60 protein-coding genes, 1 tRNA gene and 1 riboswitch (1 of these 62 running past the window's edge) are annotated in these 57,671 nt (G+C 36.7%); of the genes, 18 read left to right on the top strand and 43 right to left on the bottom strand.

Annotated elements, in window-relative coordinates; genetic code table 11:
• The 13 genes from OS138_RS09905 to OS138_RS09845 form a co-directional block, all read right to left on the bottom strand.
• Positions 1–565 carry the 5' portion of a sce7725 family protein gene (locus OS138_RS09905; RefSeq protein ID WP_002295913.1) on the bottom strand. It extends 392 nt beyond the left edge of the window, so the window shows 565 of its 957 coding nt (coding positions 1–565); the start codon lies at positions 563–565; its stop codon lies off the left edge, out of view.
• Between the two features lie 5 nt (positions 566–570).
• A complete protein-coding gene (locus tag OS138_RS09900; protein WP_002303824.1) occupies positions 571–1,260 on the bottom strand; it encodes a hypothetical protein in 690 nt (229 codons plus the stop codon).
• A gap of 125 nt (positions 1,261–1,385) precedes the next feature.
• A complete protein-coding gene (locus tag OS138_RS09895; protein ID WP_002321153.1) occupies positions 1,386–2,045 on the bottom strand; it encodes an amino acid ABC transporter permease in 660 nt (219 codons plus the stop codon).
• Positions 2,045–2,881, bottom strand: coding sequence for a transporter substrate-binding domain-containing protein (locus OS138_RS09890; RefSeq protein WP_002295916.1), 837 nt, complete (start codon positions 2,879–2,881; stop codon positions 2,045–2,047). The genes OS138_RS09895 and OS138_RS09890 overlap by 1 nt, the downstream gene beginning before the upstream one ends.
• Before the next feature lie 20 nt (positions 2,882–2,901).
• On the bottom strand, positions 2,902–4,353 hold the full coding sequence (locus OS138_RS09885) for an amidase (protein ID WP_002295917.1): 1,452 nt from the start codon (positions 4,351–4,353) through the stop codon (positions 2,902–2,904).
• Positions 4,354–4,487: 134 nt separating this feature from the next.
• Complete coding sequence (locus tag OS138_RS09880; protein ID WP_002295918.1) at positions 4,488–5,432, bottom strand: dihydroorotate oxidase; 945 nt, start codon at positions 5,430–5,432, stop codon at positions 4,488–4,490.
• Positions 5,433–5,515: 83 nt separating this feature from the next.
• On the bottom strand, positions 5,516–6,163 hold the full coding sequence (locus OS138_RS09875; protein WP_002295919.1) for a PepSY domain-containing protein: 648 nt from the start codon (positions 6,161–6,163) through the stop codon (positions 5,516–5,518).
• Positions 6,164–6,392: 229 nt separating this feature from the next.
• Positions 6,393–7,559, bottom strand: a complete 1,167-nt coding sequence (locus tag OS138_RS09870; RefSeq protein WP_002295921.1) for an SAM-dependent methyltransferase — start codon at positions 7,557–7,559, stop codon at positions 6,393–6,395.
• 150 nt (positions 7,560–7,709) lie between these two features.
• Positions 7,710–8,525 (bottom strand): maltodextrose utilization protein MalA, encoded by an 816-nt coding sequence (locus OS138_RS09865; protein WP_002295923.1) that lies wholly within the window; start codon positions 8,523–8,525, stop codon positions 7,710–7,712.
• Between the two features lie 12 nt (positions 8,526–8,537).
• Positions 8,538–9,389 (bottom strand): sugar ABC transporter permease, encoded by an 852-nt coding sequence (locus OS138_RS09860; protein WP_002288156.1) that lies wholly within the window; start codon positions 9,387–9,389, stop codon positions 8,538–8,540.
• Positions 9,390–9,391: 2 nt separating this feature from the next.
• On the bottom strand, positions 9,392–10,693 hold the full coding sequence (locus OS138_RS09855; RefSeq protein WP_002288157.1) for a carbohydrate ABC transporter permease: 1,302 nt from the start codon (positions 10,691–10,693) through the stop codon (positions 9,392–9,394).
• Between the two features lie 146 nt (positions 10,694–10,839).
• Positions 10,840–12,099 (bottom strand): extracellular solute-binding protein, encoded by a 1,260-nt coding sequence (locus OS138_RS09850; RefSeq protein WP_002288159.1) that lies wholly within the window; start codon positions 12,097–12,099, stop codon positions 10,840–10,842.
• Positions 12,100–12,200: 101 nt separating this feature from the next.
• On the bottom strand, positions 12,201–13,967 hold the full coding sequence (locus OS138_RS09845) for a glycoside hydrolase family 13 protein (RefSeq protein WP_325070073.1): 1,767 nt from the start codon (positions 13,965–13,967) through the stop codon (positions 12,201–12,203).
• 388 nt (positions 13,968–14,355) lie between these two features.
• Here OS138_RS09845 and OS138_RS09840 point away from each other — a divergent pair, with 388 nt between their 5' ends.
• The 5 genes from OS138_RS09840 to OS138_RS09820 all read left to right on the top strand — a co-directional run bounded on the left by OS138_RS09840 (position 14,356) and on the right by OS138_RS09820 (position 18,014).
• Positions 14,356–15,204: a YitT family protein gene (locus OS138_RS09840; protein ID WP_002295924.1), complete on the top strand. Its 849-nt coding sequence runs from the start codon at positions 14,356–14,358 to the stop codon at positions 15,202–15,204.
• A gap of 99 nt (positions 15,205–15,303) precedes the next feature.
• The gene (locus OS138_RS09835) at positions 15,304–15,738 is read left to right on the top strand and encodes a VOC family protein (RefSeq protein WP_002288162.1); all 435 of its coding nucleotides are present in this window, start codon (positions 15,304–15,306) and stop codon (positions 15,736–15,738) included.
• A gap of 180 nt (positions 15,739–15,918) precedes the next feature.
• Positions 15,919–16,329 carry an organic hydroperoxide resistance protein gene (locus OS138_RS09830; protein ID WP_002288163.1) on the top strand — a complete coding sequence of 137 codons (411 nt, stop codon included), beginning with the start codon at positions 15,919–15,921 and terminating at the stop codon, positions 16,327–16,329.
• Positions 16,330–16,385: 56 nt separating this feature from the next.
• Positions 16,386–16,826 (top strand): MarR family winged helix-turn-helix transcriptional regulator, encoded by a 441-nt coding sequence (locus OS138_RS09825; protein ID WP_002288165.1) that lies wholly within the window; start codon positions 16,386–16,388, stop codon positions 16,824–16,826.
• 108 nt (positions 16,827–16,934) lie between these two features.
• On the top strand, positions 16,935–18,014 hold the full coding sequence (locus OS138_RS09820; RefSeq protein ID WP_002288167.1) for an AI-2E family transporter: 1,080 nt from the start codon (positions 16,935–16,937) through the stop codon (positions 18,012–18,014).
• A 125-nt stretch (positions 18,015–18,139) separates the two neighbouring features.
• Here OS138_RS09820 and OS138_RS09815 read toward each other — a convergent pair whose 3' ends face one another.
• On the bottom strand, positions 18,140–19,453 hold the full coding sequence (locus OS138_RS09815; protein WP_015371026.1) for an LPXTG cell wall anchor domain-containing protein: 1,314 nt from the start codon (positions 19,451–19,453) through the stop codon (positions 18,140–18,142).
• Positions 19,454–19,600: 147 nt separating this feature from the next.
• Between OS138_RS09815 and OS138_RS09810 the strand changes: the two genes are divergently transcribed.
• On the top strand, positions 19,601–21,154 hold the full coding sequence (locus OS138_RS09810; RefSeq protein WP_002288171.1) for a helix-turn-helix domain-containing protein: 1,554 nt from the start codon (positions 19,601–19,603) through the stop codon (positions 21,152–21,154).
• 107 nt (positions 21,155–21,261) lie between these two features.
• Here the strand turns inward: OS138_RS09810 and uxuA are convergent, their stop codons facing one another.
• Complete coding sequence (gene uxuA / locus OS138_RS09805) at positions 21,262–22,344, bottom strand: mannonate dehydratase (protein WP_002296275.1); 1,083 nt, start codon at positions 22,342–22,344, stop codon at positions 21,262–21,264.
• Positions 22,335–23,981, bottom strand: coding sequence for a mannitol dehydrogenase family protein (locus OS138_RS09800; protein ID WP_002288175.1), 1,647 nt, complete (start codon positions 23,979–23,981; stop codon positions 22,335–22,337). The genes uxuA and OS138_RS09800 overlap by 10 nt, the downstream gene beginning before the upstream one ends.
• 183 nt (positions 23,982–24,164) lie before the next feature.
• On the opposite strand from OS138_RS09800, the gene OS138_RS09795 reads away from it, so the two are divergent.
• The 6 genes from OS138_RS09795 (at position 24,165) to OS138_RS09770 (ending at position 29,514) form a co-directional block, all read left to right on the top strand.
• Positions 24,165–24,827, top strand: a complete 663-nt coding sequence (locus tag OS138_RS09795) for a GntR family transcriptional regulator (protein WP_002288176.1) — start codon at positions 24,165–24,167, stop codon at positions 24,825–24,827.
• Positions 24,828–24,970: 143 nt separating this feature from the next.
• Complete coding sequence (gene ahpC, locus OS138_RS09790; protein ID WP_002288178.1) at positions 24,971–25,534, top strand: alkyl hydroperoxide reductase subunit C; 564 nt, start codon at positions 24,971–24,973, stop codon at positions 25,532–25,534.
• A gap of 9 nt (positions 25,535–25,543) precedes the next feature.
• Positions 25,544–27,073, top strand: coding sequence for an alkyl hydroperoxide reductase subunit F (ahpF, locus tag OS138_RS09785; RefSeq protein ID WP_002288179.1), 1,530 nt, complete (start codon positions 25,544–25,546; stop codon positions 27,071–27,073).
• Positions 27,074–27,229: 156 nt separating this feature from the next.
• Positions 27,230–27,580: a DUF2200 domain-containing protein gene (locus OS138_RS09780; protein WP_002288180.1), complete on the top strand. Its 351-nt coding sequence runs from the start codon at positions 27,230–27,232 to the stop codon at positions 27,578–27,580.
• 98 nt (positions 27,581–27,678) lie between these two features.
• Entirely contained in the window at positions 27,679–28,209 is a 531-nt protein-coding gene (locus tag OS138_RS09775; RefSeq protein WP_002288181.1) for an HdeD family acid-resistance protein, read from the top strand.
• A 153-nt stretch (positions 28,210–28,362) separates the two neighbouring features.
• Positions 28,363–29,514, top strand: a complete 1,152-nt coding sequence (locus OS138_RS09770) for a cation:proton antiporter (protein ID WP_002295931.1) — start codon at positions 28,363–28,365, stop codon at positions 29,512–29,514.
• A 109-nt stretch (positions 29,515–29,623) separates the two neighbouring features.
• On the opposite strand, the gene pbp4 is transcribed toward OS138_RS09770, so the two are convergent.
• The 17 genes from pbp4 to amaP (OS138_RS09685) all read right to left on the bottom strand — a co-directional run bounded on the left by pbp4 (position 29,624) and on the right by amaP (OS138_RS09685) (position 45,982).
• Positions 29,624–31,660, bottom strand: a complete 2,037-nt coding sequence (pbp4, locus tag OS138_RS09765; protein ID WP_002288183.1) for a penicillin-binding protein PBP4(5) — start codon at positions 31,658–31,660, stop codon at positions 29,624–29,626.
• A 124-nt stretch (positions 31,661–31,784) separates the two neighbouring features.
• Positions 31,785–32,669: an LCP family protein gene (locus tag OS138_RS09760; RefSeq protein ID WP_002325723.1), complete on the bottom strand. Its 885-nt coding sequence runs from the start codon at positions 32,667–32,669 to the stop codon at positions 31,785–31,787.
• Positions 32,670–32,760: 91 nt separating this feature from the next.
• Complete coding sequence (locus OS138_RS09755) at positions 32,761–33,924, bottom strand: FtsW/RodA/SpoVE family cell cycle protein (protein WP_002295934.1); 1,164 nt, start codon at positions 33,922–33,924, stop codon at positions 32,761–32,763.
• Positions 33,925–34,048: 124 nt separating this feature from the next.
• A riboswitch (M-box (ykoK) riboswitch) is annotated at positions 34,049–34,215 on the bottom strand.
• 224 nt (positions 34,216–34,439) lie between these two features.
• On the bottom strand, positions 34,440–34,646 hold the full coding sequence (locus OS138_RS09750) for a hypothetical protein (protein WP_002287763.1): 207 nt from the start codon (positions 34,644–34,646) through the stop codon (positions 34,440–34,442).
• 15 nt (positions 34,647–34,661) lie between these two features.
• Positions 34,662–35,276: a flavin reductase family protein gene (locus OS138_RS09745; protein WP_002287766.1), complete on the bottom strand. Its 615-nt coding sequence runs from the start codon at positions 35,274–35,276 to the stop codon at positions 34,662–34,664.
• A 146-nt stretch (positions 35,277–35,422) separates the two neighbouring features.
• Entirely contained in the window at positions 35,423–36,106 is a 684-nt protein-coding gene (locus OS138_RS09740) for an N-acetylmannosamine-6-phosphate 2-epimerase (protein WP_002287767.1), read from the bottom strand.
• Positions 36,107–36,214: 108 nt separating this feature from the next.
• A complete protein-coding gene (locus OS138_RS09735; protein WP_002295936.1) occupies positions 36,215–36,673 on the bottom strand; it encodes an ASCH domain-containing protein in 459 nt (152 codons plus the stop codon).
• A gap of 83 nt (positions 36,674–36,756) precedes the next feature.
• Positions 36,757–38,520, bottom strand: a complete 1,764-nt coding sequence (locus OS138_RS09730; RefSeq protein WP_002287770.1) for a 1-deoxy-D-xylulose-5-phosphate synthase — start codon at positions 38,518–38,520, stop codon at positions 36,757–36,759.
• 220 nt (positions 38,521–38,740) lie between these two features.
• Positions 38,741–40,201, bottom strand: a complete 1,461-nt coding sequence (locus OS138_RS09725) for a hypothetical protein (RefSeq protein WP_002295937.1) — start codon at positions 40,199–40,201, stop codon at positions 38,741–38,743.
• A 207-nt stretch (positions 40,202–40,408) separates the two neighbouring features.
• On the bottom strand, positions 40,409–41,335 hold the full coding sequence (gene glsA, locus OS138_RS09720) for a glutaminase A (RefSeq protein WP_002295938.1): 927 nt from the start codon (positions 41,333–41,335) through the stop codon (positions 40,409–40,411).
• Between the two features lie 22 nt (positions 41,336–41,357).
• Positions 41,358–42,785 carry an amino acid permease gene (locus OS138_RS09715; RefSeq protein WP_002295940.1) on the bottom strand — a complete coding sequence of 476 codons (1,428 nt, stop codon included), beginning with the start codon at positions 42,783–42,785 and terminating at the stop codon, positions 41,358–41,360.
• A gap of 30 nt (positions 42,786–42,815) precedes the next feature.
• A complete protein-coding gene (locus OS138_RS09710; RefSeq protein WP_002296683.1) occupies positions 42,816–44,030 on the bottom strand; it encodes an ammonium transporter in 1,215 nt (404 codons plus the stop codon).
• An 85-nt stretch (positions 44,031–44,115) separates the two neighbouring features.
• Entirely contained in the window at positions 44,116–44,343 is a 228-nt protein-coding gene (locus OS138_RS09705; RefSeq protein ID WP_002295943.1) for a hypothetical protein, read from the bottom strand.
• A gap of 27 nt (positions 44,344–44,370) precedes the next feature.
• The gene (locus OS138_RS09700) at positions 44,371–44,613 is read right to left on the bottom strand and encodes a GlsB/YeaQ/YmgE family stress response membrane protein (RefSeq protein ID WP_002290686.1); all 243 of its coding nucleotides are present in this window, start codon (positions 44,611–44,613) and stop codon (positions 44,371–44,373) included.
• A gap of 31 nt (positions 44,614–44,644) precedes the next feature.
• A complete protein-coding gene (locus OS138_RS09695) occupies positions 44,645–45,202 on the bottom strand; it encodes an Asp23/Gls24 family envelope stress response protein (RefSeq protein ID WP_002295944.1) in 558 nt (185 codons plus the stop codon).
• A gap of 12 nt (positions 45,203–45,214) precedes the next feature.
• The gene (locus OS138_RS09690; RefSeq protein WP_002295945.1) at positions 45,215–45,403 is read right to left on the bottom strand and encodes a DUF2273 domain-containing protein; all 189 of its coding nucleotides are present in this window, start codon (positions 45,401–45,403) and stop codon (positions 45,215–45,217) included.
• Positions 45,404–45,415: 12 nt separating this feature from the next.
• Positions 45,416–45,982: an alkaline shock response membrane anchor protein AmaP gene (amaP, locus tag OS138_RS09685; protein WP_002295947.1), complete on the bottom strand. Its 567-nt coding sequence runs from the start codon at positions 45,980–45,982 to the stop codon at positions 45,416–45,418.
• Between the two features lie 416 nt (positions 45,983–46,398).
• On the opposite strand from amaP (OS138_RS09685), the gene OS138_RS09680 reads away from it, so the two are divergent.
• From OS138_RS09680 to OS138_RS09665, 4 genes are all read left to right on the top strand, one after another.
• Positions 46,399–46,572 (top strand): hypothetical protein, encoded by a 174-nt coding sequence (locus tag OS138_RS09680; protein WP_002291299.1) that lies wholly within the window; start codon positions 46,399–46,401, stop codon positions 46,570–46,572.
• Between the two features lie 639 nt (positions 46,573–47,211).
• Entirely contained in the window at positions 47,212–47,685 is a 474-nt protein-coding gene (locus OS138_RS09675) for a DUF2975 domain-containing protein (protein ID WP_002295138.1), read from the top strand.
• Between the two features lie 8 nt (positions 47,686–47,693).
• Positions 47,694–47,921 carry a helix-turn-helix domain-containing protein gene (locus tag OS138_RS09670; protein WP_002295139.1) on the top strand — a complete coding sequence of 76 codons (228 nt, stop codon included), beginning with the start codon at positions 47,694–47,696 and terminating at the stop codon, positions 47,919–47,921.
• A 635-nt stretch (positions 47,922–48,556) separates the two neighbouring features.
• On the top strand, positions 48,557–48,928 hold the full coding sequence (locus OS138_RS09665; RefSeq protein WP_325070072.1) for a hypothetical protein: 372 nt from the start codon (positions 48,557–48,559) through the stop codon (positions 48,926–48,928).
• 255 nt (positions 48,929–49,183) lie between these two features.
• Here OS138_RS09665 and OS138_RS09660 read toward each other — a convergent pair whose 3' ends face one another.
• The 9 genes from OS138_RS09660 to OS138_RS09620 form a co-directional block, all read right to left on the bottom strand.
• Positions 49,184–49,426: a GlsB/YeaQ/YmgE family stress response membrane protein gene (locus tag OS138_RS09660; RefSeq protein WP_002291278.1), complete on the bottom strand. Its 243-nt coding sequence runs from the start codon at positions 49,424–49,426 to the stop codon at positions 49,184–49,186.
• Between the two features lie 31 nt (positions 49,427–49,457).
• Positions 49,458–50,360 (bottom strand): Asp23/Gls24 family envelope stress response protein, encoded by a 903-nt coding sequence (locus OS138_RS09655; RefSeq protein ID WP_002296679.1) that lies wholly within the window; start codon positions 50,358–50,360, stop codon positions 49,458–49,460.
• Between the two features lie 12 nt (positions 50,361–50,372).
• Positions 50,373–50,561, bottom strand: a complete 189-nt coding sequence (locus OS138_RS09650) for a DUF2273 domain-containing protein (protein WP_002291274.1) — start codon at positions 50,559–50,561, stop codon at positions 50,373–50,375.
• 13 nt (positions 50,562–50,574) lie between these two features.
• Positions 50,575–51,138: an alkaline shock response membrane anchor protein AmaP gene (gene amaP, locus OS138_RS09645; protein ID WP_002296677.1), complete on the bottom strand. Its 564-nt coding sequence runs from the start codon at positions 51,136–51,138 to the stop codon at positions 50,575–50,577.
• A gap of 37 nt (positions 51,139–51,175) precedes the next feature.
• On the bottom strand, positions 51,176–52,069 hold the full coding sequence (locus tag OS138_RS09640) for an SDR family oxidoreductase (RefSeq protein ID WP_002300977.1): 894 nt from the start codon (positions 52,067–52,069) through the stop codon (positions 51,176–51,178).
• A 77-nt stretch (positions 52,070–52,146) separates the two neighbouring features.
• Positions 52,147–53,070, bottom strand: coding sequence for a magnesium transporter CorA family protein (locus tag OS138_RS09635; protein WP_002303839.1), 924 nt, complete (start codon positions 53,068–53,070; stop codon positions 52,147–52,149).
• 48 nt (positions 53,071–53,118) lie between these two features.
• Positions 53,119–53,469, bottom strand: coding sequence for an iron-sulfur cluster biosynthesis family protein (locus tag OS138_RS09630; RefSeq protein WP_002296672.1), 351 nt, complete (start codon positions 53,467–53,469; stop codon positions 53,119–53,121).
• Positions 53,470–53,501: 32 nt separating this feature from the next.
• Complete coding sequence (locus tag OS138_RS09625; protein WP_002296671.1) at positions 53,502–54,404, bottom strand: glycosyltransferase family 8 protein; 903 nt, start codon at positions 54,402–54,404, stop codon at positions 53,502–53,504.
• Positions 54,397–55,254, bottom strand: a complete 858-nt coding sequence (locus OS138_RS09620) for a glycosyltransferase family 8 protein (RefSeq protein WP_002296670.1) — start codon at positions 55,252–55,254, stop codon at positions 54,397–54,399. Before OS138_RS09620 ends, OS138_RS09625 begins: the two co-directional genes overlap by 8 nt.
• Positions 55,255–55,587: 333 nt before the next feature.
• Between OS138_RS09620 and OS138_RS09615 the strand changes: the two genes are divergently transcribed.
• Entirely contained in the window at positions 55,588–56,397 is an 810-nt protein-coding gene (locus OS138_RS09615) for a Cof-type HAD-IIB family hydrolase (protein WP_002296669.1), read from the top strand.
• Positions 56,398–56,436: 39 nt separating this feature from the next.
• Positions 56,437–56,934 carry an isochorismatase family cysteine hydrolase gene (locus OS138_RS09610; RefSeq protein ID WP_002296667.1) on the top strand — a complete coding sequence of 166 codons (498 nt, stop codon included), beginning with the start codon at positions 56,437–56,439 and terminating at the stop codon, positions 56,932–56,934.
• Positions 56,935–57,318: 384 nt separating this feature from the next.
• On the opposite strand, the gene OS138_RS09605 is transcribed toward OS138_RS09610, so the two are convergent.
• Positions 57,319–57,392: transfer RNA gene (locus OS138_RS09605), tRNA-Ile, on the bottom strand.
• Between the last annotated feature and the right edge of the window lie 279 nt (positions 57,393–57,671).

The raw sequence follows: 57,671 nt of genomic DNA, 5'->3' as shown, positions 1-57,671 counted from the left end.
AATCAGAAAATCCAATATATCCGTCTGCGTGGAAAAAAAGATAGTCATCACTAAAAAAGTCATCTGTTTTATCTGCATAACTTTCAACATGCTTTCTCGTTTGAAAAGAGTCACGGATCACAATTTTGTTTTCGGGCAGCCAGATGCGAAAGCGACTAGTATCTGGTATCAAAAATTTCGAATCAACTCCTGCCAACTGTTTCCACACCTCTGTATCTTTTGGGTAGTGCTGTCCATCGAAAACAAGAAACGCTGGAGGTGAATCCAGTACTTCACTGAGATTTTCTGGCGTTAAGATCTGTGCAGGGACGACAGAGCTATTTTCTTTGACTGTCCAACTGTGCACATGCTGATCGAATAATTTGAATTGTCCTACTTGGGGATTTTGGATCACAGCGATTGGATGGTGCTTTTTTTGAAATAATTCGATCACATTTTTAAGCGTAGCGGAATCACGTACTGGTTCGATCACTGGTTGGATTTTATTGGAGAGCAATCCTCGCGACAGTGCTTCTTTTAATGCTAATAGGTCAAATTGTTTTCCTCTTAAATAAGGATAGTACATATTTTTCACTCCAATGGCTCTGTAGGCAACCGACGGATCTGCTGTTGTTGCCTCAAATATTCATAATCATGCTGAAGCGCGATAACTTCTTCTTGCAACTCATTGATTGCCTGACTAGCTATTTCCTCTAAAAACCGTTCATAATATCGTTCGTTAGAAAATGGATCTTGATTTTCTGAACGTCTTTTCAATTCTTTGTACAATTGATCTTTTGGAAAATATTTTACGCCTCGCTCCATTTGCTTTGCTTTTCTTACTTCCCTGAATAAAGAAGCCATGAAGCGGTTTGTCAAAGCTTCTTCCGGTACAGCAAGCTCTTTCTTTGCTGCTTTTTTCGCAATCAGAAATGTACCAGAGGCAGGCATCTCCTCTTCAACCGTGTACGGACGATACACTAAAACACCTATTCCTGTAGGGATTTCAGTTTTTACTTCTTCATATAGTTTACTTGGTAAAACAAAATAATTATAATGTCCAACAAATGACAGTTTGGCTGTAGAGCGAAAATCTGCTTTTGTCACTTTCAGCTCATAGCATCGCCATTCTCGGCTTCCATCAAATTTTGTCAAGCAGCTAAGCGTATCTACAATTCCTTGGTCATCAGGCATCGTGACTTCTTCTACAACCAAGCCGCCTTGCTCGATGCAATATTGGTATAACGAGGATTCTATTTCGATGGTTAGCGGGGTCTTCATGTTTTCTACCTCCGAACATATTTTCGATTTACATTTTACATGAAATGGTTTTAAAATACTAGGCAGAATATACAAGAAACAAAAAATAGAAATGGTGCCAGCCACGCTAGCACCATTTCTATTTTTCAGATTGACTGATGGATAGAACGTTTTTCTAAATACTGTTGCACTTTTTCGATCCCGATACAAATGACCCAATAAATCAGTGCAACTAAAATATAGAGAGAAAAATAATCGAATGTCCGACCGCCTATGATCTTTGCTTTTTGAAATATTTCTGGTACTGTGATTGTTGCTGCTAACGAAGTACCTTTCACTAGATCCATAGCTACGTTACTGAGTGCCGGTACTGAGATTCGAAAAGCTTGCGGCAAAACGATATATTTCAATACCCCAAAGAAAGAAAAACCAGAAGCTAAACCAGCGTCCCACTGACCTGAAGAAACGCCTGCTAGTGATCCTCGATAGATTTCACCAATAAATGCACTGCTGGTAATCGTAAAGCAGATGACTGAAGCCGTTAAGGCACTTAATTGATAAGGTAACCCGAAATATAACAGAAACAGCAGGACTAGTGCGGGAATGCCTCTAAAGAACGATAAATAAAAACGAATAAATACATTCAGAGGCAGCCAATCCAAAAGACCTAAAACTGTCAAAAGCAACCCTACCAAATTTCCTAAAAGAAACGACACGAAGCCAATCCCTAATGTGTATACCAAGCCTTGCAGTACGAAAGGAAGTGAAGTCCACATGAGGGAAAAATCAATTAGAGGAAAGTACATCACTCACTCACCGACTCAGCCATCGTTTCTTTCGGTTTGACTGAAACATCAGTTTGAAAATATTTTTCAGATATTTTCTTTGTCGTCCCATCTTCTTTCATCTCTTTTAATACGCCATCGATTTTCTTTTTCAGAGCATCATTTCCTTCTTTCAATAAAAAACCACTTTCGTTTTCATTGAAATAAACGTTCTCCAGTATTTTTACAGGGATATCTGGTAAAGCAGATACGGCCATTTTCTGCAGATAATAATCATTTAGAATAACATCTGTTCGACCATTTGCTACATCGCTTAAATACTGATCATTCGTGGCATTGTCATATGTGACTAATTTAGCTCCGTGTTTTTCCGCTAAACGCATATAGCTAGTATTGGGTTCGCCAGCTGCTTTTTTCCCTTTAAGATCTTCAAGTGAGTGGATTCCTGAATCATCTTTTTTTCGTACGATCATACTGTCAAATGAATATTTGAAAGTCTCTGAAAGGGAGAATTTTTTTTCTCTTTCTTTTGTGATACCAAAATCGTTCGCAGCAAAATCTGATTCTCTTTTTGAAACAGAAGTGATTTGTCCATCCACGTTGTATTCTTTAAAGGAGATTTTGACATTTAACCGTTTAGCCACCTCTTTTGCCAAATCTACATCATAACCAACTAATTCATTTTGATCATTATAATAAGATGCGGGAAACAGTGTGCCAGAAGTCGCTACTACTAATTCTTTCTTTTTTTCTACATTACTCCAGCTGTTATCTTCCTGATTAGCGGCAGCTGTACCGCAAGCGCTTAAAATAAAAAAGGCACTAGTTATTAGAGCAAACAATCTTTTTTTCTTCATTCTTCTTCTCCTTGTTTCTGCTATTTCCATGGATTTGGTAAATGGAACTGATGATTTGCTTCAAATAGATAGCCGATTTGAAATAGCAAATCTTCTCTTCCTCTGGCAGCCATAAATTGGATTCCTAGAGGCATGTTTTCTTTTGTCAAATGAGTAGGCAAGCTGATTGCTGGTTGTCCAGTCAGATTAGCCAACTGTGTATAAGGTGTGATCTTCAAGCTCTCCTCAAACATGGAAGAAACAACGTCTAAACCTTCTACTTCAGAACAATCACTGATGTGTTCCATCTGTGCTCTTATCGCATCACTTTGCAAATCTTCGCTGATTTTAGGGGCGGTAAATGCAGTCGTTGGTGAAAGGAATAGATCGTATTCTTGATGTAGGTTTTCCATGACAATTGCTGCTTCATCCCATACATGCAGAGAATCGATGTAAGTAGCGGCAGAGAGCTTCTGACCATATTGGAACAAAGTCCAAGAAATGGGTTCAAGTTCTTCTTTTCTGACAGCTCGCTGGATGCCTGTTTCAATCGAGCGGATCATTGCTGCTGTTTCTGCGCCATTCATCTGATAATAAGACGTGATCAGTTTACGACCATCTAGTGGGTAAGGAATCTCTGTCAAATCATGCCCTTCTTTTCCAAGGAAATCTACAGCTTTTTTTACAGCAAGTACTGCCTCTTCACTAATCTGTGAGTGGATCGGTGAATCAACACAAAAAGCTATCTTCAACCGTTTTTTTCTTGGATGTGTTTGCCACTCAACTGGCGATACTTGATATGGCGCACCGGAATGGATACTTCTCATCCCATAAAATAAAGCCTCCGTGTCTCTCATAGAAACTGTCAAGCCGAAATCAATAGCAGCTCCTTGCCATCCTCTCCAAGCATATGGACCAACTGGCATCGTCCCTCGCGAAGGTTTCAGCCCAATCAATCCGCAAAACGAAGCGGGTATTCTAATAGAACCACCGCCATCACTAGCACCAGCTAAAGGAACGATTCCTGATGAAACTGCAGCAGCAGCTCCTCCACTTGATCCGCCCGGTGTACATTCAAGGTTCCAAGGGTTTCTTGCTGGGCCATAGATGACTGGGTCTGTAATATTTTTGAAACCAAACTCTGGCGCATTGGTTTGTCCAAAAGGAACTAGACCTATCGCTTCTGCTTGCCGCACATAATTAGATGTATGAGAAGCTCGGTGTGTTTCAAATAAACGAGATCCTGAAGTAGCTAGCCATCCCTTTTTTTCTTGACCGAGCATTTTTAAAGGAAATGGGATACCAGCCAATGGCCCTTTTTCTGACTGGGGAATCAATAGCTCGTGGGAATTACTCTCGAATGGTTCAAGCGCGACAAACGCATTCAATTCATGATTTTGCTTCTTTATTTTTTTCTGTATATCCGTAACTAGTTCTTGAAAACTAAATTCTTTTTCTTTAAGCTCTTTTGCTAATTCTGTTGCATCATTCATATTATCCTCCTTTTTGCCTCTGTTATTTTCCCACAAGTTCGTCTAACATACAATGAGTACGCTTGCACAGGAATGAACAGACGAGTGTTTTTTATAAAAAAAGACGAAGATCAATCATGACCTTCGTCTCTTTGCTATGAAATGGTGCGTAATTTGCCTTTAAATTCGTCAATTGACGTATATCCTTTTTCTGACATAATCTGCGTTAATTCTTTTATGATTCTAGAAAAAATTTCCGGCCCTTCTTTATGAAGCTCTGTACCAATCTGTAACATGCTTGCGCCACATAGCAGATGTTCAAATGCATCTTGTCCTGTCCGAATCCCACCTGTACCAATGATTTGGATTTCTGGTTTCAAACGTGTATAAAAAGCGCGAACATTCGCCAAAGCAGTCGGCTTGATATACTCTCCGCCAATGCCGCCGAACCCTTCTTTTGGTTTGATGACTACTGCTTCTTGTTCTGTATCGATATACAAACCATTGCCCACACTGTTGATAGCATTGACATAGGTCAATGGAAACTGATTCAAGATATCAGCCATCTGATCAAAATGAGCAAAATCAAAATAAGGAGGCAATTTGATTCCTAGCGGCTTAGAAAAGATGCTGAATACTTCTTTCAGTGTTTCATAAGTGGCCTCAAAATCGTAAGCTAGTTGTGGTTTTCCAGGCACATTGGGACAAGATAAATTTAATTCAGTGATCCCATTAAACCCACTTTTTTCTATTTTCTCAAGCATTTCCAAGTTTTCCTGGACACTCATCCCGGCAATGGAAAAAAATAACGGTTGATTTTGGTTTTCCTGCACTTTTTCATACGCAAGAGCATACTCTAGATAATAAGAAAAACCTAAGTTTGGAAGTCCCATAGAATTGATACTCCCTAAAGGAACATCAAAATAGCGTGGTTCGGGATTTCCTTTTCGTTCATTGATCGTACAGCTCTTAGTGATAAATGCTCCTGCTTCTGAATGAGCCAGTTCATCTAATTCCTGGGTAGTCATGCAGTGGACACCAGATGCATTCATCAAAGGATTGGCAAAGATATGATTGGCAAAGGTCGTTTCTAAACTCAAGTAAATCGCTCCTTCAAACAAGTTATTTTGTCTAGTGTATCATGACTAAAAGAAAAATCAACTCTTGTTTTCCGAAGAAATTCTTAATCATCTTGTTCAGTTGACAGTACTTCGCCTGTTTGGCTATTGATCTTGACTGATGTACTTTGATTGCCGTCTTTTACTTTGACTTCCCAATAAGTAGTACCTAAATCTTTATCCAAATCCCAATCTGTTGCCGTACCGCTTCCTACTTTGTCGACGGCGATTTTTGCTGCTTCCTCAATCGTGATCAATTTATCAACATCCAGACCATCTTCTTTTTTCTTTTGACCATTTTGTTCATCTCGATCTAGAGTTTCTGGATTCTCTGTCTCCATTTTTTCATTTTGAGCATCAATTCTTGCTTCGTATTCTTTTTGATCATCGACACCTTCTATCTTGTAGAAGTAAGATCCCCAATCACTATCTAATTCCAAACTAGTAATTGCAGTATCTGGGTATTTATCTTGGAACAATTCGATCGCACGAGCTGCAGACACTTTGATATCTGACTGAGTACTTGCTTCACTAGAACTTTTTGTCTGGCTAGACGAAGATGTGCTTGCTTTTGTTGAGGAGTCCGATACCTGTGAAGAGCGCTGTTCGCTACTGGAAGACGTATTCCCAGATGTGCCTTGATTGGTATTTGATTGACAAGCAGCTAAAAACAAAGCTGCAAATAAACTAGTATAAATAACAGTTTTTTTCATTGATTCGATCCCCTTTGTTATAAAATAGTATTCTATTACAAGTATAACGAAGAAAAAATTTTCTGTCATGTTTAAAAATTAAAGAACCAAACTTTTATTATGAAAATATAAAGAAAAAGAAACTAAGCTTTAGAGACAATCCTAGAAGTTAGACAAAAAAGTTCACTTCTGGAGCATCATAAAACTTAGCTTCTTTTTAAATAGTCTTTAAACAGTACTTTTGCCTCAATTATGCACGATGCATTGGGATGTCATTGTTTCCAGGTTGAACAAGCAAATATTGAATCACATCGATATTACTTGATTCAAATGAAGCTGCACAAGCTTGTAAATATAGATCCCACATTCGATAGAAGGAATCACCCATTTCTTTCGTGACTTGATCTTGGACTTGATGAAAATTCTTTGTCCAATGTTCTAATGTCAATTGGTAGTCACGACGTAAGCTTTCCAAATCAATCAGTTGCAAATCGTTTTTTGTAATATTATCAACTAATTCAGTAACACCAGGGACATAACCGCCAGGGAAAATATATTTATTGATCCAAGCATTTGTCGCACCGCCTTGTTGTCGGCTGATTCCATGGATCAAAGCTGTTCCTTTTGGTTTCAATAAATCTTTTACCACTTTGAAATAACCTTCAAGATTTTCAGAACCTACATGTTCGAACATACCTACACTTGTGATATGATCAAACGTTTCGCCTTTTAGTTCGCGGTAATCCATTAATAATACACGGCATTTATCTTCTAAATGTTCTTCTTTTATTCTTTTGGTAATCAAATCGTATTGTTCTTCACTTAGTGTGATCCCAGTTGCCTTGACATTATACTCTTTGGTAGCAGTGAACATCAATGTTCCCCAGCCACAACCGATATCAAGCAACGTTTCGCCTTCTTTGATAAAGAGTTTGTCTAAGATATGATGGACTTTATTGATTTGTGCTTGTTCCAACGTATCTTCAGGTGTATTGAAATAAGCACAAGAATAAGTCAAAGTTGGATCTAGCCAAAGTTTATAAAAGTCGTTACCTAAGTCATAATGCGCATGGATATCTTCTTTGTTTTTTTGTTTCGTATGTTTTTCTTTCTTTGGCAGCCATTTTAGATAATCTTTTCCTCGTAAAAAGCTGTTTGCTTGCTGATAAGCATCGTTGATCAATGCTTGGATACTTCCCTCGATCTCGATTCGATGATCCATATAGGCTTCTCCTAGTGCCAAAGAAGCGTTACTTGTAATCTCTTTCATTGGGATTTCTTCATGGATATTGATTTTGATTTGGGGAGGAGTGTCCGTATCTCCGTATTGTTTCGTTGTACCGTCCCAATAATTTACTTCGACAGGGAGCGAGAAAGAACGTGAAAATAATTGATTGTATAAAGTTTTCTCTAACATGATTTTCCTCCTTAAAAAAACTACCCTATTACGTTAATACTAAAAAAGAAAAGAATCAACTAAGAAGTTTAATTTTTTCAGAAATTTTTCAAAAACTACTTTATTTTTCATTTTTTTCACATTCATTGTCGCATAAATCGCTTAAACTTGTCATTCGACACGCTTATCTTTGAATCTTGTTTTGACAAAAACCCATAAAAGCAGCAAGACAGTTATCGTTGTTTGGACACTTAGCATCAAGATAAAGTCAAAGTGGATAAACCCTACAACTGCTGCTGCCATGGAACCTATTCCCATAACATTCAGCATCAAATTTGCACTCTCTTTGAATGTATGAATGGATGAAAGTTGGCTTTTTCTTGTCATCCACAAGAAAAAGGAAGCCCCGAATAAAATGAGACTCGTCATGACAAATAGGACAAGACCAAGACTTAAACTATAAGATAAAATGATTGTTGGACGATTACTGGCATAAAATTCTCTTTCTAAAAATCGTTGGAAATCTTCGGGCGTACGTACAGAATCTGGTTGGAAAGATGGGCTATAATTCATCGTATAGCGGCGTATACCAGATTTATCCTTTTGTTGGATCACCCATTGTTCCTTCTCAAAATCAATAAAAGTTCCATGATCGGATTGTTGTTTCTCAGATAAAGACACACCTACCAAAATTTCAGGGGTCACAGCTATCGTTTGTTGCGATGCTTGTAACCCAGTTTCAGATAATTCAAGTTCAGAAAATTTTTGGGTTCCTTGTTCATCGATCAGCGAATGAACGGATAGAAATTGTTCTAATGGAATCGCTTGGATCTGATTGGCATAAAAAAGAGTCACAGGCATGACCATCAAGGAAACTAAAAATACAAATATCAAGAAAAATTTAGGCCATGATAATAGTTTGCGTCCCGCAAACACTTGAGTTGGCGTACGTAATGCGGAAAAATAGTTTAACGGAAATGTTTGCATGATACTCTGCTCCTATCCTTTTGTTCCGCCAGATGTCAGGCCGGTAACAAAGTTCTTTTGTAAAAAGAAGAATAATAGACAAATCGGTAGTGCAATCAAAATTGCCCCAGCAGCAAAAAGAGAGACTCTTTGGTTTGTCACATCAGAAATAAATGTTTGTAAGCCGACAGCAACAGTCTGATTTTCAGGTGTTCGAAGCAGGAACTTAGCTAACATGAAATCCCCAAAAGGTCCCATAAAAGCCCATAATGCTTGAACGGCGAGCATCGGTTTGACAAGCGGTAATACAATCTGGAAAAAAATCCTGAAATGCCCTGCCCCATCAAGTTTAGCAGATTCATCTAAATCTATTGGTACAGTGTCAAAGTATCCTTTCATCAGCCAAGTATTCATTGGAATTCCACCGCCTATATAGATCATTGTCAAGAACCAGTACTTATCGAGCGCTTCTAATAAGAAAGCCATGACATAAAAGGCAGTCAATGCTGCCATAGTCGGTACCATCTGAATCACTAAAAAGAACATCAAACTTGATTTGCGGCCGATAAAACGATAGCGACTATAAGTATAGCCCGCCAAAGTTACTACAGTCACTTGTACGATCATTGTTAGGACAGAAATGATCAATGTATTTTTATACCAAGTCCCGTAAAGTGTTTCACTGAATAGCCGAGTAAAGTTTCCTAAAGTCCAGTCACTTGAAAGATCTAAACTAAAAGCTGCAATATTTCCTGACTTGAAGGCAGTACTTGCTGTGATCAAAAGCGGATAGATGATAATGACTGACAGTATTAAAAGAAAAAAGTAAGTAAAAAAGTGAGAAAGTCGTTTTTGGAATCGAGCACTCGAATGAAATTTTTTCATTGTTAATCCCCCATATTGAACGCATTTGTCTTTTTAAATACCAGCAATGACACACAGATAACGATGACGGAGATAATCAACGTGATTGCTGAAGCCATAGAATACTGCGGAGAAGTTCCAGTCGTAAGTTTATAGATCCAGGAAATAAGAATATCAGTAGAACCAGCTCCTCCGCCTACGCTTCCGGGACCACCATTGTTAAACAGATAGATCATGGAGAAATTATTGAAATTCCCCGTATACTGTGTAATAAATGTTGGCGCTGCCACTAGGAAGACAGCAGGAAGCGTGATGTTTGAAAAGCGCTGCCATGCATTTGCTCCGTCGATTTTTGCTGCTTCATATAAGTCTTCTGAAATCGATTGTAAGATTCCTGTAACCATCACATAGATATAGGGAAATCCTAACCAGCCCTGCACTAAGATAATTGCTACTTTCGTCCAGTTCGGGTCCGTTTTCCAAGAGATTGCACTGATATCTACAAAAGGAAGCTGGTTTATGAAAGGAATCACTTGAGTATTGATGGCACCTACGCTATCGTTGAATATATTCGAAAAACTCATGATAGTAATAAAAGCTGGGACCGCCCATGGTAATAAGAAAATGATACCGAAAATACGTTTGAATTTAATAAATTTCTGGTGAGCAACAACCGCTGTGAGAATACCAAGGGTGATTTGCAAAGTTGTTGCACATAAAGTCCAAATCACGGTCCACGAAAAGACTGCAAAAAAAGTATTACGATATGAGCTTAAAAAGAAGATACTAAAAAAGTTTTTAGCCCCTACCCAATCAATTAAACTGGCTGGTGGAATATGATTGAAGTCATAATTAGTAAATGCAGTGAACAATGTAACTAGGACTGGGAAAATGATCGTAAAAATCATGAGAAGATAAGCGGGAAGTGTCAATAGATAAGGAAAACCTTCATCACCTATATTATGTATGACTTCCTTCATCGTCCGATTGATTTTTTTGCCCTCTTGACGCATCTTCGCTACTCGATAAGCGTCTAAAAGATTCAAACCGTAAAAAATCAAGAAAATGATTGTAATGATGAATTGCAAAGTGCCTTCAATCAAAATAAATAATGAATGATCTTCCATTGGTATACTTCCCAAAGTAACCAATCCTACCAATGCATGAAATCCGCCCAGAAGCATCTGACCAATGAATAGGACGAATATGGCGAAAAAAACGATACCTTTAAAAGCTTGGCCATTTACAAACTGCCCCATCCCTGGAATAAGTGAACAAAGCGTGATTTTTTTTTCGTTGATATTGCTTGTTTTATCTTGCTGCATCTGAATGCCCCCTCTAAACTTGCTAAACCGCAAACTGCTTTTAAGATAATGGCAACAAGAGCAAGATAATTTTCCATCTCGCTCTTGCCACTTTTATCTGAAGCACCTGTTCCATTTTTTATAAAAATGGACGGTTATCATTTTAATCAGTATTTTTGTTCTATGGCTTCACTGATTGTTTTTACTGCTTCATCTGCGGATTCTTTTGGTGTTTTTGAACCTGATGCTGCATCGAACATCAAGTTTTCTGCACCTGTCCAAACTTCGCCCATTTCTGGGATGTTTGGCATCGCTTGAGCTGTTTCATATTGTTCAATCACAGCTGTTGTTAATTCATCGTTTTTAGCCTTTGCTGTTTCCCTAGCTTGTTGGTTTGCAGGGATTTCATTTACCATTTCAAAGAATTTTTCTTGATTTTCCTGATTCGTTACATAATCAAGCCATTTTTGAGAGAGGTCTTTGTTTTTAGCATAATTGCTGACTACCCATCCTTTTCCTCCGCCAAACGGTTGATAAGGCTGTCCATTATTTAGAGTAGGAATTTTGGCTACACCATAATTGATATTGTTTTCTTTGTATGTTTGCGCTTGCCATGGACCGTCAATGATTGCTGCAGTTTTATTGGACATGAATTGCTGGCTGGCGAAGTCTCCTGCACTTTTTATGTCTTGCATTCCCTTTGGCCAAACATTTTTGAACCAATCTGTTGCATAAGAGATTCCTTCTACAGCACCTGCATTATTCAAACCGATATCTGAAGGATTTGTGCCATCATCACCAAATACATAGCCACCGTAACCTGCAATTAAACCATAGGAATAATAAAAGTCAGTCCATTTAGCTAAAAATCCTGTATTTTTTCCTGCTTCTGACTCAAAAGCAAAACGACTGTCTTTGGATAGATTCTCCAAATCTTTAAACGTTGATGGTGCTGTATCGACTAAATCTTTGTTATAGTACAAAACAAGGGTCTCGATTACTGCAGGTTCTCCGTAGATTTTTCCATCATAAGTCACTTGGGCTTTGTCTGTTTCATCGTAAGCTGCTTCATTTCCCAGTTTTACTTCCGCCAGATGTCCTTGCTGTCCTAACGCACCGATCCGGTCATATGCTGCCATCATAACGTCAGGTCCCTTTCCAGCAGGCCCATCTAACGCTAATGATTCCAACTGATCGAACATGTCCTTTTCTACTAGCTTGATTTTCACATCGTTTTCTTTTTCGAAAGTGTTTTTTATTTCGTTTATATAATCTTTATATCCAGAATCAACGGAAACTGTTAACGTTTTTCCTTCATCGGCTTCCCCTTCTGCTGAAGAGTTACCATTGCCACAAGCCGCTAATCCGCCTAAGATTCCTAAAGAGATTAACCCTAAACCCAACTGTTTCACACTTCTTTTTTTCATCTTCATTTCCTCCTGTGTATTCAACGTGCTGTTACACCCTTATTATAATGGGCACAAATCTTCATTTGCAAACGCTTTCTTGTTGTTACCGGTAACAGTTTTCAACACATGATCAAAAATCCGTATTGTCGTATCTCTGCTTTCCCGTCTTCTAACAACTGACAATTTTGACTAAGAATCACCTCATTTTCCTGTTCTACTACCCAAGGTTCTTTTGACTGATTAAAGTAAACATAGATGATCTGTCCCTCTAGTTCCCGTGTGAAATAGAGCTTATCTTCACGATCATATACTATTAGCCACTGAGTAGAACCTTCAGAAATAATCTTAGACAACTGTTTCCTTAGAGAAACAAGTTCTTTTATAAAACCGAATAGCTCTAGATCTTGTTCCTCCTTCTCCCATATCATACATTTGCGGCAATCCGGGTCATCTTCACCAGTCATCCCTATTTCTGTCCCGTAATAGATACAAGGAGACCCTTTTTGAAGAAACATAAAGGCCATCACAGACTTCATCAATTCTTTGTTACCTTGGCAAAGGGTCAAGATCCTGGCAGTATCATGAGAATCTAATAAGTTGAATGTTCCTTCGTTCACCTGATCTCTGTAAAGCATTTGCTGATGATTCATTCCACTGACCATTTGTGAAGCTGTGATTTTCTTTTTTGCAAAATAATCTTTAATCGAATCTGTGAATGCATAATTCATCACTGCATGGAATTCATCCCCTTGCAGCCAAGCTTGAGAGGAATGCCAAATCTCTCCAAGGATATAGATGTCTGGTTTGTTTTCTGTAACTGCTTCTCTGAATTTTTTCCAAAAATGATGATCGACTTCATTAGCAACATCAAGACGCCATCCATCAATATCGAATTCTTTTATCCAATAAGTTGCGATATCCAGCAAATATTTTTGCACTTCTGGATTTGCTGTATTTAGTTTCGGCATGAATGGAGTAAAAGCAAAAGTATCATATGGGATATTTTCAGCAGTTTCTGGTAAGTCAGTCATCTGATAAGAATCTACTGGGAAAAAACGGATGTGGAACCAGTCTTTATAGATCGATTTTTCTCCGTTTTTGAGAACGTCTTGCCACTGTGGTGAATGGACACCCATATGATTGAATACAGCATCGAACATGATACGTATCCCTCTTTTATGTGCTTCATCAATCAAGTTTTTTAAAAGTTTTTTATCGCCAAAAGCGGGATCCACCTCATAATAATCAATCGTATCGTATTTATGATTGGATGTGGCTTTAAATATGGGACAAAAATAGATGCCATTGACGCCAAGGTCCGTCAAGTAATCCAAATGATCCCTCACACCTTGCAAATCTCCCCCGAAGAAGTCTTCTCGGTCTGGATCTTTACTTCCCCAAGGTAAAGTATGTTCGGGGTCATTTGCTTTGTCCCCGTTTGCAAATCTTTCGGGAAAAATTTGATACCATACTGTTTCTTTTACCCATTCTGGAATAGTGAATCGATCGATTTGATGAAAATAAGGTATTCGAAAATAAAAATTTGGTTCAGTAATCACATTTTCTCGATAAGGAAAAATTCCTTGATCACCGTAAAAACAGTCCGTGTTATCTTCCCCAACAACATGGAACGCATACTGTAAGCGCCTTGTTTCGCTCGTCACTTCAATTTCCCAATAATCATGAACATTGGTACTTAGACATTTTTTCATTGGTCGTTGTTTTTGATACCATTTTTCAGTTGTTATGGTATATGGATCTCCACAAAGCACATATACTTTTTTGATATCATTTTTCCTAGTACGAAGCCGAATACGAAATCTTGTATTCGTATATAGAAATGCATATTCACTTTCCGGTCGATGATAAATTGCAGCTGTATCCATTGATTTCCTCCTTGTGTTTTAATATGACGTCATCACTATAAGTGATAGAGAAACAAAAGACAACGCTTTCAAAAATGTTATCGGTAACAGTTTTTTGATACCGAATTTTTATTTTTTAAACTTGCCAAATAGATAGACTTAAAACTTTTAAAAGTTTTAATCTACTTCCTGTACTATTTAGTGTCCTGAATTTATCTTAAGCGATCAATTTCTCCAATTTTCTAAAGTAAAAGTTTTTTAACAGTTTTTAACGTAGAAGTATATTCTAGAAGAATGAAACATAATAATTTAGACTAGCCTAATTTTTTTATTAATTAAAGTTAACTTAAGGTGAAAAGTAAGTTATAATAAGATAAGAGTATTATTAATGAATTAAGGAAGTGGATAAATGAAAGAAACGAGACAATTTATATGGACATACATTAAGATTATTTTTGCCCTCTTCATATTAGGAGTCGCTATCAATATGTTTTTAGGGCCTCATCATATTGCTGCTGGAGGTGTCAGCGGTCTAGGAATATTACTGGAAGCTGCTTTAGGATTTGACCGAGCTATAGTTATTTTAGTGTTGAATATCGTTATGTTGGTACTAGCTCTTCTATTTTTAGGTAAAAAACCCTTTTTTAAAGTACTTTTCGGAAGCTTGTTTTTTCCTTTAATCATTGCAATAGTTCCAGAAACAATGATTACTTCAGATCGGTTGTTGTCTGTCATTTTTGGAAGTGCGATTTTTGCTTTAGGAGTTGCGATTTTATATAAAAACAACTCTTCTAGCGGCGGTACGACGATCCCTCCCCTCATTTTTAAAAAATATTTCCACTTGAATACTTCGATTGGCTTATTTTTTACAGACGCATTCGTTGTTTCTCTTAATCTGTTTGTTTTTGGAATAGAAGAGTTTCTTTATGCTATTTTATCTATTGCAATCACTTCAATTGTCATGACTTATATCGAAACAGGTATCAATCGAAAGAAATCTGTTATGGTCATGAGTGAACATTATTTGGAAGACATCCGCCTTCGCTTAAGTGCTGAGATTGGACGTGGCCTTACCCTGCTAGAGGCAAAAGGCGGGTATAATCGAAAGTCAAAAGAGGTTTTATTGATCGTTGTGACTGATCATGAATTTTCCCGAATGAAACCATTGATAGAAGAAATCGATCCAAGTGCCTTTGTCATTGTCAGCAGCGTAGCAGAAGTAATGGGACGCGGATTTACTTATCATCCAATCGAATGAGTTGGTAAGTAAATCCGCTATTTTTTTGAATGCGTTTTCTTTAACTGGTATAATAAAAGAATCTAGTAACTGTTCGACTGAAAAGGAGAGGAGATCTTTATGCATAAAGGAACGGAAATAGATTTTGTATTAAATGATAGTTTGAAAGCACTAGAACTGTATCAAACAATCTTTGATGAAATACAACTGATTGAGGCAACAGATTACCCTAGAGGCAATAATGAAGTCATTTTTACCTTGTATGGCACGAGATTCCATATGCTGGATGAAAACACGTCTCTTGGTTTGACTGCTCCTACTGCTGAACATCCAAATACGATCTGGTTCAATATCATCGTCTCTGATATCGAGGACACACATAATAAAGCATTACGAAATGGCTGTGTAGAGATTCAAGAAATGACAGAAATGATGGACTTTGGTGTGACTAACTCAATGTTCAGAGATCCTTTTGGTTATTTATGGATGCTTCATCAGGTCCATCGTGAAGTAAGTTTTGAAGAAAGAAAACAACTTTTTGAGAAATATATGTAATGTTTATGATGAGATTAGTTTTTGTCTCTGATATTTTTTTGTATATGTTTGCTATTCGAGAAAGCGCGTCTGTTTCATGTGCTTTCTCTTATTTATCTTATGCCAATCCATTTCTTTGCTTTCCACAATTATATTGTGTAAAATTCAATTGTATAAAATATAATTAAAGGTGGTAATTTTATGAAAAAAATGTATTCTACGAAAATGATCAACACAGGCGGACGCTCTGGAGAAGTTCATAATCCCGATCGTACATTCGAATTGAATATTGCAGCTCCTGGTAAACGCGTCGAAAATGCAACCAACCCTGAACAATTGTTTGCAGCTGGTTTCAGTGCATGTTTTAACAGTGCATTAGAATTGATCAAACAGCAAAAAAATATCTCTGGGGCTTCTACTGTCAGTGCACAAGTTTCCCTTTATTCAGAAAGTGAAACGAGCTTTGTCTTAGGTGTAGAGATTGAAGGATCTATCGAAGGTCTTTCTCTGGAAGAAACGCAAGAATTATTAGAGGCAGCGCATAAAGTGTGTCCGTATTCAAAAGCTACAGCTGGAAATATAGAAGTTACTCTGAAAGCAGTTAGTGAATAGACTTTTTTGTGTAAATCCGCTATGATACACTATAGTAAAACAGCGGAGGTGGAAAAATGGAAGATCTATATTTAGTTAATCAAGTATGTTTTCCTTTATATGCCGCCTCTAAGGAAATCATTAGACACTACACTTCCCTCCTCAAGCCGCTGAATCTTACCTATACCCAGTATCTTGTGATGTTAGTTTTATGGGAAAAGAAAAAGACTTCAGTGAAAGAGCTAGGAAATGATTTGTGTCTGGATTCTGGTACGCTGACTCCCTTACTAAAAAAGTTAGCAGAAAAAAATTATATTAATCGTCAGCGTGAAACGGGTGATGAAAGAATCGTAAATGTTACGCTGACTCCTCAAGGTGCTGCGTTGCAAAAACAAGCAGAAGGTATTCCACAAAAGATCAAGTCTTATCTTCCACTTGAACAGGAAGAATTGGATACACTGCAACATCTGACCCGAAAAATGCTAGATAATTTTCATCAAGACCAGAAAAAGGGCTGAAACTGCTAGATGAACGATTTTATGAGGAAAACCAACTCATAAGATAACGTCATTTAGCGGTTTTTCTTTTTGCTCTTTCTCTTTCTTATTTTCATATTCCATCATATAATGAATAACGTGTTTATTTTTTGTTATTTGGAGGTTGTCGATTTGACCGTTTATCAGCGTTTTTTGGCGAATGAAAAAATACGCCGTCTCACTGTTTTATTATTTGTCGTTTTTGTTCTTTTCTTAGTTAGAAGTATGATTACAACCATTTTGCTCACATTTATCTTTACTTATTTGATGATTCATCTTGTTCAAATCATTCAGCGATTTGTCCGAATCCCTACAGGTGTTTTAGCTATCATGATTTATACACTGATCGTTTACCTTATCTATCTGGCATTCACAAAGTATATCCCGATGCTTATTCATCAAACATTTGATATGATCCAGTCCGTTATTGATTTTTACGAGCATCAGCCAAAAGATGCAGATCCTGTTTTACAATATATCCATACTTATATTGAGCGAAACGATTTTTTTGAACAGCTTCAAAATGGCGCTTCGATTGCGCTTGGCTATTTACAGGATATAGGAAAAATGGCAGTGGCGTTTGCTATGTCATTCATCTTAAGTTTCTTTTTTATGATTGAAAAGAAAAAAACAATTGTATTCTCAAGATTGTTTTTAAAAAGTGAATTTTCTTGGTTCTTTCAAGATATTTACTATTTTGCCGATAAGTTTGTCAATACATTTGGTTTGGTATTAGAAGCTCAATTTGTTATCGCTCTTTTAAACACGTTGCTCACTACAATCGCCTTGGCTGTATTTGGCTTTCATCAGCTGCTGAGTTTAGCGATCATGATTTTCATTTTAAGTCTGATCCCAGTAGCAGGTGTTATCATTTCTTGTATTCCTCTATCTTTCATAGCTTATTCCCAAGGAGGCATCCGAGATGTTGTTTATATCCTGATTACGATTTTGATTGTCCATCTAATTGAGTCTTATGTGCTGAATCCGAAGTTGATGTCCAGCAAAACAGAACTGCCGATTTTTTATACATTTGTGGTCTTACTTGTTAGCGAACGGTTCTTTGGCGTTTGGGGCTTGATTGTCGGCATTCCGATCTTTACCTTCTTTTTAGATGTATTGAAAGTGAAAAAGATCCCGAACCATCTTCCAAAAGAAACAGATATCCCTTAAAATAAATATGAAGAAAGATAAAGTATGAACGACCCCAAATATCAGATTTCAATCTGGTATTTTGGGGTCGTTTTCTGGATATTTCTTTTTATTTGAAAAATGCGTTCACAGACATTATTCAAATGTTAGAGAGATCTGTTTTGTTTAAATCTTTTTGCAGAAAGCATTGTTGCTATACTTAATAGAATGATTCCGCTCCACAGTATAACTTTGTTTTGTGACTCTCCGGATTTTGGTAGCTGTTTATTTTTCGTTTCAGGACTAGCAAAGGTTGTATCCTTGCTACTTTTTAAGGTTTCAGCTGATTGGGCGCTATCAAATATTCGTGATTTTTTATTCAGCTGCTCTTCATTTATTTTTAGAATTGCTAGATTTGATTTTTTACTCTCTTTTTTTCCATCCTCTTGAATTGTTTTTTTGTTTATTTTTTCTGGTATTCCTTGGTCTCTTGCGTCCGTATCTGGTTCTGGAGTCACATCTGGTTTTTCTTCTGGATCTACCTCTGGTTTTTCTGGATTTTCAGTTTCATTATCTGTGTCTGGATTTGTTTCCGGTACTGTTTGGTTTCCAGAATCCGTATCTGGTTCTGGAGTTACATCTGGTTTTTCTTCTGGGGCTACCTCTGGTTTTTCTGGATTTTCAGTTTCATTATCTGTGTCTGGATTTGTTTCCGGTACTGTTTGGTTTCCAGAATCCGTATCTGGTTCTGGAGTCACATCTGGTTTTTCTTCTGGGTCTACATCTGGTTTTTCTTCTGGGTCTACATCTGGTTTTTCTCCAGGGGTTATTTCAGGTTTTGATTCATTGTCTGGCTCTGGTTGAGTTTCTGTATCGGGTTCTTCTCCAGGTTCTATTTCCGGTTTCTGTTCTCCGTCTGGATTTTCTGTAGGCGGTACTTCTGGCTTATTTTCATTTTCTGGTTTATCTGTTGGTTCTTCAACAAGATCTCCTCCTGAGTCGATAGCTGAATCTTGCTCAATTGTCTGCCGCTGACTATACGGCGTTAAATGATGATGATCGTTCGGTAGTCCATCTGATACCTTGACAGTAAAAAGCGCTGGTTTTAACAAGTCCTGATTTAATGTAACGGTGAAGGTAAATATCGCTTGCTTGTGTTGGATAGTCAAAGTGTTCTCGTCATAGCCAATCGACAAAGCGGGATCAACATTCTCAAATGTAACAGCTGATTGTAGTATAGGTGCTAAGTCTCCTGAATAGTCAATTTTTGCTTTGATGGTCGCTGTTTGTCCTTTTCTTAATTTTGCGACTCCTGAATTGAAGGATGAAAATTCATCCTGAAAGGTAATTCGATTGACGTTGGCCCACTTGGTTTCTGTCCATTTGGCTGTTTCTATCTCCTCTGTGTGGACTGTCTGATTTATAGTAAGCGATAAGCTTAAGGCTGCAAATGTTGATATTAAGATGGTTGAATATCTCATAACTCTCTCACTCCTTGATTTTTTTGTATGCAAGAAATAAGATAGTAGAGATTCTACCTATATGTTTACTGTTTTTTTGTCTAAATTTATGAAAAAAACAGTAATATTTTCAAGTTTTAACAATTTAAGTAAAAAGGAGCCTCTTTCATGCAAACTCAAGAAGCGATTAAAACGTTTCTCTTGAAGAAAAAAAGCAATACAAAATTAGATATTTTTCTTTTCCTATCTGAACATCGTTTCTTTATTACTACACAATATTTAGCAGATCATTTCCATATGTCTGAATCAAATTTTTTACTATACATCAAAGAATTAGAACAAGACTTTGAGCGTCTCAATCTAACAGAACTGCATATTGATAAGCAAAAACCTTTTTTAAAGTTGAATTTTGAAGGAATTGATCCGGCTTACTGCTATTATCGTCTATTTGGAAGATACTGCAACGAATCAGTCAGTTATCAGATCTTGACTTCTTTGTTCAGCTGTCAGACAAATTCGATTATCAGTTTAAGTCAGCAAACAAACTATAGTGCCTCTTATTTGTATACGAAAATGAAAAAGATTAATGCATTTTTAGCATTGTACGGTTTGTCTATCTCCTTTTCTAATAATGGCAGAAAGTCTTTTTCTGGAAAAGAGGTACAAATTCAATATGCAGCATTAGATATTTATTGGAACATCTTTTCAAGTACTGCTACAGAATTTTATGATGAAGATCCGCAAGTAGTGGCTTTTATGATGAATACTTTTTTTAAAAAAGAAGTACTTGACCGACTAAATAGCGGTATGATAGATAAATTATATTTTCTATTAAAAATATGTAAAGAGAATTTTCCTGCAACTTCTGTGAAAGACGTACAAAAAGAATTCACAGAGTATGAATATATTGACTTTTTTATTGATCCCTCTGTAGATATTTTGCGACCTAATCTGCCAATTTGTCGCGAACAACGCATCTTAGTGAATATTTTAGCTCGACTTTCTATCACGAAAATCGAATCGGAAGAAACAAGCTTGGAGCAATACAAACTTTTAAAAAAAGCAAACGTTCCTCATGTTCTTTATTCAAGAGAAATGGTGGAGTCCTTTTGTACTGTATTTGATTTGTTTATACCTGAAAAAGAAAAGATTCTTTACTCATTGGCATTCGCACGAAATAAACTTTATAATGGATTTCTTAACTTCAATCAACCAAATACGCCCCTTCCTACTTTCATGCTTTATCAAGAACATAGCGTGTTGAAAGAAGTCCAAACCGCCATTGAACAATTTTATATGGATTTCAGAGAACAAAATCAACACTTGTTACCAGTTATTTTAGAAAAGGAAAATGTGCAATGGATGGTTGAAGACCTAGTACATTTGTATGATCGCTACAAAAAACAGCCGCGAATTGTGATTGGTGTGAACTATACGCGTGATTTTTATATCAGTAAAGATCTGATCGTTAAGATAGAACAAATTTTTTCAAATGAATCGATCAAAATACAAAATGATTTTATGGAGAACTGCAACATCGTTATCAGCGACTGCCCTTTGAAACAATTGCCTTCTCATATCAAAAAAATCTATATTTTAAAAGGAATCATCACACCAGAAGACTGGAAAAAAGTGATTATGAGGATCTCAGAATATATCTTTGAATTAAAAGAAGAAGCACTCATGGATCAATCGAAAAAAGAAAATCAAGTTACTTCCTAGACCAAATAAGATACATAAATCCGAATGCTTATTAACAACCTCCGGATTTATGTATCAAGAATTTGAACATCCTTCTTATTTACATAATAAAATTACAGTTTTTTTCACTAATTATCTTTACTTTTGTTTCCTTTTTCGATTGCTTCCCATAATCCATTTAGATAAACAGCACCTAATGCTCGATCATATAAGCCGTATCCTGGTCTTCCTGTCTCATTCCAGATCATTCTTCCATGATCAGGACGGATGTATCCGTTAAATCCGTTGTCATACATTGTTTTTAGTATGCGGTACATGTCTAATGAACCGTATTCGGATTTATGCGGTGCCTCATAGAAATCTCGATTAGCTAAAAATTTAATATTTCGAACATGTGCAAATGGGATTCGATCTCTTTGACAAAATTCTGCTAAAATCCCATATACATCATTTTCTGGATCTTCTGCAATACTCCCTGTACAAAGAGTGATTCCGTTATAAGGGCTGTCTACTATGCGGCACAACCAATCTAAATCTTCTCGATTCTTTACGATTCGAGGTAATCCAAAAATCGAGTATGGCGGATCATCTGGATGTACAGCCATTTTGACCCCTACCTCTTCACATGTTGGGATGATTGATTGGAGAAAATAGGCAAAATTTTCTCGAAGTTTTTCTTCGTCTACTGATGCATAGGCTTCAAGCAAGGATTTGATATGAGCTAAGCGCTCAGGTTCCCATCCCGGCAATTCAAATTCATTGCTGGAATGTTCGATGCGCGCGACGATTTCTCTTGGATCATCTGGAATATCATCAGATATAAAAGCTAACGTGGATGAGCCGTCTTCTAAGCGGTAGTCAAGGTCAGATTTCACCCAGTCAAATACAGGCATAAAATTATAGCAGATGACTTCTATTCCATATTCTGCCAAGTTTCGGATTGTCTGCTTATAGTTTTCGATATACTGCTCACGGGAAGGTAATCCAATTTTAATGGCATCATGCACATTGACGCTTTCAATTACTTTTAGTGTTAACCCACGAGACTCAATTTCTTCTTTTAGTTCTTTGATCCTCTCCCTAGGCCATACCTCTCCTACTGGTATATCCATCAATGTGCCTACAATCCCTTTGACCGCAGGAATCTGTCTGATTTCATCTAAGGTAATCTTTTCTTCCTGTGATCCGTACCATCTAAAAGTCATTTCCATGATAAATTTCCTCCATGTTCTTGTAAGTAATCCTGTAATGTTTTTCGTACGGCATTCGGTCCTGCTACCATCTTGATGAACATTTCTTCTATTTTTCTGCCAAGCTCTGCTTGGTAAAGATCTACACCAAAAATTTCTTTATTTGACAAAATAGGAGCCATTTTCTCATGAATATGTGATGTATCTTGCGTACCCAGTTGAATATCGGAAAGCTTATGCTGAAAGTCTGTCAATAGTGGGTCTGGACTCGGGATGAATGGTTTTCCTTGATCATCAATGCCAATAAGGTATCGAAGCCAAGCAGCGAGAGTCAATGGTATGAATACAAGTGTCTGCGGGTCTTTAACTTCTATTTCCATATATTTTTTAATCGTCTCACCATAACGAATCGCCACCTTTTGAGAGGTATCCGTGGCGATTCGCTGAGGCATATCAGGAATATTTGGATTAGAAAAGCGCACAGTAATTACTTCTTCCAGAAAGATCTTTGGATCAATGATACCTGGAGACTCCACAACTGGGAGGCCTTCATTGTACCCGATTTCAGAAACTAGCAGCGATAAATCTGGATCTTTCATCTCCTCAGCTATGCTCCTATACCCCAGTAAACAACCCATAATAGCTAAAGACGTATGCAAAGGATTAAGGCAAGTCGTCACCTTCATCGTATCTGCTTTATCTACCGTTGCACGATCAGTCAAGAATACCCCAGCTTTTTCGAATTTCGGACGTCCATTGGGAAAATGATCTTCCATGATTAAATAATGGATGTCCTCTGTATTGACAAATGGAGCAATATTATTTCCTTTTGCGGTTTGGAAAATCGACATATTTGAAAAGCCCTCTTTTGCCAACATTTTGCTAACTGACAAGGAAGGATTCGGGGTGATACGATCAATCATCGTCCATGGAAACGCAACAATTTCTTCATTCGATAAGTATTGGATAAATGTATTTTGTACATAACCTTCCTTTTGCCATTCTTTTGCGATCGTTAGCAAAGAAGTACGTAATTGACTACCGTTTTGTGAAAAATTATCTGTAGAGACAAGTGCAATCGGCCAAGCTCCAGATAAAAAACGTTTATAAAGTAGCGCAGCAAGAATACTCATTGTATGTGATGGCTTCTTTGGACCATTTTTTATATCGACTGCAATCGGTCCTATATATTTATTATTTGTATCTTTCAATCGATAACCTTTTTCAGTAATAGCAAAAGTAACTAATTGTAAACTAGGATTTTCAAAGTGTCGAATCATCTTATCAAAGTGTTCAGAACAATCTGGATGACAATACAGACTGTCAGCTGTCGCAGCTAATATACGTTTGACGAACTCTCCACTGCTTGGCATGACCACTTCAAGAATCAAATCATCAAAATCTTGGTAAGCCCTTTCAATTATTTCTTCATCGAATGTTTCACAAACAATGACACCAGTGGACAATTCGCCTAGATCCGCTAAACGTTGAGCGATTTCTGCATGAAATCCTCGATAAAGATTTCCGCCACCGAAATGGATCCAGACAGGATTTTTTTGTCCATTTTCTCTTAATGATGCACGGTCAAAATGAGGTATTTCTACTTCTTTTTGAGATAATTCAGGGATAAAGTTCCTCCAGTTGTTTAAATCAATCATTTTTCCCCTCCTAAACTAACATATTAGTTTTTGTATTCAAGTGAATTTTATGCAATAAAAATCGCTATGTCAACCAAAATTTTACTATTTATACAAATTTACTAGTTAATGTGACATACCAGATTGTTTTTCAGACCTCTTCTGTTATACTACGTTCATAGAAATGATTTTGGAGGAATAAAGATGAAAAGCAGCTTGCAATCTCAAGCTTATCAAGCGATTCGTAAACAAATTATCTATGCTGACTTAGAACCTGGAAGGAAAATATCTGAAAAGGCACTGGAGGAACATCTTGCTATCGGCCGGACTCCCATTCGCGAAGCATTGATTCAACTACGTCAGCAAGAACTCGTGTATACGATACCTCAAAGTGGTACGTATGTTTCAAAAATTAATCTTGTTTCTGCAGAAAATGCTCGCTTTGTCCGAGAACAGTTGGAAGAGCAAATCATGATTGAATGTTGTTCCAAATTGGACACACAAACACGAATAGTGCTAGAAACGATTTTAGAAGAACAAGAAAAAGCAGTCAAAATAAATGACGAACGCGCTTTTTTCCGTGCAGATAATTTATTTCATGAAGCTTGTTTCGAAATTGCAGGAAGAAAAGAAGTTTGGAACTGGTTAGATGACCATAATACCCATTTAGAACGTTTCCGCTGGTTACGAGTGACCATTCAGGGGCTTCCATGGGAAACGATCATGGAACAACATTATGATTTACTCAAGGCTTTAGTTGATAAAAAACCAGAAGAAGCTCGATTTCAAACGGGATTGCACTTACACATGATGCTGAAAGAACAGGAAACTGTTACTCAACGTTATCCCGAGTATTTCCAGCAGTAGCATTTTCTTGCGACCTCTTCTATTTTTATAATTAACCTTCGTTTTTGAGTAATCTTTATTAAATAACAAAATATCCATTGACTTTGCAACTCCAACTAAATTACAATAATTATAAATAAATAATTATTATTGGAGGTTTTACTATGTCATTGATTGGGAAAAAAATCGAAGAATTTAATGCACATGCTTATCATCAAGGAGAATTTTTAGAAGTCAGTGAAAAAGATCTTATGGGGAACTGGAGTATTCTTTGCTTCTATCCAGCTGATTTTACTTTTGTTTGTCCTACTGAATTAGAAGACTTACAAGAACAATACAGTACATTGAAATCTTTAGGTGTTGAAGTCTTTTCTTGCTCTACCGATACCCACTTTACTCACAAAGCATGGCATGATACATCAGATGCTATCGGTAAAATCGAATACGTGATGATCGGTGATCCGTCCCATCAGATTTCTCGTATTTTTGATGTTTTGGATGAAGAGCAAGGATTAGCTCAGCGAGGAACATTTATTATTGATCCAGACGGAATCGTTCAAGCTATGGAAATCAATGCAGATGGAATCGGTCGTGACGCTAGTGCACTGATTGATAAGATTCGCGCTGCTCAATATGTACGTACCCACCCAGGTGAAGTTTGTCCGGCAAAATGGAAAGAAAGTGGCGAAACATTGAAACCAAGTTTTGATCTTGTTGGAAAGATTTAGGTGGTGGATATGTTAGACAAAGAAACTAAACAAAATCTCGAACAATATTTAGCACTGATTGAATCTCCTATTGTTTTTTCTGTTAGTTTGGATAATAGTGAAAATAGTCAAAAACTAGCTGAATTTACGAAGGAAATAGCAGAAATGTCTCCTAAAATCTCTTGGGAAAAAAGAGATTCGATGCGCACACCTAGTTTTTCTATCAATCCAGTTGGCAAAGAAAGTGGAATCGTTTTTGCTGGTATCCCCCTCGGTCATGAATTTTCCTCTTTTTTACTGGCTATGTTACAAATTAGTGGACGGGCACCGAAAATCAGTGAATCTTTGAGTCTTAAAATCAAAAAAATAACACAAACATTGCATTTTGACAGTTATGTTAGCTTGACTTGTCATAATTGCCCCGACGTTGTACAGGCATTGAATATATTAGCTGTATTAAATCCAAATATTACTCATACGATGATTGAAGGTGGGATGTTCCAAAAAGAAATCGATGATAAAAAAATCATGGCAGTGCCAACTGTGTTTTTAAATGGAGAAGAATTTAGTAGCGGACGCATGACGATCGAACAAATTGTTGAAAAAATCACTGGCCCTTTGATTGAAGAAGAGTTGTTTGAAAAAGAACCTTATGATGTATTAGTGATTGGCGGTGGACCAGCAGCTAGTAGTGCAGCTATCTATGCAGCACGTAAAGGAATCCGTACAGGACTTGTCGCTGATTCTTTCGGCGGACAAGTCGTTGAAACACTAGGGATTGAAAATATGATTGGTACCTCTTACACAGAAGGTCCAAAATTGATGCAGCAAGTAGAAAGTCATGTGCGTAGTTACCCTATCGACATTATGATGAATCAACAGGCCGTTTCCTTAAATAAAGAGCAACATTTTATTAATATTGGCTTAGCTAACGGTATATCACTTAAAGCAAAAACCGCCATCATCGCGACAGGTGCGCACTGGCGTTCTATCAATGTACCAGGCGAAAAAGAGTTTAAAAATAAAGGAATTGCTTATTGCCCACACTGTGACGGCCCTTTATTTAAAGGAAAAGAGATTGCTGTTATCGGTGGTGGTAATTCTGGTGTTGAAGCAGCAATCGATTTGGCTGGGTTAGCAAAACATGTATATGTTCTAGAATTCTTACCAGAATTAAAAGCAGATCAAATCTTACAGGATAAACTAGTCTCTCTTGCGAATGTCACTGTTATCAAACATGCAGCGACGAAAGAAATCAGCGGTACGAATCAGGTAGAATCTCTCTCCTATATCGATCGCCGTACGATGGAGATGCATACACTAGCTGTTTCAGGAGTATTCATTCTAGTCGGCTTACTCCCTAATACGGATTGGCTAGATGGAACGATCGAAATGAATCCAAGAAATGAAATAGTGACCGAGAAAAATGGCGCAACGAATATCCCCGGCGTTTTCGCAGCTGGTGATTGTACAGATAGTCCATACAAACAAATCATTGTTTCAATGGGTTCAGGAGCTACTGCAGCTTTAGGAGCATTCGATTATCTGATGCGCACTTGAGCTATGAAGATTGTAAAAAGTCAGAGAGCGGAAAAAAGGATGGTGACAAGAATTTTGTCACAATCCTTTTTGTTTTTTTGAATAATCGCTTTTTCTTCTCTTTTTCTTATATACTATAAGTAGTAAATAATTTGAAAAAAAGAAAGGTGACTGATTATGGCGCAAAATCGTATTTTTACGACAAGTTTTGCAAGCGTTTATCCTATGTATGTAGCAAAAGCGGAGAGAAAAGATCGTATAAAAGAGGAAGTAGATGAAATCATTTGTTGGCTGACGGGTTATTCCCAAACAGAACTAGAATATCAACTACAAAAACAAGTGACTTTCGAACAATTTTTTGCGGAAGCCCCTGTCCCCAATCCTTCACGTTCCTTGATTACAGGTGTTGTTTGTGGTGTACGAGTAGAAGACATCGAGGATAACTTGATGAAAGAAATTCGTTATTTAGATAAAATGATCGATGAGCTAGCAAAAGGCAAAAAAATGGAAAAGATCCTCAGAAGTTGATTTTTCCAGAGATATTCTTCTCCTTCGCTCATTTTGTAACATTTAATTTGGTAAAATGACTAGTTCACGTTAAAATAAGTCAAAGGAGGTTTTCTTATATGTTTGAGACGATTAAACAAAATATTCAAAAATACGCCTTATTAAGAGCTGCTGTTTATATTATTTCTGGGATTGCGATTGTGCTAAACCCTTCTGCTGTTTTTCATTTTATCGGTTATCTGATCACCGCCTATCTTGTTTTGCTTGGGTTGTTGAATCTTTTTGAGGCTTACCGTTTTAAAAGGAAAACAGGTTCTTGGAGTATCGGTCTGTTCAGTGGTCTTTTTTTCCTGATCTTAGCTCTGATCGTCTATGCTTTTGCACCTGCAATCGTTTCTATCCTGCCGATTCTTCTTGGATTAGCTGTTATCATCAACAGCTTGTTCCAGTTGTTCTTCAGCATGAATACAAAAGCTAAAAGTTGGAGTGTTTATAGTAGTATTCTGTTGTTGATTGGCGGATTCGTCTTATTGTTCAATCCATTCAAAAGTTTGATGCTTCTATTCCAAATATTCGGCTTTATTTTGATTTTCATGGGCATCCAGGAGATTATCAATTTCATCAGAATAAGAAAAATGACTATACGTTAATCATTTTTAGTTATTAAAATAGACCGTATAAAAACCAACAATCCAAAAAAATCTTTTGGATTGTTGGTTTTTTTGTGAGTATATTTTCCTATTTTTTCAATAATGTATGTTATGCTAAGTTCGGGCTATATTTTATACAAAGGAATGATGAGAATGGAATTTATTGGTATTTTATGCCTGATATTGATTTCAACAACGATTGGCTCACATATCTCGCGGAGATTAGGTATCCCAGCAGTGATTGGACAATTACTTGTTGGTGTTTTGCTAGGCCAAGCTGGATTGAATTGGGTCAAACCTGATATTCTAGTCCATGACTTTTCGGAGATTGGTGTGATCTTATTAATGTTTTTAGCTGGTCTGGAAAGTGATTTATCTCTTTTGAAAAAATATTTCCGACCTGGTATGTTCGTTGCTTTGCTTGGGATCATCTTCCCGGTTGTTTTTGGCTGGTTGACAGGCAAAGCATTCCAAGTTTCGGGAAATGAAGCGATTTTCTTTGGGATTATTCTTGCGGCAACTTCTGTCAGTATTTCAGTAGAAGTATTAAAAGAACTAAACGTAGTGAATACAAAAGAAGGATCAACAATTTTGGGTGCTTCTGTGGTAGATGACATTTTAGTCGTTTTAGTTCTAAGTTTCAGCCTATCTTTTCTAACGGGGGAAGCTTCTAGCAATGCTTCTTTACCGCTTGTTTTGATTGAACAGCTAATTTATTTTGTTTTTATTTTCTTATTAGTCAAATGGATTGCGCCTTTCCTACTTTCATTTGCAGAAAAAGTGTACGCAAATTCTTCTATTATCATCGTATCGCTAGTTATTTGTTTAGGAATGTCTTACGTAGCGGATCTTGTTGGGCTTAGCTCTGTCATTGGTGCTTTTTTTGCTGGGATAGCTGTCAGTCAGACAAAGGTTAAAGAAGAAGTATACCACAATGTAGAGGCTTTAGGATATGCAGTATTTATACCAGTATTTTTTGTCAGTGTAGGATTAGAAGTTGATTTTTCTGACTTTAGTGAACAACTACTCTTTATTTCTATATTGACGCTTGTAGCGATTTTGACCAAATTGCTTGGAGGTTATTTTGGTGCTCAGATTGCCGGTTTTTCTCAACATAGTTCATTGATGGTCGGTGCTGGTATGATTTCGCGTGGAGAAATGGCTTTGATCATTTTACAAATTGGACAGCAAAGTCAATTGATCGAACCACAGTACTATTCACCTTTAGTTATCGTGATTTTATTAAGTACACTTATTTCTCCACTTGTTCTCAAATATTTTACAAAAAAAGTTTATGAAGTGTGAGTAAATCAAAAAGAAGTTGTGAAAGAGACATCGTGAAAACCGTTTATTTGAAAAAAAGGACTGTGACGATAACGCCACAGTCCTTTTACTGTACTTAAAAAGCAATTTTTTATTGATAATTTTGGTTGAGGTATTGCAATAGTTCCGATGCTCGTTTGGTTGCTGAATCATCATCTTCTTTATTTTCCAACATGCTGACCATCATATAACCTTGGTTATCAGGATTGAAAGCAAACAAGAAACTGTTCTCTTTCCCCTTTTCATCCTGTTTTTCTTTGATTTCCGCTGTACCAGTTTTCGCTGCCAACGGAATCCCTAAAGCAGAAAGAGAATGTGCTGTACCATTTACATCTTGCACAACTTCTCTCAGATCTGGCACGATCGTTTGTACTGCTGTTTCGCCGATGACATTCTTCTTATCTTTTGTCTCTTTATCTGCAATCAATTTAGGATAGACAAGTGTGCCATTGTTGGCAAAAACAGAATACATTGCTGCTTGCTGGATAGGATTAATTAGAAGTTCGCCCTGTCCATATCCAGTATCAGCTAGCAAGATATCTGAGTTAAAGCTATCTTCATTAGAAATTTGTGCTGGATTCATACTAATTGGCAAATCAAGGTCTTCACCAAAAATGAATTTATCTAAGCCTGTACGAAATTTTTTCTCACCCATTTTCAACGTTTCTTGTGCCATATATATATTATCGGAATAGATCAAAGCAGTTTTTAAGTCTACTTGTGATACATCACTGACACGCGTTACTTGATAAGATCCCCAAGAACTGTCTTTTTGCCATTTAAGCCCGTTGATCGTCAACACTTCATTTGGATCGATAGTGCCGTTGTCGAGACCGATTGCTGCTGTAATCATTTTAAACGTAGATCCAGGAGCATAACCTGTCGCAAATCGGCTGATGAATGGCTGTTCAGGATTTTCTTCATAAGCTTTGTAATCTTCTTGTGAGATCCCGTTTGTCATTTTGTTTGGATCATAGCTTGGAGAGCTAGCAAGCGCAAGAAGATCACCGGTTTTTGGCGTTGTCGCAACAGTTGATCCAGCTTTTCCTCCTAGACTGTCAAAAGCTGTTTTTTGTGCCTTCGCATCGATTGTCAATTTGATATCTTTGCCATTTTGAACTTCATGTTCGATCAGAACTTTTTTCTCTACACCGTCTGCATCTGTAATGCTTAATTTCCCACCTGTTGTCCCACGAAGATCCTTATCAAAAGCCATCTCCAAACCTGAGCGACCGATTTTTCCATTACTGCTTAATTCTGGATTCTTATCAATATCTTCTGCTGTGATATCTCCCACGTAACCAATCAGCTGAGCAGCTGCTTCACCCAAAGGATAATATCTGCCGTCTACTTCTTGAATGGTAGCTCCAGCTGGAAGTTCTGGCGTTGCTCCATCAATGATTTTCAATGGGACAAAGTAATCGGGTTGTACCCAGCTTTGTGAAATCGCCTGATTGATAGCATCTTCTGTTAAGTCGAAGGAGGAAGCAATCGCTTTGATATTGGCTGTTTTTTCGCCTCCATCTCCAAGTTTACTTGGAACGACTCCTAATTGTTTTAGTTTGCCTGTTGTTGCTAATGGTTCACCATTTCGATCTATAATATTCCCTCTTGCTGCTTCTTGTGTGGTCAGGCTTACTTTGTCATTTCCTTCCATTTCTGGAAAAACCAAGTTGGGTTGCCAGTTGATCGTGGTTTGACCATCATTTCTGTCTAATGTTCCTTTATAAGAAAGATCTTTCAATTCACCTAATGAGGTATTCATCTTTGCTTTATATGAAAAACTGTAAGTAGAATCGTCTTTTTTATCTACTTTTAGATTCGATATCTGAAGTCCTTTGACATCAGCAGCACCGTATATATTCTGGTATTTATCTAAGATCTCTTTTTCAGATAATGCACTTTTATTTGCCGCCTTTTTTGATGTCATTTCTGCAGCTTTGTTATAATCTCCCTTGTTCAAAGCTTGGACAAATTGCTCAACTGTCTTTTCTCCAGCTTCTACTGCTTGGGTTTCTTGATAGTGCTGGTAGTAAAAATAACCGCCACCCGCAGCTGCTATTAAGATCACTGCGCCGGCAATATAAGCGCCTGTTCGATTTTTGCCGTGCTTGTCACTTCTTTTCATTTTTTCCTCCTTCTCTTGCTTGTCATTCCTTTATTTCACTATTTATACCTGTTTATTCTAACATAATAAAAGAAGTCAGAACATAACATAGATTGTTATTTCTAACTTCTTTTATTTTCTTTACTTAATTATTCAGAAATTTTTTGATTGCTTCTTGGTTTTTGGTCAAATCTAATTCCAGAACACTTCCGGAAGGCGTATTGTCGTTGAAGTCCCAACTGCCGTCTACTGGTACGGATAATGTATCGATCTTTTTATTATTGTCTTTGAGGAAATCCATACCACAATCCAGAAGCACACTTTCTGGAAGGTTCGTTTGGATACTACCAAGTAATTTCCCAACCGCTTTGGGTAGCTTGAATATTGAAGTTACGTCTTTCAGCTGCTGAGAGATAGCTTTGATCACTTGCTGCTGCCTTCTGATCCTCCCGAAGTCTCCTTCTTTGTCTTCCCGAAATCGAGCATACTGGAGTAAAGTATTACCATCCATCACTTGCTCTCCTTTGTTTATATATACGCCATCTAAATCTAGAGATTTTTCTGCATCGATCTTGACTCCACCAGGAAACAGTTCATTAACGCAATCGATAAAATCTTGAAATGTGATACTTGCATAATAGGGAGCTTCAAATTTGAAATTTTCCTTTAATGTTTGATTTAATAAATCAACTCCCCCATAAGAGTAAGCTGCATTTATCTTATTCATTCCGTAACCTGGAATATCGACATATGAATCTCTCATGATAGAGATCAGTTTTGCTTGTTGTGTTTTCTGGTTGTATTGTGCAACCAGAAGTGAATCCGAGCGACCGTTTTCGTCTTTCGAACGAGCATCTGAACCAATCAAAGCCACATTTAGTGTGGTAGGGACACTTTTCGGCTCTACCTTTTTCACAGTTGAACTCTGTTTTGCAGACGAAAATCCATGGATAAACTCAATCGAAAAATAGCCAACTACTAATGTAAGCAGTAACAAAATAGATAATATGATTTTTTGAGATACTTTCATTGCGAATTCCTCTTTCTAAAAGAACCTCTCGCTTGAAAAATAAAAGATTGTACTTTATGATAATTCAAACTGAGAGTTTCTCAGTTTCTCTTTATTGTTTTTCAGGTCGATAGAGCGGCAACTCTTCGGCCTGTATCTTTGAAGAAATATTCAACGTGATTCCGATTCCTAAAGAAAGGATCAGATAACTTGTTCCTCCGTAGCTAACAAATGGCAATGGCACACCAGTCATTGGCATCAGCCCCGCGATACTTCCCACGTTCATTATCGTCTGAACGAATAGCAAAGTTCCGAATCCTAAAAGAAACAATCCAGCTTGCTGATTTTTACAGCGACTGCTTAAACAAAAGATTCTCATGCATAATGAGAACAATAAGAAAAGCACACACAATGCACCGATTAGCCCAAGCTCTTCTGTAATAATCGAAAAAATAAAATCTGTTTCTGTCTCTGGAAGATACCCTTTTTTTGTGATACTATTTCCTAATCCCCGCCCAAATATGCCACCATTATATAGTGCATAAAACGAATGGGTCATTTGATAGCCCGCACCATGACTATCGATAAAAGAATCTCTTAAAGTCGCGATCCTTTCATAAGCATGATTAAACATCTGTGGAAGCCAACCTTTATTTCCTAAATATAATACCCCGCCTGCTGCTCCAATCAGCAATGCAGAAAAAGTAACGATTAGATAGATCCCTTTTTTAAATGGAACCGCCGCTGCCCAAAATATGACCCACGCAATCGAAAGGATCATCAATGCTCCAGCAATCTTTGGCTGAAATAAAATCAGAAAAGTTATACCTACTGTAATCAGGAATGGTTTTTTTAGATCTTTTGGGCTACTATTTCCGTCACGAAAAAACCAGCTTAAATAAAAAATCAAAAAAAGATTTGCCAGTTCAGAAGGCTGGAATTGAATGCCAAACAGAGAGATCCAACGTTGTGCGCCGTTGACAGTGACACCGAATATCCCTATTCTTACTAATACTAAAAAGAAAATCGATAAGGCTAAACCGTATCCTGCTATTTTAGGGTGAAGTAAATAGTGTAGTTTGACTGAACGAGCTAAGAAGATCACGCTCCAACTCAAAAATATGAAAATTAGTTGACGCAATAATAGACTTTTTGTATTTTCATCGGCTTGCAATAAACGATAAGAACTGGCACTGTATACTTCTAAAAGACCGATCATGGACAAAGTCAAATAAGGACCCAAAATCCACCAATCGATCTTTTTTCTTTTTTTCACCGCATCTCCTCCTCACACAGCAATCCACTTGTCAGGTGAGGAGCGAGTTTGTCTCATCAAATAAGTCAGTCACAAAAATATAAAGAAAAGGTCAGAAACCTTTTCGAACAAGAATTCTGACCTAGCATCATCTCATCGTCCGAGTTTTAGCACTATACAACGTAAAGAAAACATTCTTAGCTATTGGAAAAAGCCTTAATCCGACAGTTTCTGTTTTACCCATTGGCGACTTTCGACGTTTCTGGGCAACAGCCTATGTTTGTATAGGAGCCTCACCTAACAAGGTTATTACTATATTCTATTTACGAGTTCATGATAGACTTTTCCTAATGATTAGGCAATGGAATTTGAAATGAAATAGTGAAATTTAACAATCTTTAATATTTTTTAGAAAAAAATAACAAATAAGTTGAAAGAATCCCGTTGCAAATTCTTTCAGTTGCACCAGGATTCTTTGATAATTTTTTAGTTTTATGTGTTTTTTTATATGTTTTTTCACTTTTCGGAATAAATATTTATTTGTTAAAGTAATTAAACAATCCGCTAATCGTTTGATCTGGCATTTCTATTTCCTTACCATCTAAAGTAACAGTAGTAACGACAAAATGGTCTTGCAATGGCGGAACTTCTAAGTACTGCCCTTGCAGAAAATCATTCACTGTTTCATATTCTTTTTTCATTTCTTTTGAATCTGTCGATGGTTTATAGCTTATTTTTAACATAACTAGTGCTCCTTTTTATTCGGGACGTGCAATCGTGAAAATTTCTCCTATTGCTGCATAATCATTTCCTGCCAAACGGCTTACAGCATTCAATTTTCTTGGATCGATCCTTCCTGTCTTATCATCATAGACTGTTTCATTTAAATGATATTTCTGTACTTCTAGCAAAAATAAATCAGCTGTTACTTTATTTTTATTCCGTATCTCGACATGTTCATATAAGGATGTTTCAAAACGAACTTTTGCTTCTGTCAATGCTGGTACTGAAATGATTACTGAATCAGTTAAAGTCAAGTCAGTCAGGTACAGTTCGCTTTCCTCATTAGGCAGATTGGCTGCTGTTTTATTTACTTCTTCTACGTTGTCCTCATCAAGGATATGGATAACAGCTTCTCTTGTCTCAAGAATATTCTTTGCTGTGTCTTTTACTGCATCTTGTTTTCTCTGGATCGCCAAGGATAAGATGGGTCGATTCGAACTGACGATATTGAAGTAACTGAAGGGTGCGATATTCACTATATCTTTTGCTGATTTAGTCGTTACTACTGCTACTGGTCTAGGGATGACTGAACCAATCAGCAACTTGTAATTTTCACGTTCTGTCAATTCTGAAGGACTCCGTTCAAACATGGTTTCGCCTTCTTTCTATAAAATTCGTTAAAAAGCAGATCTTGAAGACAAAATGAAAAGTAATGCTTTTTTCATCTTCTTAGAATCTGCTTTAAACTATCTATCAATTTTTCTTTTTTGTCAAGAATCTGTGCCGTGCGTGTTTTTTAGTTATTTGCTTTACTTGCGGCTTCGACATATCTTTTAGTGATCAATTGCGGACGGGTGATAATAGATCCAACTACGACTGAAAAAGCACCTAATTCATATGCTTTCTCTACTTGTTCAGGAGAGTCAGTATGTCCTTCCATAATTACTGGGATATCGACTTGTTCTATGATTTGATTCAATAAATCAAAATCAGGTGTCTGCGTCTTTCGTGAATATTCTGTATAGCCTGCTAAAGTCGTAGACAAAAGATCAAAACCATCTTCTTGCGCTTGAAGCGCTTCCTCAAAAGTCGAAATATCTGCCATAGCTAACCGACCGTGTTCGTGAATCATTTGGACAAGTTCAGCAGTTGTTTTTTCTGTCGGACGTTTACGAGAAGTTGCATCCAGTGCAATGATTTCTGCTTGCGTCTCCAAAAGTTCTTCCACTTCTTTTTCTGTCGCAGTAATAAACACTTCTGACCCATCGTAATCTCTTTTGATAATCCCTATTACCGGTAAATCAACGATTCGCTTGATTTCATTGATATCTTCTGTCGTATTTGCTCGAATACCAACTGCTCCGCCTTCTTTTGCAGCCAAAGCCATTCTCCCCATAATAAAAGAACTGTGTAGCGGCTCGTTTTCCAAAGCTTGACAAGAAACGACGACTCCGCCTTTGATTTGTTCCAGTGTATCCACAATATCTCCTCCAGTAATGTTATATAAAAATACAGCTTCATATAAAAATGTAACCCTTTTCTATTCAGGAGTCAATAATGAGCTATTTCTTTCAGCAGACCTTTCTTACTAAAAGAAAATTACTTCAAATTCTTCGTATACGACCAGCTTCTCTTCTGTAAATTCTATGTTCAACGCTTCTTTATAAGCATGTTTAAAAAACTCAGCATGGACTTTCCGCCAATAAGCTAATGTCCGATCCCCTTCTCCTTCTTTCCAAGCATGCTCTTTCGTGACTTCACTAAAAGGCAAGATGGTCACATTTATATTTTTGATGATACAAACTGGTTCATTTTTTCCATTCAGGACCACGTCTAATTGACCAACTTTTGGTAAAGGCTCATTCTCTTGTTTATACAGATCGTAACCACTTGATGTACCAGTCTTTATCTTTTTTACAACTAGTTCGCTCAACTCGTCTGCCATTTTTTCTGTATCCCCAAATGAAAAGAAACCTAATTTTTCTGATTGATAACTAGGATATTTTTCTTGGAACTTTTTGACATATTCTTCTACTTGCTGATACATAACATCCACCCCTTTGCTTTTTATAATGAAAAAACCATCCAGATACTAGTATAAACAATTATCTGGATGGTGAGCATAATGAATTATTGAATATTCAAGACACGCAGACTATCTTCAACGATTTGTTTTGGTGTTAAATGATAACGTTCATAAAGCTGCCCTACAGGAACGCTATCCGTGAATTCTTTCTCTGCACCAAAATTTAATACGTTCATTGAAGAATCACCATAATAACGACTGATATTTTCGCCAAATCCTCCTGACAAACTACCATCTTCTAATGTGATGACTAATTCGTGTGTTTCTTTTAATTTATCTAATGTTTCTACGTCATTTTCTGTGATCGTTCCTGGATTGATCAACGTTGCTTCGATTCCTTTTTTTCTAAAAGCTTTTACTGTTTCTTTTCCTAATTCAAGAAAACCGCCTAAAGCTAAAATTGCTACTTTTCCTCCATTATTTACTGTTTGATAGGCTGGAATACTATAATCATTTGCGATAGCTGTACCATGTTCTACACCATGTGTAGGAATTCGGATTGCTACAGGCTGCGCTGTTTGTTCGAACGCCCAATCTAGCATAGAGATCATATCCTCTTTTGTTGCTGGAGCAAGATATTTGATGTTCGGGATACTTGATAAGTAAGGAATGTCAAATGTTCCTTGGTGTGTTCGGTCACTAGCTGAGATCGTTCCGCCACCGACTAAAATAATCACTGGATTCTCGTTGATCGCTAAATCATGTGATAATTGATCATATGCCCGTTGCAAGAAAGTACTTGATTGGAAGACGACTGGACGTACTCCCTGAGAAGCCAAAGCAGAAGCGAAAGTGATAGAGTGCTGTTCAGCGATCCCCACGTCAAAATAATGATCTGGATGTTTTTCTTGGAATGTTTTCAGTCCAAAGGCGCCTGGTATCGCTGCATTGACTGCGGCAATAGGAGCTGTACTTGTTTGCATTTTCTTATCCAAATAATCCATGATGATCATATTAAATGTTTCTCCAGAAGTTACTTGCTTTGCCTCCCCGGTGGACAGATCAAATGGTACATGCCAATGATATTTCATTTTATTATCGATTGCCGGCTGATAACCGCGACCTTTTTCCGTATGGACGTGAAGTACAATCGGATGATCAATATCTTTTACTTCTTCAAATAAACGGATCACCGTTTCCAGATCGTTTCCATTATCCACGTAACGATAATCAAATCCCATTGCTTTAAATAGGTTATTGCTGCTTTTACCGTTGGTTTGACGAAGCTCAGCTAAGTTTTTATATAAACTGCCATGATTCTCATCAATAGACATCTCATTATCGTTTACTAATACGATTAGATTGGATTGTAAAACACCACCATTGTTCAATCCTTCAAAAGCTAAGCCACCACTTAGGGAGCCGTCACCGATAAATGCTACCACATTTCCTGATTCTTTCTTCAGATCTCTCGCTTTAGCTAAACCTGTTGCTAAGCTGATAGATGTAGATGTGTGCCCCACTGTAAAATAGTCATGTTTACTTTCATGTTGGTTGGAATATCCGCTCACTTCACGGTAATGTCCTTTTTCAAAACCATTTTTTCGACCAGTTAAAAGCTTATGACCATAAGACTGATGGGAAACATCCCAAACGATTTTATCCTTTGGTGAATCAAATACATAATGAAACGCAATCGTTAATTCTACTACACCTAGATTCGGACCAACGTGCCCACCTACATCGCTGTCCTTTTGCAAGATTTTTTGGCGCATCTCTTCTGCCAACTGTTTCATTTCCTCAACAGATAATTTTTTGACATCTGCGGGGCTATTGATTGCATCCAATACATGTAATACTGTACTCATAATACATTCTCTCCTCCGTACTATCTTCTTTTAATGAAAATAGATTTGTTACACTTTATCTATTCTACTACTTAGAGTTGACTCTAAGTCAATAGCATTTTAAAAAAATTTCAGAGAAAGCTTGTTATATAAGTAGATCTTCGCACGAATCAGGACTCAAATAAAAACCTTCTACAGACAATTAAAAAGCTTTGTAGAAGGTCTCCTAATTAAGGTCTCATCAAGAAATATGTTTTTTTAATAGGTGAAGTTCCTGAGCAATATGATACAAATGGATGTTTGCACCTTTTAATGAGATTGGATAGATCTTTGTCTTTTCAGTTTCTAATCCATTTTGATAGCTAGCAGCATCGCACAAAACCACTCTTTTTTTCGCACATAGACATTCATCAGGCAATTCTTCTAATGAACGAAATAAAATAGGATTTATTTCAGCGATGCCTTCTTCCGCATACAAATGAAATTGGGTTCGATAAAAAAATTGTTTGACTGAACTTTCTGAAACAACAAAAATTTCTATTTCCTGTCTCCCCGCTTGTTCACTGTTGATCAAAGAAAGACTTTTGACGAATTTTCGAATGAAATTTTCATTCCATCTTAGTTGGATTTGATTTTTCTTTTTCCACTCTTCCAATATTTCTACAATTTTTCCGTACAGAAGTTGTTCTTTTTCTGATAGAAGATAGATCCTTTCCGGTAAAAATACTTGTCCATCTGCCCACAACGTACGGACAAATTGTAAAAAGGATTGCTTGAAAATAAAATTTTCTGCATCGTCGATTTCAGCGATACTAATAATCTGTAAAATCAATTCATTCAGTGATAGGTCATTGAGAACAAAATTTTTATAAACAACTTCGAAATCTTTTCTTAACAGCTCCATGTTCTCATTGGTATAATTTCTACTGTTGAACAAAGAAAAAATATAATAGACATCTTCTTCTTGTAAGTCTAGAATTCCTTTTTGCTCTTCCAATCCTTGACAGACTAATTGAAATAACGGCTTCGTTTCTGCGCTTTTCTTATCTTCTTCTTTCAGTCCAAGGGGAAATGCCTTTCTTCCGATTGCGATCTCTATTCCTCGTATGATAAAGGACTTTTCATCTTCCGAATATCTTCTTTTAAAAAAATGAGTCTCTACATAATCAATCAACTCGTTACAAGCTTCTTCTACATACGGATTTTTATTTTCATAGCCTTCCCAATTGACATAACGTACTAAAGCTAGCAAGATGTTCCGCGAGTCAAATTCTGGGATAATGATTTCTTTATTTTTCAAATAATCATTTTCTTTAAAAAAATCCAATACGATTTTTTTGATTGTATATACTTTGCTCAAAGAAATAAATTCAAGATCAGCCAGTTCTGTACTCGTGAATATACCATTAAAATAATAACTTAAAAACTTTAAAAAATAAGATTGACCGTACAGAAACTGTGTGAGCTCAGAAAGAGCAATACCATGTTTGAATACGAGTTTATACTTATGCTTCTCTCTTACTTGTTCTTTTATACAATATTCTAGACACTCGGCTAGACTTTCTAGATCGTGAAGGATCGTTGGTGTAGTCACCCTTAGAGAAATAGCTGTTTGTTCGATGTCTATTTCTTGGAATTCAAATAATTGTTCACACAGATACACTTTTCTAAATATATTTCGCTCGATGTAATTTTCCAGCATTCCTGATACACGCCTCCAGTTTTTCTTATGATTTTATTTAATCATATCTGTAAATCGTATTTTTGTTTCCTTTTTATTTAGAAAAGCCCTTTCAAAAACCAATAAAAAAAGAAACTGGGACAAAAGTCAAACAAGCTCACAATTTCAGCCTCATTGTAGGTAGCTTTGAGCCGTTTGGACTTTTACCCCAGCCTCTTTCAAGAATGGTTATTCAAAGATGTCAGCGTCTAGTTCTTTGACTACATCTTTCAACAATTGGATACCAGCTGCGCTGTTACCAAATGGATCTAGTGCCGGGCTGAAGACACCTATGCCGTAACGATTTGGCACAGCTGCCATCAACCCGCCGCCTACACCGCTTTTTGCAGGTACACCAACATGGACGGAAAACTCTCCTGATTCATCATACAAACCAGCAGTTGTCATAATTGATTTGACGATTGTAGCACTTTCTTCAGTAATGATTTGTTTGCCATTCCAAGGAGCAATTCCTTTATTTGCCAGCACAGCAGCTAATTTTGCTATGCCTGTAGCGGTGACATTGAGGGAGCATTGTCTGAAATAAGCATCGAGTATCTCCGGTACGTCTCCTTCGATCATTTGATTACCTTTCATATAGTAAGCAAGAGAGCGATTGATATCACCTGTTCTTGATTCAGAATGATAGATTTCTTCATTCAATGTGATATTAGGATCATCACAGATCTCTTTCATAAATGACAAGATTCGCTCAAATTTTTCATCTGCATCTTTACCGGCAATCAACGAGGTTGTTGCAATCGCTCCTGCATTAACAAAAGGATTCATTGGATGTTTGCGATGATTGATTTCCATATTCATGATAGAATTGAAGGCAAAACCGGTTGGTTCCGTGTTGATTGTTTGAAAGACTTTTTCTATTCCGTTGTCTTTGATTGCTAATAACAATACGGGAACTTTTGACATGCTTTCGATGGCAAAGCGCACATCGGCGTCTCCTCCCTCAATCAGTTGTTTTGTATCCAAATCATAAATCGCCATACCTAATTGTTTGGGATCCACTTCAGCTAATGCTGGAATGTAATCCGCCACTTGTCCTGTTTGATAATAGTGGAAATTTTTTCCAATCAATTGTTCTAATTCTTTTACTTCCATTTGAATAACCAGCTTTCATTTTTTATTTTTCTGCATGCTGGAATTTATGACGGCATGCGTAGATCGTAAATGGAATAACTAAGACGATAAGATAAGAAACAATCAGAATCGTTTCATAAATCCCATGCTGTCCAGCTGCGATACTAGCAGGTGGAACAAATGAGATACAAAAAGCAAAAAGTGAAGTCAAAAGACCTAAACAAGCAACGATTACTTTTACAACTTTTCCGCCTGGAACCTGATAGGCTCTTTCAAGACTGTCATCTTTAAAAACCAGCTTCAAATAGCCCGCGAAAAACATAAAGTACAACATCAGGTAGATTACAACAGTCAATGACATCGCTGCAAGAAATGAAAGATTATTCCCCCCGCCGCTTAATGTAAAGACGGCTGCCCAGATTGTTGCAACGATCCCATTTGCGATCATCAAATGAGCAGGAACACCGTGTGTGTTTTCTTTTGCAAAATATTCAGGAAGTAATCCTTCTTCTGCTGCTACGTGAAGTGCTTTTGAAGGAGAGGTTACCCAAGAAGCAATTTCTCCGATGACACCTAAACAAACAAGAATCGCAAGAATTTTCGCAATCCATGCAAGATTTGGATCAATGTGTCTTAATAGGAATTCTAACGATTGAATCACCCCTGTATTAAGAGACAAACCATGTTGAGGTACTGTAGTAGCGACGGTCAATCCGCCAAAAGTATCTAAAATGATTGCCAGAATAACCAATACAAACATTGCTAATGGATAATCCTTTTTAGGGTTTTCCATTTCATTTGCATGACTGGCAGATGTTTCTACGCCCATATATGCTAAAATAAAGGAAACAAAAACAACCAGCGTAGGCAATTTCGAAAAATCAGGAATCAATGTTTTCATAGACAGTATCGTTTGTAGTGGAGCGCCTGAAGCGACATAATGGATCCCTAAGCCAAACAAGACTAATGCTGGCAACAAGATACCAGCTACAAAACCGATCCGAGCAATCAATGAAGTGTATTTGGTTCCTTTTAACTGTGAGAGTAAAATAGCCCAGAAAATAATCAATAGGATTGCCAATTTCAGATATTTATTGTTTTGTATAGCACCAATACCCGTTGCATAGGATAATGCACCAGTTAAGAAATACAGCATGGTCAAGTAGCCAACTGTTATCTCAAACCATTGGAAAAAGATTGCGGCAAAACCGAATCGTTTTCCCAATGTGCGACTGACCCAAGTATAGACACCGCCTTTTTCCCATCCTTTCACCGTTGCCATTTCTGCTGCGCACAATGCCACAGGGATAAACCATAGCAAACCGCCTAATAACAAGAAAAATACTAAGCTGAAGCCTGAGGTCGCGAATGTGGGATATTCATATAATGAAACGACCATTGAGATGGTCATAGCCAAAAAGCCAAAGAACGTTAATTTTTTTGCAGGAATTTTCGTTTTGCTTTGTTGCATGAATCTTCCTCTTTTCTATTTGAATTTGTTTCAATTGAGTTTGTTGCCAAAGAAGAAAAAGTCCAATCCTTCTTCTTGTTCTTCTTTTGTAGTAGTGATCGTTGTAAAGTGCATCGCCGATTTTAAAATCACTGTTGTCAGCACATAGGCATACACGGCAGTAATGATGACACCAATCACTTGAATCCCTAAGAAGTACCAGCTGCTTGGATTCGTTAGTAAATGGCTGTTAGATGCAAAGATCCCTATCAGAATCGTACCTGTGAATCCGCCCATGCCATGAACACCCCACACATCAAGTGCATCATCCCATTGTTTCTTTTTACGAAAATCAACAGCAGCATGACAGACGATACCCGCAATGATCCCAATCAGCATGGCACTTTTTGCTTCTACATAACCGGCACAAGGCGTAATGGCTGCCAATCCAGCAACGGATCCTGTTAGTACGTCGACAAAATCAAAGCCATTTCCTTTTACTTTTGCAATGATCAGCCAAGTAATCATCGCAAATGCAAGAGCGATGAATGTTGAACCAAATGCATTGACTGCTTGTTCATCTGCTCGAAGTGCACCACCGGAATTAAAACCGAACCAGCCAAACCAAAGCAGTCCTGTACCGATAGCAGCTGCCATAAGACTGCTATGCTGACTTCTTTCTCCTAAAGGAATCTTTCTTTGACCAAGTGTGAGGATACATGCTAAAGAGCCGAATCCAGCTGTCGTGTGGATGACTGCTCCACCAGCGAAATCTCTAAATCCCATCTGATCCAAAAATCCGCCACCCCATATCCAGTGGCAAACAGGGAAATAAATCAGCAGATTCCAAAAAATAACAAGTATAATATAGCCTTTTAAATTCAATCTCCCTGCAAAAGCTCCTGTCATCAAAGGAACGGTAATCACGATAAACATCAGTTGGTAAAGAAAGAACATTAAAAATGGAATCGTTGCACCATGAAACATGTTGGGGAAGCTTGTAACATGTCTCATCAAAAAGAAATCTGCCGGGTTTCCAATAACACCGCCGATATCCCGTCCAAAGGCCAATCCGAATCCACCAAATACCCACATAATCGTTGTTATCCCAACGGAGAGAAAAGATTGAGACATGATCGTTAGTATATTATTCTTCCGTGCTAATCCGCCGTAAAAAAAAGCTAGACCAGGAGTCATCAGGCAAACCATTGCTGTACATAAAATCATGAATGCTGTATCTCCTGTATTGATAGGTAATGTATTCATTTTTTTCGCCTCCTTTCTACGATTACGAGTATAAAAGAAGGTGTAGTTGTTTTTTTCTTCTGTTTTTTTGAATTAATACTTGCATTTATAAAAGACAGACAATTAATAAAAGCTTGATGTGTTGTGCTCTTTTTCGTTTTTCACACAAATAAAGACAAAAAATAAACGGTCTTCTTTTTATAGAAAACCGTTTATTTTCGTCTTTTTTTATTTTTAAAGATATTTTTTCATAAGGAATAAAGAATACTTCATATAAAATATATAAAAAAGAACCGCAGCGAGTGTCGCTACGGTTCTCAAATTTGTTCTTCATTTCAACATAAGTTTTTCTTCAATTTGCTTATAATTTACGTGCAAAGAATGAAACGACTAATACTAAAATGATTGCACCGATCAATGATGGAATGATAGCCATTCCTGCAATTGTTGGTCCCCAAGTTCCTAGTAAAGCTTGTCCAATTGCTGAACCTACTAAACCAGCAATGATGTTTGCGATGATCCCCATTGATGATCCTTTATTCGTGATTGCTCCTGCAATTGCTCCAATGATACCGCCGACGATTAATGCCCAAATAAATCCCATTTTAAATTCCTCCTAACTGACTTCTTACTTCTTATTGTACACGTGGTTCGTTATTTTCTTTGACTTTTTGTGCACCTTTGCCTACAGCAGATTTTGCTTTATCTGTTTGGCGTGAAGCAAATTGTCCTGTGGATTTTGCTGCTTCTGTTACTTTGTCTTGTACTGTTTCTTGATCTTTTTGGTATTCTTCTTGTGTTTTGATGTCTGCAACATTCACATTCACTTCGATAACATCTAAATGTGTCATATTGTTTACTTCAGTACTGATCAATTCTTTGATTTGGTTGTAAATATCTTCGATGTCTTTACCGTATTCTACGATCACATCTAGATCCACAGCTACTTGTTTCTTACCTACTTCTGTATTGATACCTGCTGTTACGTTATCTGTGTTGACTAATTTTTCAGCCATATTTGAGAAAAATCCGCCATCTAATGTCAATAGACCATCTACATCTTTCAATGCATAACCGATGATTTTTTGGATGACTTTGTCTTCATAAGTCAATTCACCATTCATCATGCGGTTTTCTCCTTTTTCATTTGCCAAAACTGATCCATTTGTTGTATTCATGTTTTTGTTTTCCATCTTTGTTTCCTCCTATGATTTAAAAAATTGATCAACTATTCCTGACTGTTTCAAATAAAAACCGATTCCTGCGCCAATTGCTGTCATGATTATGATCAACAATGTCTTGAAAAATCCAATCGTTAACCATAAAACAGCTAGCAGTAGTCCAAGACCCCCAAAGATAATAGGGAGCTTGTATGCTGAAAATAGTTCTTTCATTATTTGGCCCTCCTATTCCACTCGAGAGTGCTTGTAGTCTCTTGTATCTTCTTGTTCTTCATAACCGCTGTATGTGACTGCCACTTTGACCGTTTCTTTTGTTCCGAGTACTTTAGTTACTTCTTCTTCGATATCTTGCATCAATACACCTGTTTTCCCTACTAATGAAGAAGTTCGTTTCAAGTCTCCGTTGACATGGATATGGATTCGATTTTTCGTTGAACGTATCCGTACTTTAGGTGAATGAATGAACTCTTCTTCGTGTAAATGGGAACGTACCAACCCTTCGATCGCTTTTTTGTCGATTGTTAGTTTGCCATCTTCCCGTTTCATAACGAAAGTTCCTCTTGACTTTGGATAGAAAAGAACGACTAGCAAGATGATAATAGCAAGAACGGCAAATACTACAGCTGCCCAGAAAATATATTGTTGCATGTAGTAATTCGTTAAAGTAAAGAAGCGAAATCGTTCCAATTGTTCAGGCATAATATACGGCGCATTGATCAACGCAATCGCTAGAAATACTGAAAGTAGCAGTAAACTCATGATAACACCGATTATTTTTAACCCCTTATTCATTTTCCACCTCCTATAAACTTATTTTTACCCTGTAAATAACTCTACCGACAATCACAGTATAGATAGCGAACAGTTAGCATAGCATCAGTAAATAAAGCGCTACCAAACATTGCTGGATCATAACGGCGTTTTATTGCCAGTCTGATACTGAAATAACAATTGCTTACTTATTCTCTATTTACTTTTGATTGCTGGCTATACTTAAAGGATATTATTCAAGATTAAAAATTGCAAAGATTATGCTCAGTTATTATTACAAGATTCTATTTATTTATTAAATTTTTTCGGAGAATTAAAAAATACAATAAATAACTTTAGTTACTTTAATGCGTTCTTACTTTATTTTTATATTATCATTTTTCTTATTCACTTCTTTGGTTTATACTATTCTTATAAATAAAAACGAGGTATGTCCTATGATGAAAAGATTGTACTATTCATTGATCATAACGATTGGCTATTTGATTGTATCAAATCTAGGAAATATGGTATTTGGTATCAGTAAAGAATTCAGTTGGACTACTACATTATGGGAATCTCTATTCTTTTTCATCTTCGTATTTTTGTTACAAAATTATCGAAAAAAATAAACATGTGCCATCTATCTGTTGGCACATGTTTTAGGATTTATGGTACTTTTTATTCGGCAATCCATTTTATTTTTCTACTTCTTCTTAATACCTCTAACACTTTTGATTTATAAACTAATCCAATGCATCTACTTGCGCTTATTAAGCTATTTCAGCTAGATAGTACCACCCCATGCGTCAATGCTTGATTTTCCTTTTGTATAACATTGTATAAGCAATAAAGGACAAATAAGTGGTGATTACACCAAACCATTGAATAAGAAAAATTCTGATACGTAAATAAACATGAACTTGAAAAAATTAATGAATCGGTTAGCTACTACGTAGTTGTCTTTTTTCTCATACAGTTCTGTTAACTTACACTTCTCTTCGCTAGATAATAAAAAATCCTCCAACTGTATTGTCCAATATAATCCCAGGCATCTAAACTAGCATTATAGAAGAGACACACATAGAATCTAAAATAACTGGTTTTAAATGTTTCTTACAATCAAAAAAAGCTGTTAAATGCACTCCACACCTTCATACTCTATCATTTTTTATAAACGATATATTTTTATTGTTTTTCGATAAAAAATAGTTGTTTTACAATAATTATTCTGCTATATTTTAGCTATCAAAGATAAAAGAGGGATAAAAATGAAATTTAAAACATTGCTATTAAAATTTGTCGTTTTAGGTATAAGTGCCGTATTTATTTTGTTCGGCGTACTTTTTTATACTCAGATCGCTACAAGCGAAAAAGGATTCAATTTTGATTGGCAGACCACATTATTTGTTTCTGTCATTTACTTTGCCCTTCTCCTAGGGATCGTTATTGCTTATTTCTTATTGAAACTATTGAAAAAAATCGAAGATAACCAAGCTTTTTCCACTCAAAGCTTAAACATACTAAAAAAAATCGAACGAACCATTTTGTTTATCGGTTTCGCCTTTTTTGGCTTACTTCCTAAATTTATGAAAGTAGCGGATTTAGACGATGCTCCAGGTTTGATGTTGGTAGGAATCGCTGTCGTATTCATTCCTTTTGCAGTATACACATTAACAAGCGTGCTGGAAAAACTGCTTGAACATGCGATTTTACTTAAGACAGATCATGATTTGACAGTGTGAGGTGCGACATGGCAATTATCGTTAATTTAGATGTAGTATTAGCTCAAAAAAAAATGAGTGTGACTGAATTGAGTGAGAAAGTGGGCATTACGATGGCAAACATCTCTATTCTAAAAAATGGAAAAGCAAAAGCCATCCGTTTTTCCACTCTCGAAAAAATCTGCCAAGTTTTGGAGTGTCAACCAGGTGATTTGTTGACCTATAAAAATGACTCGAATACTATACCAGAAGAATAAAATAAAGTAGAACAAACAGTAAATAAAAAATAATCTGAATGATAGATGTGTGAGACTTTTAGAAGTTATTTACGTCTATTATTCAGATTTTTTATTTCGATTGAATACCGTTTTATCTATAAATAAGATATGTACTGACTCATACAAAGGGGGTCTTTTCTTCTCCATGTACTATCACTTTTCCTGATACAACTGGTTTCCTGTTACGTTGTAGTTGGATCTGCTTTTAGTATAATACTTTATTCATTCCACCAGACTGATAGCAGTTTGAGCAGTCTAAATAATCATGTAGTATTACAGGCCATTCTGTTTCATACCTTGAAGTGCTTAAAACTTCAGCTAATGGCCCATTGTGTTAACTCTTACTCCATTCTTTTTTAGTAAGCTCCCATATATACTGTAAAGCCTTCTATATATTATGTCATGTTGCTTTTTAACATTTACTATGTAGTTTTGATAAAATGATTTGAATAACAGTTATGGACAATTCTTTTTTATTTTTAACATTATTTTGATAATAATGATTATTTATTTAAAAATACATTAGATAACATTTGTTACGACACGAAAAAGCTTCACAAACAAATATCGTTATTTTAAAATGAGGGCGAACTCACACAATTAGGAGGAATAGTATGCCATTTATTGTTTACTTTTTTCTTTCATTACTCGTGATCTATATTCCATTACCAACATTTTTCCTGCTCGTCAATCGTCTAGCAGAGCAACATGATACGATTGCTGCTCTTACGAAACTTTGTTTACTTCTATTTGTTTGTCTAGATTACTTTACGAGCTATTATTGGCTAAAACAGACAAGAGTAAAAAAGATATATTATTTCTTCCTTGTCTTTTTCAATCTCTTTGAGTTTCTGATCCATTGCTTTTTACTTCATCAGTATCATACGATCCATTTGTGGATCATCTGGGTTTTCAAAGTGGTCGTATTATTTTGTATGTTCACCTTTCCTATCTCAAGAAAATTTAGGGAGGCATTGTTTTATTAAAGAAGCTTCTCTGTATCAATAAAGACACATTTAAGGAAAAACTTTTAAAAATCTAATTGGGAATTTGCCCGCATAAATAAGAGGCTGTGACAAAAGTCTTGTCACAGCCTCTTATTCCGTATAAACAGTGTTCAAAAGCTTGCATCTTCGATAATATGCCCAACCAAATGAAAAATATGAGAAGCTATTTTTGTTTGGCTGTTCTTATTACTTGATGAAGAACAGCTTTTTCACGACCTCTTTTTAAAAGTCTTTTTACAGTTTTCGAGCAAAGAATGATACGATTAGTACTAAAATGATGGCACCAATCAATGATGGCACGATTGCCATTCCTGCAATACTTGGTCCCCAAGAACCTAATAATGCTTGACCAAGTGCTGATCCAACTAAACCTGCTACGACATTTGCAATAATCCCCATCGAAGAACCTTTATTCGTGATTGCTCCTGCAATTGCTCCGATAATTCCTCCGACGATAAGTGACCAAATAAATCCCATGTTTCGTTCCTCCTAATGTTTTACTTCCTTATTACTGAACCCGTGGTTCTGTATTTTCTTTTACTTTTTGTGCGCCGCTTCCAGCTGCTGATTTTACTTTATCTGTTTGATTCGAAGCAAATTCACCGGTTTTTTTCGCTGCGTCAGTTACTTTGTCTTGCACCGTTTCTTGATCTTTTTCAAATTCTTCTTTTGTTTTGATGTCCACTACGTTAGCGTTGACTTCGATCACTTCTAAATGTGTCATATTTTTTACTTCTTTGCCGATTACTTCTTGCATTTCTTCAAAGATTTTTTCGATATCTTTGCCATATTCCACAATGACATCCATATCAACTGCTACTTGTTTTTTACCGACTTCTGTTTCGATCCCAGCCGTTACATTATCTGTATTCACAAGTTTTCCTGCCACATTAGAGAAGAAACCACCGTTTGCAGATAATAAACCGTCTACTTGTTCAATTGCGATTCCGATGATTTTTTGCACAACTTTATCTTCATAATTCAGCTCACCGCGCATTGAATCTTCCTGTTCAGAATCATGCTTTCCTTGGTTATTTGTATGATCAGAACCAAGTTTTCCTTGTCCGTTTGTGTGGTCAGAACTAAGTTTTTCTTGTGCTTTCGCATGGTCAGAAGGATGTTTTTGCTCTTCCACAGGTTTAGAAGGATCGATTGCATCATGTTGTTCTGGAACTTTAGATTCTGGAGTTCCTGGATGATGAGGTGCATGCTTTTCTGCATCATGTTTCTTCTCTTCTACTCCTTGTTGAACGTTAGGGACTACTGGATCTGGATGTGCAGATACTGGTGCTGTTTTGTTCTTTTCATCGTTCACACCATTTGATTGGTTTGGTGTCGTTGGGTCTGGATGTGCAGACACTGGTTTTTGGTTGTTCATTTTATTGTTATTATTTTTGTTATTGTTATTCATGGATGTTTCCTCCTAAGATTTAAAATAGTGATCTAAGATTTTCGTTTGTTTCAGATAAAAACCGATAGCGACGCCGATCGCTGCCATGATCAAGATCAATAAGGTCTTGAAAAAGCCCACGGTGATCCATAAAACGGCTAATATCAATCCAAGTACCCCAAAGATGATAGGGAGCTTGTATGTCGAAAATAGTTCTTTCATTTTTGGTCCCCCCCTATTCTACTCGTTTGCGGTCATTGCTTCGTTTAGCTGGTTCTTCAAAGCCTGTGTATTTCACCGATACTTTCACTGGCTCTTTTGTTCCCAATATGTGTTGTACTTCATTTTCGATTTCTTTCATCAATGTTCCTGTTTTACCAATGAGTGCTGAAGTTCGTTTCAACTCTCCTTTTACATTGACGGCGATCTTGTTTTTCGTTGCTTTGACATTTACTTTTGGTGAATGGATGAATTCATCTTCATGCAAGTGAGAACGAACCATTCCTTCAATTGCTTTTTTATCCAACGTCAACTCCCCATCACCATGTTTCAGTAGAAAGTTTCCGATTGTTTTTGGATAAAACAGGAAAACAAGTAACGTGATAATTGTCAAAATAGCAAATGCAACGGCAAGCCAAAATACATATTGTTGCACGTATGAATTAGTGATGGAAAAGAATCGAAACTTCTCTAGCTGAAAAGGCAATGGATAGGTTGCACTTAATAGTATCGCAAACAAAAGCACAGATAGCAAAAGTAATGTTCCGATCACTCCGATCGTTTTTACACCTTTATTCATTTTCGCACCTCCTCATAGGGGTGAAACGATCAACTTCTTATAAGTTGATCGCTTCTCCACCAGTTACTCCGTAAATTTGGGCTGTAACATAACTTGCTTTATTCGATGCTAAGAAAACATAAACTGGTGCTAATTCTCCTGGCTGACCTGCACGTTCTAGTAAACTTTGCTGACCAAATTCAGGGATCGAATCAGAAGGTTGTCCTTCGTCTAGTTGTAATGGTGTCCAGATTGGACCAGGTGCTACACCATTTACACGGATTCCTTTAGGTGCAAGCTGTTTTGCTAAACCGATCGTAAAGTTAGCGATTGAAGCTTTTGTTGCTGCGTAATCTAATAAATGTTCGCTTGGATTGAATGCTTGAACAGAAGTTGTTGTTACGATTGCTCCTCCTGCTGGGATATGCGGAACAGCTTCTTTCACTAAAGCAAACATAGCGATGATGTTTATCATAAATGTGTCTTTGACTTGCTCAAGTGGTAACTCAGCAATAGACTGACAAGAAATTTGCTGTCCTGCGTTTAGTACCATCGTATCTAGCCCGCCAAGTTCACTCACGGCTTTATCTATGATTTCTTTAGGTGCTTGTTCGTCACGAAGATCAAAAGGTAGTAAGACAATCTTACGTCCTGCAACTTTCACGTATTTTGCTACTTCCTCTGCATCTTTTTCTTCTCCTGGGAAGAATTGAAGAGCGATATCTGCCCCTTCTCTAGCAAATGCAATCGCTGCTGCACGACCGATCCCTGAATCTCCACCAGTGATTAGTACACGGCGGTTTTCTAGTTGATTATTGCCTTCATAGGATTCTTCTCCACAATCAGGAACAGGAATCATATTCTGCTGTAAAGCTGGTGTATCCTGATCTTGTTTAGGAAATTTCTCCGTATGGTACAAGTTTCGCGGGTCGATTAATTTTGGTTCTGTCATTGCTGTATTCCTCCTAGTTTTTAAATTGTATTGCCAAAACAAATTTCTTTGTTTGATACCTGTTTTAAATAGATTCTTTAATTTGTATAATCTTTCCGGTATAAATGGTAACCTAAAACTACTGCTGCTATCAAAGAGCCAAAGACTACGAGTATAAAGCCTAGAGCAGAACTTTTACCCGGTAATCCTCCTGTATTCATTCCCCAAATCCCTGCGAACAACGCCGGAACGGAAATGATTAATGCAGCTGAATCTAGATATTTCATGATATGATTTAGATTATTGTCCATCATCCCGTTGAATAGATCACCAATACTCTCTAATAAATCTCGATAGATCTCGATCATTTTTTCTGTTTGTCGCTGTCTCAAATGGACATCATAGAGTAGCTGTTCATCGTCTAAACGTTTGATGAAAGTTTCAGAATTCCATAATTGATCCATTGTTTCCCGTTGATCTCTTAAGGTATGATCGATATATACGATGTCTCTTTCAAGATCTGCCTGTTTATACAGTTCTTCATTTTCCGTTGTTTTACGAGCTGCTTTATCCAAAGCGTCAATTCGCTTTTTCATCTCTCTTAGTTCTTTCACGTAATGGGTGTAAATATCTAATAATGTATACGTGATGATCTTTTCAAACGAGTTTAAATGATTTCCATGCTTTGTCAGCAGCCGATCCACAAATTCGGTTTTTCTATCGATACAAGTAATCAAGAGATTATCGGAAAGTACAAAAGATATTGGCGTTAATTTTTTTTCGATACGATTATCTGACTGATCTAGATTAATCACTACCAAAGAAAATGGATGCTCTAGTTTCGTCTCATAAAGGCGCTCCATCCGAGAAACTTCTTCCGGATATTCGGTTCCTACGAAAATATCATCAGGAAGCTCGAATTCTTCGATTGCTTGCTCAATCTCTTCGGGCTTTGCACTATCAAGTACGAGCCAATTATATTTTTTTTCATCTGTTTCTATTACATTCTTTTCTTCATCCACAAAGTAGTATCTCAATGTATACCTCCTTTTTGGACTTTCTCGAAACTATTAGCTGAAGAAGCAGTTCTTTAATTTGATATTATAATCGAGTACTGCGATTTCATTTTCTAATGAAAAGCTGTCAAGCTGTTTGTTGAAGTCCATGTTCAATCGTTTACCGAAATAATTTTGCTCTAATTTAGATGTATAGATGTCCAATAATGGATGCTCGATTTTAGTCGCATATTCTCCAAATTCCGAAACAAAAGGAATGATTTGAAAAAAGCTGCCTTTTGCAAAAGCACCTTTGTCCCTTAAAAATGGATCGGAATCATTGATAAGCGCGAGTGCGATTTTTGTATTTTCCCCAACCTTTTCAATTAACGTCTCTACTGCATTTTTAGACATTGTAATTTCCATTCCTACTCCCCCTCTTCAGTTGTTGTCTTCTATTATTTAACAACTACATCTGTTTTTGGTTGAACTTTTGCATATTTTGGATATTTAGGGAATTTAGCTACACAACGGAAAGCCGTCATCCCTGCATATTTTTCGTAATATTTCTTCGTTGGCCCTTCAAAATCCTTGCTCCACGGTTTCACATGTCCTGAAAAATGGATAATGTAAGGATTGTTGCGAGTTTCTTCGTATTCACGTTCACCTGCTGCTGTTGGATGTTTTTTTGCTTTTGCCATGATATAGCCTTGTGCATTCCAACGCGGATGAAGTGGTAACCAACGGTCATGTAAGATAGCATTTAATGCATCTTGGTCATGGAATCGTAATTTTTCTGGATTATGTTCGATGAAATCTAATACTTTTTGCGTAATATTTTCATCTAACCATTTTTTCACATTGATCAGCATCAAACCTGAGTTGAAATAACGCATTGATTTAGCTGAAATTTTCATTTTTTCCAGTCGTTGATGGAACCCAGCGTCTTCAACAGCTGCTACAATTGAATCACCGAAGTCAAGACGCCATAATTTAGAGATATCTTGTAAAGCGATCATGTCGCAATCCATATATAAGATACGTTCAACTTCTGTGCCGCGGAACAATTCCGGAATCGCAATACGATAATAAGCTGTTTCTGGAATACGATCGCTGATTACCACATTTGTAAAGAATTCTTTATTGATTTTCAAGAATTCCACATCTGAGTTCATTCGTGCGTTTTTCACTGAGAAGCGTAAAAGCTGTTTACTTTCAAAATCGATATCATCGTCAATCACATAGAACCGAACAAATTTAGACGGGTTGCAATTATCTAATACTGAGACAAATAATGCAGCTAAATGTGGTACGAATTTTGTGTTACAACTTGCGACTACTGCTATTTCTTTTTTATTCATTGATCTCGCCTACTTTCGTTAGAGTACTGTGTGCTAATTTTTTTAAGTATAAATTGGTATACGGATGATCTTTCAACGTATTCCAAGGTTTATCATGTCCTGTAAAGTGAACGATCGAAGGTTTTTCATTTCCTTCTTTATACTGACGTTCATATTTTTCATTTGGTGCTGGATGACGTTCAAAAATCAGCGAAGTCTGCATGTTCCATTTTGGATGAAGTTGTTCCCAATCTTCATAAAGTACAGCATTCAAAGCATCTTGGTCGTGATAGATGATTCGATCGCCATTTTCACTGAGGTAATGGATAGTTTTTTCTGTAATTTCTTTTTTATTCCATTGATCAATGTCAATCACCATCACTCCTGAATTGAAGTACAAGTCATCGGAATCGATTCCTAATCTTTCCAAAGCTTTCACTTGGCCTGGATCGATAATAGCGCCGATTGTTTTTCCATTTAACGGCTCATCATATAGTTTTACGATATCGTCTAGTACTAACACATCTGAATCTAAGTAAAGGACTTTCTTATAATCCTCTTTAGCTAATAAGTTTGGTAAAGAAATTCTTAAGTAAGCGGTAGTTGTGATATGGTCACTGACTAGGAAGTCTTCGTAGATATCTTTTTCCACTGTCAGGAATTGGATACTTGCATTACTTGAATATTTATTTACCGTTTCTTCCAATCCTTCTTTACTATATTCTGATAGACCATCGTCAATCACATAAAATTTTATGCGTCTTGTTTTATTGCAATTTTCTAATGCAGTTGCGATCATCACGCTCAAGTAAGGAGCATAATTTTCGTCTGAAGCAGTTACCACAGGAACTACGCCGTATCTCTTCTCCATCAAAATCACTCCTTTTTCTAATCTTTTTCTAACCTGTTCTACATCTAGAATATTCCTCATTTGGTTTTAAAGCAAAATATATGCTTTGTTTTCATTGAATATTTTAAAATTTTTTTATCACAAAACGCATTGGTAAGCGCTAACTATTCGTTTTTCATGGCTTTTTATTCAAAGGTATTGACCAAAAACTACTATATATAGCCACCTTTTTCTTAAGAATGTTTTTTGAAAAAATTCATAATGACAAAGCAAGTTAGTTTCATTTTTTTAAATTCTCATTTAATCTTAAGGTAACAGGAAAATAGATATGTAAAAAGAAAGTAGGAAGATAAAATGAAACTAGCAGCGATTGATTTAGACGGTACCTTGCTTGATCGAAATGGAAAGATACCAGAAGAAAATATCCAAGCACTTCGGAAATTTGATGAAAATGGCGGAATCGTAACCGTCGCTACCGGAAGGAACAGCATTTCTGCTAAAGATATTTTTTCCGAATTAGGAATCGGTGGCTATTTGATTTCTTCCAATGGTTCACTGATTGCTGAAATGAAGGATGGAAAAATGGCGAAAGTTCTCAGACGTTCAAAAATAGATAGCGATACACTGAGAAAAGCCTTCTTCTATGCTCAAGAAGCGAAAATATCCATCATTGCTAGCCGAGAAACCCAAGATGATCAGCTGACATTCGATGAATCAAATCTAGTCAAAGATGACCCTTATTATGAACATTTCAATTTACAGAACCATTCTTTTGATCAAATTTTAAATATGTTGGAAGATCCTTCTCTTAGCTATCTTAAATTAGCATTAACAGATAAGAGTGAAGAAAAACTACAGAAGCTACAAAGAGATCTGCAAGCAGATGGTATCCAATCAGTATTCTCTGATCCGCATTTCTTAGAAATCACGCCTACAGGTATCACTAAAGCTCATTCACTTGTTTTTCTGGCGGATTACCTTGGAATCGAATCGAGTGACATCATGGCTTTTGGCGATCAAGAAAACGACATTGCTATGTTGAATTACAGCGGGTTGAGTATTGCGATGGGGAATGCACAGCGACAAGTAAAAGAAATTGCAAACCAAGTAACACTGACGAATGAAGAAGCTGGTGTTGCTTATATTTTAAAAAACTTCTATTAAAAAGAATAAAATGACGATATGAATGTAGGAGGAAAGAAAATGTTAGTTATTATTGATATGCAAAATCATATTCTTGATCCAAACAGCGAATTTTATATTCCAGAGTCAGATCAATTGGCAGAACGTATTGCTCAAAGATTAGCTAAAGCACGCCAAAATAATGAATATATTCTCTTCACACGGGATATACCAGTTGAACTGAAGGACAAAGAAGAAGAACGAGAAGATTTGCAATTGATCCCTCTTCTTTCTCCACAAGAAAATGAACGAGTGATTAAAAAGTATTACTTTACGATTCCACCTGAAACTTTAGCTGAAATCCAGGAAACTTTATTTGAAAGCAAAGAAGAACAAAAAGAGATCGAAGTAGTCGGGATTGAAACAAACTTGTGTGTACTCTCTAATCTGATAGGCCTGCAGAGTGCTTTTCCTGAAGCAGACTTTTTTGTTGATCCAATGTTAGTCTCCAGTAGAAAACACGGAGAATCCGCTTTAGAGCTGTTGAAAGATTTCAACGTCTCTATCGTCGAATCATAAAAATATCTATCTTCATTTACGATATTTAACACACAATAAAAAAAGCACGCAGAACTGTTTTAGTCCTACGTGCTTTTTCTATCAAAGTAGATTGGCTTTTTTATGACACAGAGTGAAACGGCAGGCTCACGACCTCTTTCTTAAATGGTGTTCAATCAGCTGACCCTCGGTATTAGCTTAACAAACGGCAAAATATGAGGAACTATTTTTCCGTTTGTTAAGCTAATACTCAGGTCAAAACGCTGATTTCACAACCTCTTCCTTAAACGGTATTCAAAAGCTTGCATCTGCAGTAATAAGAACAGCCAAGTAAAAACATAAGAAGCTGTTTTTACTTGGCTGTTCTTATTACTTGATGCAGGGCAGCTTTTTCACAACCTCTTATGTACCTTGTAGGACTCGAACCTACGACCGGACGGTTATGAGCCGTCTGCTCTAACCAACTGAGCTAAAGGTACATCATAAATAAAATTTATTTTTGTTACTTTTCAACTATAGCACGAATGACAAACTCTCACAAGTTTCAAAATATAAGTAAAATAATATTGTTATTCTTATTTCTTTTACTTGTGTCATAACTATTTTGTTACTTTAATTTTTATTTGCTTATTTGAGAGTATAAAATATTTTGTGTAAATGAAAAAATCCATACAAAAAAGGAAGTCCCTTCTGTAGAATAAAGTTAACGACAACCAATTCACAGAAAAGAGGACTTCCCTATGAATGATTTTACTACA

This window comes from Enterococcus sp. E5-37, from assembly GCF_035726925.1.
GTDB classification, from domain to species: domain Bacteria; phylum Bacillota; class Bacilli; order Lactobacillales; family Enterococcaceae; genus Enterococcus_B; species Enterococcus_B faecium.
Note: the sequence above shows the minus strand (reverse complement) of the source record. Positions and strands in the feature narration are given on the sequence as shown.

What these genes read in the sequence shown, in the direction of transcription:
- OS138_RS09900 (WP_002303824.1), bottom strand. Translation starts at nt 1,260, where the DNA reads ATGAAGACCCCGCTAACCATCGAAATAGAATCCTCGTTATACCAATAT.
- OS138_RS09895 (WP_002321153.1), bottom strand. Translation starts at nt 2,045, where the DNA reads ATGTACTTTCCTCTAATTGATTTTTCCCTCATGTGGACTTCACTTCCT.
- OS138_RS09890 (WP_002295916.1), bottom strand. Translation starts at nt 2,881, where the DNA reads ATGAAGAAAAAAAGATTGTTTGCTCTAATAACTAGTGCCTTTTTTATT.
- OS138_RS09885 (WP_002295917.1), bottom strand. Translation starts at nt 4,353, where the DNA reads ATGAATGATGCAACAGAATTAGCAAAAGAGCTTAAAGAAAAAGAATTT.
- OS138_RS09875 (WP_002295919.1), bottom strand. Translation starts at nt 6,163, where the DNA reads ATGAAAAAAACTGTTATTTATACTAGTTTATTTGCAGCTTTGTTTTTA.
- OS138_RS09870 (WP_002295921.1), bottom strand. Translation starts at nt 7,559, where the DNA reads ATGTTAGAGAAAACTTTATACAATCAATTATTTTCACGTTCTTTCTCG.
- OS138_RS09865 (WP_002295923.1), bottom strand. Translation starts at nt 8,525, where the DNA reads ATGCAAACATTTCCGTTAAACTATTTTTCCGCATTACGTACGCCAACT.
- OS138_RS09860 (WP_002288156.1), bottom strand. Translation starts at nt 9,389, where the DNA reads ATGAAAAAATTTCATTCGAGTGCTCGATTCCAAAAACGACTTTCTCAC.
- OS138_RS09855 (WP_002288157.1), bottom strand. Translation starts at nt 10,693, where the DNA reads ATGCAGCAAGATAAAACAAGCAATATCAACGAAAAAAAAATCACGCTT.
- OS138_RS09850 (WP_002288159.1), bottom strand. Translation starts at nt 12,099, where the DNA reads ATGAAAAAAAGAAGTGTGAAACAGTTGGGTTTAGGGTTAATCTCTTTA.
- OS138_RS09845 (WP_325070073.1), bottom strand. Translation starts at nt 13,967, where the DNA reads ATGGATACAGCTGCAATTTATCATCGACCGGAAAGTGAATATGCATTT.
- OS138_RS09840 (WP_002295924.1), top strand. Translation starts at nt 14,356, where the DNA reads ATGAAAGAAACGAGACAATTTATATGGACATACATTAAGATTATTTTT.
- OS138_RS09835 (WP_002288162.1), top strand. Translation starts at nt 15,304, where the DNA reads ATGCATAAAGGAACGGAAATAGATTTTGTATTAAATGATAGTTTGAAA.
- OS138_RS09830 (WP_002288163.1), top strand. Translation starts at nt 15,919, where the DNA reads ATGAAAAAAATGTATTCTACGAAAATGATCAACACAGGCGGACGCTCT.
- OS138_RS09825 (WP_002288165.1), top strand. Translation starts at nt 16,386, where the DNA reads ATGGAAGATCTATATTTAGTTAATCAAGTATGTTTTCCTTTATATGCC.
- OS138_RS09820 (WP_002288167.1), top strand. Translation starts at nt 16,935, where the DNA reads ATGAATAACGTGTTTATTTTTTGTTATTTGGAGGTTGTCGATTTGACC.
- OS138_RS09815 (WP_015371026.1), bottom strand. Translation starts at nt 19,453, where the DNA reads ATGAGATATTCAACCATCTTAATATCAACATTTGCAGCCTTAAGCTTA.
- OS138_RS09810 (WP_002288171.1), top strand. Translation starts at nt 19,601, where the DNA reads ATGCAAACTCAAGAAGCGATTAAAACGTTTCTCTTGAAGAAAAAAAGC.
- uxuA (WP_002296275.1), bottom strand. Translation starts at nt 22,344, where the DNA reads ATGGAAATGACTTTTAGATGGTACGGATCACAGGAAGAAAAGATTACC.
- OS138_RS09800 (WP_002288175.1), bottom strand. Translation starts at nt 23,981, where the DNA reads ATGATTGATTTAAACAACTGGAGGAACTTTATCCCTGAATTATCTCAA.
- OS138_RS09795 (WP_002288176.1), top strand. Translation starts at nt 24,165, where the DNA reads ATGAAAAGCAGCTTGCAATCTCAAGCTTATCAAGCGATTCGTAAACAA.
- ahpC (WP_002288178.1), top strand. Translation starts at nt 24,971, where the DNA reads ATGTCATTGATTGGGAAAAAAATCGAAGAATTTAATGCACATGCTTAT.
- ahpF (WP_002288179.1), top strand. Translation starts at nt 25,544, where the DNA reads ATGTTAGACAAAGAAACTAAACAAAATCTCGAACAATATTTAGCACTG.
- OS138_RS09780 (WP_002288180.1), top strand. Translation starts at nt 27,230, where the DNA reads ATGGCGCAAAATCGTATTTTTACGACAAGTTTTGCAAGCGTTTATCCT.
- OS138_RS09775 (WP_002288181.1), top strand. Translation starts at nt 27,679, where the DNA reads ATGTTTGAGACGATTAAACAAAATATTCAAAAATACGCCTTATTAAGA.
- OS138_RS09770 (WP_002295931.1), top strand. Translation starts at nt 28,363, where the DNA reads ATGGAATTTATTGGTATTTTATGCCTGATATTGATTTCAACAACGATT.
- pbp4 (WP_002288183.1), bottom strand. Translation starts at nt 31,660, where the DNA reads ATGAAAAGAAGTGACAAGCACGGCAAAAATCGAACAGGCGCTTATATT.
- OS138_RS09760 (WP_002325723.1), bottom strand. Translation starts at nt 32,669, where the DNA reads ATGAAAGTATCTCAAAAAATCATATTATCTATTTTGTTACTGCTTACA.
- OS138_RS09750 (WP_002287763.1), bottom strand. Translation starts at nt 34,646, where the DNA reads ATGTTAAAAATAAGCTATAAACCATCGACAGATTCAAAAGAAATGAAA.
- OS138_RS09745 (WP_002287766.1), bottom strand. Translation starts at nt 35,276, where the DNA reads ATGTTTGAACGGAGTCCTTCAGAATTGACAGAACGTGAAAATTACAAG.
- OS138_RS09735 (WP_002295936.1), bottom strand. Translation starts at nt 36,673, where the DNA reads ATGTATCAGCAAGTAGAAGAATATGTCAAAAAGTTCCAAGAAAAATAT.
- OS138_RS09730 (WP_002287770.1), bottom strand. Translation starts at nt 38,520, where the DNA reads ATGAGTACAGTATTACATGTATTGGATGCAATCAATAGCCCCGCAGAT.
- OS138_RS09725 (WP_002295937.1), bottom strand. Translation starts at nt 40,201, where the DNA reads ATGCTGGAAAATTACATCGAGCGAAATATATTTAGAAAAGTGTATCTG.
- glsA (WP_002295938.1), bottom strand. Translation starts at nt 41,335, where the DNA reads ATGGAAGTAAAAGAATTAGAACAATTGATTGGAAAAAATTTCCACTAT.
- OS138_RS09715 (WP_002295940.1), bottom strand. Translation starts at nt 42,785, where the DNA reads ATGCAACAAAGCAAAACGAAAATTCCTGCAAAAAAATTAACGTTCTTT.
- OS138_RS09710 (WP_002296683.1), bottom strand. Translation starts at nt 44,030, where the DNA reads ATGAATACATTACCTATCAATACAGGAGATACAGCATTCATGATTTTA.
- OS138_RS09705 (WP_002295943.1), bottom strand. Translation starts at nt 44,343, where the DNA reads ATGAAGAACAAATTTGAGAACCGTAGCGACACTCGCTGCGGTTCTTTT.
- OS138_RS09700 (WP_002290686.1), bottom strand. Translation starts at nt 44,613, where the DNA reads ATGGGATTTATTTGGGCATTAATCGTCGGCGGTATCATTGGAGCAATT.
- OS138_RS09695 (WP_002295944.1), bottom strand. Translation starts at nt 45,202, where the DNA reads ATGGAAAACAAAAACATGAATACAACAAATGGATCAGTTTTGGCAAAT.
- OS138_RS09690 (WP_002295945.1), bottom strand. Translation starts at nt 45,403, where the DNA reads ATGAAAGAACTATTTTCAGCATACAAGCTCCCTATTATCTTTGGGGGT.
- amaP (WP_002295947.1), bottom strand. Translation starts at nt 45,982, where the DNA reads ATGAATAAGGGGTTAAAAATAATCGGTGTTATCATGAGTTTACTGCTA.
- OS138_RS09680 (WP_002291299.1), top strand. Translation starts at nt 46,399, where the DNA reads ATGATGAAAAGATTGTACTATTCATTGATCATAACGATTGGCTATTTG.
- OS138_RS09675 (WP_002295138.1), top strand. Translation starts at nt 47,212, where the DNA reads ATGAAATTTAAAACATTGCTATTAAAATTTGTCGTTTTAGGTATAAGT.
- OS138_RS09670 (WP_002295139.1), top strand. Translation starts at nt 47,694, where the DNA reads ATGGCAATTATCGTTAATTTAGATGTAGTATTAGCTCAAAAAAAAATG.
- OS138_RS09665 (WP_325070072.1), top strand. Translation starts at nt 48,557, where the DNA reads ATGCCATTTATTGTTTACTTTTTTCTTTCATTACTCGTGATCTATATT.
- OS138_RS09660 (WP_002291278.1), bottom strand. Translation starts at nt 49,426, where the DNA reads ATGGGATTTATTTGGTCACTTATCGTCGGAGGAATTATCGGAGCAATT.
- OS138_RS09655 (WP_002296679.1), bottom strand. Translation starts at nt 50,360, where the DNA reads ATGAATAACAATAACAAAAATAATAACAATAAAATGAACAACCAAAAA.
- OS138_RS09650 (WP_002291274.1), bottom strand. Translation starts at nt 50,561, where the DNA reads ATGAAAGAACTATTTTCGACATACAAGCTCCCTATCATCTTTGGGGTA.
- amaP (WP_002296677.1), bottom strand. Translation starts at nt 51,138, where the DNA reads ATGAATAAAGGTGTAAAAACGATCGGAGTGATCGGAACATTACTTTTG.
- OS138_RS09640 (WP_002300977.1), bottom strand. Translation starts at nt 52,069, where the DNA reads ATGACAGAACCAAAATTAATCGACCCGCGAAACTTGTACCATACGGAG.
- OS138_RS09630 (WP_002296672.1), bottom strand. Translation starts at nt 53,469, where the DNA reads ATGGAAATTACAATGTCTAAAAATGCAGTAGAGACGTTAATTGAAAAG.
- OS138_RS09625 (WP_002296671.1), bottom strand. Translation starts at nt 54,404, where the DNA reads ATGAATAAAAAAGAAATAGCAGTAGTCGCAAGTTGTAACACAAAATTC.
- OS138_RS09620 (WP_002296670.1), bottom strand. Translation starts at nt 55,254, where the DNA reads ATGGAGAAGAGATACGGCGTAGTTCCTGTGGTAACTGCTTCAGACGAA.
- OS138_RS09615 (WP_002296669.1), top strand. Translation starts at nt 55,588, where the DNA reads ATGAAACTAGCAGCGATTGATTTAGACGGTACCTTGCTTGATCGAAAT.
- OS138_RS09610 (WP_002296667.1), top strand. Translation starts at nt 56,437, where the DNA reads ATGTTAGTTATTATTGATATGCAAAATCATATTCTTGATCCAAACAGC.